We start from the raw sequence: 57,671 nt of genomic DNA, 5'->3' as shown, positions 1-57,671 counted from the left end.
TGAGAGTAAGCGGATAATGTGAAATATTACCGCCAAAACCGGGTACCGGTATGACCTTAAGGGCTTGAGATTCTTCTATGTAATTTTGACCTGATGGATAGTTTTCAAATACGACAAGAGTGTCGAATAAATTTCCACCACCTGCTACACGCTGAATTTCGTCCAAACCCACGTGACTATATGGCAATAGCTCTACTTGTTCATTTTGAAGGCGATTAGCTAGCTCCCTCATTGTTTCTTGTAGGTTTATCTGGAATCTTAGAGGAACAGTGTTTATAAAAAGCCCGATCGCGTTTTCGATATCTTCTATTTCAGCAGGCCGGGATGCTCTTGTTACACCGAAGCACACATCCCTCGTTCCAGACAAATAGCTCAACGTAATAGCCCAACTTGCTTGGATGAGAGTGCTCATCGTCAGGCCGGTTGAGCGAGCAAAACGGGTCAATTCCGCTGTTCGGGTTTCGGTGAGCTCAGCCAGCGATGAAGCTGGGCCGGACTTCGTTGTCGCCCCACTCGCTTCTGGAAAAAGAAGCGCACGCCCGTCCATAGTCGCAAACACCGACGCCCACTTAGCGCGCGCGCGTTCCGAATCAACGCTATTTAACCAGCCAAGATAGTCTGCATAGGGAACGACTGGACCGAGGGAGCTATTGGGATAATAGTAGATATGAAACAACTCACGCATCAACATGCTGCTTGACCAGCCATCAAGCAAAAGATGATGAAAGCTCATAAGAAATCTATGCCTCTGCATCTCCATTCTAATGAGCTTGAAACGAATATTTGAAGGTTTGCTAATAGAAAAAGGTTCTAGATACTCGGCTTTCTGAACATTCAATGCTTCGCGATCAGGCTCCGGTGAACTACTCAAGTCGCAGATTGTCCAAGGATTTTCTACCTCATCAACAATGACTTGTATGGGCTCATTCATTGAACCTGTCACGAAACCCGCCCTTAACGTAGAATGGCGTGCAAGAATTCTCTGCGCCGCAGATTGTAGTGCTTGAACATCCAGTGGACCGACAAGCTCAACCGCAATCTGGACTTGATAAACTTCAGGGCGATCCCCATTCATTGCGTGAAAGAGAAGTCCCTTTTGAAGTGGAGACAGCGGAAGTAACTGTTCTATTTTAGCCACTTTCGAATTCTCCACTAATTATGGATGGATTACAATAAGTATTATTTTTTAATTCACTAATACGATTACCAATACATTTATATCAAAATATATAAATTTCATTCAATGTATAATTAAGTTTTCAAATCATCTTTGGATAAACAGTGACCGAAAATCGATTTTTTTAAATTTCAACATTACGTCATATTAACGATCAATTCGTAATTAACGGTTCACTCCAATATGAACATAAAGCACCGTCTTGCCGCGGATGTTTTGGCACATTGCTCGTTCGGCGAAACACATTCGCTACAAGTATTCTGGTTTGATTGCTCTCGTTCGGACGTGATGCGTGCAGGTTCCGGGAATCCAAGAGCCAAACAGAGCCAGGAGGACCTACAAGCGCCTTTCTTTGATACGCTCGTTCATATTCCGCCAAAAAACTTTGTTTAATCTGTATCGACAAGTTAGCTGCCGTATCGCCTTCGTACTTTCCCTCTTGCCTGTCACCAAATTCCGCCTCATCCAACAGCTGCCGAAGCGAGACATTGTGGGCTCCGACCCAAGTGTAAGCAGCGCCATTCGTTTCAGTTTGTTCCGTAAGAGCAATGAAGACCGAAACAATTCCGCACGGATCAGGCACCCCATCAAGGAAATGCCAAAACGCAATGTCACGATGCGCATCCCATCTGTCTCCAAGGCCTTGGGGTGCCTTAGGATTGCACTTGGTTTGGTGAAAAACTATCGCTTCGCCTAGCACTGAGCGAACGGCATCCAACACCCTTGCGTCACGTGCAAATTGAGTCAGCATCGGGGATGCGTTTTCCCAACCCATCAAACTGCGAACGTTCGCAGATTCGTCCTCTTCAATCACTTTTGCTTCGTCGGGCAAAAGTGTCATTACCCTCTCAAACTCAAGCACTAACGCTGCAGCTTCCTCGATCGAGAATCTCTGCCCTAGATCCACAAAGCCATCTCGGTGGAATATATCGAGCTCTTGGCCAGTAAGCTGACTCCGCCCAATAATTGGAACCGCACCTTGGAACGAGTTCTCTTCGATGAGATCCATTCACGCTCTCCCTCGATTCGAGCAGCCTAACGCATAGCAGATTGGTCCATTCAAAAAAGGCTTATATTACATACGTATAAATGGTAGCGATGCGTTCGCCATAACGTGAGAAGTCGACTGGACCTGGCGGCAATTCGACGTTCGCGTCATGATTTCGCCACATTTCCGAAAGGACCAATTATGCACGAGATAGCTGGATCTAATGAAGAGATACACTCTTCCTCAACGGAGCGTGCAGTTATTACGCTTCCGTTCGATGTACATGCGATTGATCACGTAGCGATCGCAGTCAGCAATCTTGAAGGTTCATTAGAAATTTACTGCGGAATTTTAGGATTTACCGAAATAGAACGCAGGATTACGCGCGGCCAATCGACCGGAATGCATTCTGCTGTTCTCCGTAAAGGCAAAGCTGTAGTTGTTTTAGTTCAGGGTGTCGAGCCAGATTCTCAAGTTAGCAGATTTGTCGAACGGTTCGGTGAAGGCGTTCAGCATATTGCTTTCGAGGTTTCCGATTTAGACGAAGCAATCCGACACGCAGAGGCAAATGGGTTGCGGTCAGAAACAGGCTTGCTCGAGGATCACGGAATTCGCCAGACATTTCTTGAACGGCGTGCTGGGGTCGGACCACGAATCGAACTTATTGAACGCCGGGGTGGTAAATTTACAGATGACAGTGTTGAACGTCTGTTCCGTGCGATGGAAGAGGCAAACCTTGTCTAATCCAATGCGGCAGAATCGAGCGGGGAGTAGGCAGAAGTTCGCGGGCCAATGGGGTGATCCATTGAAACTGCAACAAGACGCAAAACGCCGCCTACCCTTAGATGTTTTCGATTTTGTCGAAGGCGGCTCAGGCAACGAACTTGCACTCAACAGAAATAGGCGTGCACTAGATAAGATTACCATTCAACCTAATCTCTCTGTTCCTGAACACGCGGTATCTCTTAGCACACAGCTTTTTGGGATTACCTATTCGGCCCCAATTGGGATCGCGCCCATTGGATTGGCCGGCTTGATCCACCCGTCGGCAGATATGATTTTAGCAAAGGCCGCAGCGAGAAGAAATTGGCCGTTTATTTTAAGCTGCGCTAGTTCCTCACCTCTTTCGCGGATCACCAAAGTTATCGGCCATGCACCTTGGTATCAACTTTATGCTCCTTCGATCGATATTCCTACGAAGTCCCTCCTGTCGCTTCCTTTGGAACAAGGATGTCCGGTTCTTGTCCTGACAGTCGACATGTCCGCAGTCGGCAGACGCCTACGCGATGTGCGGAACGGATTCTCCCCGGCTCGCACTAAGCGGAGGTTGATATTAGATTTTTTATCTCGGCCCGCTTGGGCTTGGGCCCAATTGAAGGCCGGCAGGATCACCTTTCCCAATATGGAGCATAGCTCACCGGAACCTGCCACTAACGATTGGCAAAGCCAATTACGAATACAAACTGGCGGAGAATTCAGTTGGGACCGGATTCAAGAGATCCGCGATATCTGGCCAAATCGTTTGCTCCTTAAAGGCGTATTACGGGCAGATATTGCAGACGAAGCTCGGCGCATTGGAGTTGATGGCGTAATTGTTTCTAATCATGGCGGACGGCAACTCGATTGCGTACCCGCGTCGATTGAGACTTTACCGGCAATATCCAACGCGATCGGCCAGGATTGTACCTTGCTAGATTCTGGAATTTATGGTGGCGAGGATATTTTACGCGCTATCATGCATGGTGCCAAGGCAGCGTTCATTGGACGCTTGGCCCTTCGAGCGGTGGCAGCGGGAGGAGAAGCGCGCTTGGAACAACTCCTCAATACCCTTACAGAAGATACAGTGCGTGCCTTCGCGATTGCAGGGCTTAGGAATATAAAATATTGACGCGATGCCTTGATGGAAGTGCGAGACTGAGGACGTGGCTAGGCGTATCTGCAATGAGGACGGAAACGGCATCTCCCTTCCTCCATTCCTCACTCCACTCGTCAGCCAGTTGGAATTCGAGACAACCACCAAAAGCGCCTGTTAGGCGGGCTGCGGAAAATTCCATGAAGCGGCCCGCATAAGGAAAGAGAGCCTTATATATGGCTTCTTTCGCCGAGAAGAGCCGAGTAGTGTTGGAGGCAGAGGCGCCCCCAAGAATAAGCATCTCAGATGGATCGCAGATTTCCGACATCACGTCGCGCGCCATCTCACAATCCATCCATTGCTCAATATCAATCCCGATAGCTGAGCAAGCATCGACACGGCATACAACAGCGACCGCTGCCGTTGCAGTATGGCTTATGCTTCCACGCCAGCCAATGGGCCAAACTGGCGCCCCGCGGTTATCTTTGCCGACATAAGTACACAAACTCCTGCCTAACAGTAGCGCATGATGGGCGCAATTCCGTCCCCCTTCGTGCATGTATACTCGAAAATCCAAATCATCCCTGGGCGTGAGAGCTTTCACCGCCATATACACGTTGTTCAATTCTTCATGACATTTAATCCCGTAACATCCAGACGACCTCAAAGAAGGAATGACCAATGAATGGAACTCATCCACAAAATTGAAGAGGTATTTATTATTAAACGGCATATCATTCATTTAAGAAATCCTGAATGTCTTCAATGTCTTCTATCGATACACTTAACATTGACGCATCGACCGGCATAAATCCATCGAAGTGCGGCCGCCTGACGAGATCGGCAACTTCTTCGAGCGCTATAACCCAATATTCAGCCAACGCTTGGATTTCCTCTTGACGAAATAGTAGGCCGGCCCATGTCCAATGGGCATGCAGTTGAGGACCATCGACTGAAGCAACTGCGGTTATATTAAGTGCTATGGAATGTTCGAGTTCTGCTACGCCAGCAGGCAGGAAAATTCCCGCTGATGTGTCGATCTCCCACGATTTGCCCCCACCATTCCCGAACTGCCCCAGATAATTAAACAATATTTGCGGCGTACTGGCTTCAGCACCAAACTCCTCGTTGGCCAGATAACGCAAGGAACCATATCCCAAGCCACGCGAAGGCAAGCGTCGCAACACTTCTTTAACGTTATTCATAGTCTCAACGATATAACCGTTCTTATTGAGCGGCACATTAGAAATGCGTAGCGGGAACTGACTTGTGAACCAACCAACGGTACGTGAAAGATCAATACCATCAGCAAACTCTTCTCTACCGTGCCCTTCTAAATCAATTAACACATCATTATGATCACCTAGATTGAAATCATAACGCCAACGCCGAACCGCAAGAACAAATGCTGTTATCAGAACATCATTTATTTCGGCACGAAAAGATCGAAGTGCATCTCGTAAGATTATTTGGCTCAATTCCGGTGGAATATGGCAACTTAAACTTCGAACTGTGGCACTATCATCAACCAATGGATCGATCGGACGTGCTGAAAGAAGGGGATCACTTCCGGATACCATCTCGAGCCAGAATGGCAATTCCGACCTACGCTGAAGGCTAAATGCATCCTCATAAAGCAATTGCGCCCACTGCCGGAACGAAGTTCCTGCGTCCTGTAATATGGGAACTTGATTAGCGCGTACGGCCTCCCATGCAGTTATTAAATCGGACAACAGAATACGCCAAGATACGCCATCAATCGCGAGATGGTGGATAACTAAGATCAAGCGATTTTCATGGGTTGAAGTTGGCGCCAGCCACACCGCGTGAAGCGGATGCCCGGAGGTTAAATCGATCCTAGCCTTGGCCATCGATACCGCCGTCTCCAGCAGGTTTGGATCACTTGAATCAGATAGCTCCGCTAAGGGGAACACCGTCAGGCAACGTTCAACCTCAACTTCGCCTCGCTCCTGCACATAGAGATCCAGACGGTCATCCTCGGATCTCATACGTAAACGCAGCATATCATGGCAATCAATCGCGACTTGAAGGACTGCTTTTAATATGTCGACGTCGATATCTTTCGGCATCTGTATAACCACAGCTTGGCAATGCTCACGTAGTTCGCGACTTCGTTTAAAAAGCCGAAGCATAATAGGTGTTGGATTAAGTGACCCGTAGGCAGGAATTTTTACTAGTCTATTTTCTTTTGTTTTTGTCGTTGCGACGATCGCGAGGCGTTGGATGGTAGGATTTCGGAACACATCTGCGGGTGAAATAACGATATCTTTGCGCCTCGCTCGGCTAACGAGCTGGATTGCATGGATACTATCGCCTCCCATTTCGAAGAAGCTATCGTCGATCCCGATCTCCTTTAGACCAAGAACCTCCTGAAAAAGCCCGAGTAGAGTCTCTTCCCTGGGCGTGCGGGGTGCCCTCAAAGTCTGTGGCGAAAAGGTTGGTGCCGGCAGGGCGTTGCGATCGAGCTTGCCGCTGGGGTTGAGCGGCAGCGCGTCCAGCATGACGAAGGCGGCCGGAACCATATGGTCCGGCAGTTGCGCATGCAGCGCCTGCCGCAGCATCGCGGCATCGGGCAAGGCACCTGGCTGGCCAACCACATAGGCCACCAGCCGCTTCTCGCCCGGCTGGTCCTCGCGCGCCACCACCGCCACCTGCCCCACTCCGGGCTGACCGGAGAGCACCGCCTCGATCTCCCCCAGCTCGATCCTGAAGCCGCGGATCTTCACCTGGAAATCGTTGCGGCCAAGAAACTCCAGTTCCCCGTCCGCACGCCAGCGCACCAAGTCCCCGGTGCGGTACATCCGCGATCCCGGCGCCCCGAACGGACAGGCGACGAACCGATCCGACGTCAGGCCCGCACGACCCAGATAACCCCGCGCCAATCCTCGCCCCGCCAGATACAACTCACCGGCGACACCCGCCGGCACGGGCCGCAGAAAACCGTCAAGCACATAAACCTGCGTGTTCCAGATCGGATGCCCGATCGGGACTGTGCGATGCGCGCCCCCATCGTCGATCCAGCAGGTCACGTCGATCGCCGCTTCGGTGGGACCATAGAGATTGCTCAACCGAAGACCCGGGGCGCCGTTCACCTTCCCGCGTATCTCCGCGGGAAAGGCTTCGCCACTGCATATGATCTCGCGTAACTGGCCAAAATCCAGCACCTGGCCGTCCTCGGCAAAGAGCCGCAGCAAGGAGGGAACAAAATGCGCGACTGTCACCCGCTCGCGACGGATAAGATCGAGCAGATATTCCTTGTCCCGATGCCCGTCGGGCCGGCTCACCACCAGGCGCGCTCCAACGAGCAGGGGAAGCAGAACTTCCCACACCGAAACGTCAAAGCTGAGCGGCGTCTTCTGGATCACGCTGTCCCGCGCATCCAGCCGATAGACCGATTGCATCCACTCCAGTCGATTGACGATTGCCCAGTGCGGAACCAGCACGCCTTTGGGCTGTCCGGTCGAACCCGATGTATAGATCGCATAAACAGGATGGGACGAGTGCAATGGCGCGCGCCGCTCCGTGTCGGCAAGATCCATGGAAGCCTCACCCTCGAGCATCCCGGTTGCCGCTTCCATATCGAGCCGGATCACAGGCACACCATCGAGCGCCGCCGGAGCAGCGCCGGTTACGATCGCACAGACCGGTCGCGCATCCGCAACGACATAGGCAAGCCGCTCGGCCGGATAATCGGGATCGAGCGGCAGATAGGCACCGCCAGCCTTGAGAATGCCCAGCAGTCCGACCACCATCTCGAGCGAACGCGGCACCGCCAGCGCTACCAGCTGCTCTGGACCAACACCCCGCCGGACCAGCAACCGCGCCAGCCTGTTGGCCTGGGCGTTGAGTTCGGCATAGGTGAGCGAACGCTCCTCGAACACAACCGCCACCGCGTCCGGCGTACGCGCCACCTGGGTCTCGAACAACTGCGCTAACGTCGCGTCGGCAACCTCCACCCCGGTGTCGTTCCACTCCACCAGAATACGCGCACGCTCCGCCGCGCCCAGAAGATCAAGCTCGCCCACCCGCATCTCCGGAGAAAACGCAACCTGCTCCAGTATCCGCCCAAAATGTTCAAGAAAACGAGCCGCCGCCACGGAGTCGAAGACATCCGGCCGATAGCCCAATCCCAGGATGAGCTCCTCGCCCGGAACGACGACCAGATCGAGCGGATAATGGGACACATCCCCGCCCCGACCGCCGGCATAGCGAATGGAAATATCCTCCATCTCGCCTTTGCCACCACTCCTGCCGCGGACTGGATAGTTTTCGAACACAACAAGGGTATCGAACAGTTCGCCAAGGCCAGCCAATCGCTGAATTCGCGTCAAGCTTAGATGCTGATGCTCCAGCAATTGCAGCTGTTCCTCCTGAAGCCGAAGCAGAAGGCCAAGAAGTGTCTCATGGGGCTGAAGGCGCAGCCTAAGCGGGACTGTGTTGATGAACAAACCCACCATCCGTTCCATGCCGCCAAGCTCTGGTGGCCGTCCCGCAACCGTGATCCCGAATATGATGTCGCCACGCCCTGTCAGTCCAGACAAGAGTAACCCCCAGGCAGCCTGCACCACAACATTCAATGTCAAACCATTCGACGAGGCAAGCGCCGACAATTTCGCAGTCAACTCTGCGGAAAGCACTCGCCGGAGTGTCTCTGGCACCACTGGGTCCATCGATCGTTCTGGAGCAATCAGTGTAGGCTGATCCACCCCCGCCAACGCGCCACCCCACATGGCTTCGGCCATAGCCCGATCCTGCCGAGCCAACCAGGCGAGATAATCCCGATAAGGCGTCGGCGGCGGCAATACACGTTCATCGCCTCCAGATTTATATAGCGCGGATAACTCCTCCAGAAAAACCGGCATCGACCAGCCATCAAGGAGAATATGATGATGCGTAAACACCAGCCAATGTCGGCCTTCGTCAGCGTGCACCAATGTGAACCGTAGCAATGCCTCAATACGAAGATCAAAGCCGCGTGAACGGTCCATCTCCATCAGCTCATCAAGCGCAGTTTCCCGACGAGCATCAGGTAAAGCCGAGAAATCAACCACAGAGAAAGGTACATCAGGATCCGATGGGACAGCTTGCACCATCGCCTCCAATCCTTCGTGAAGAAACCGTGCGCACAGATGAGGGTGGCGAACGAGCAACTGCCTAAGGGCGGCCCTGAACCTCTCTACATCAAGTACGCCCTCGACGCTCCAAACCGATTGAACCAAATATAAGGGAGTGCCATCCGCCTCATATAACGCATGAAACAGCAAACCTTCCTGAAGCGGCGATAATGGCAATATCTCCGCAAGCGGCGGACAACGGGCTTCAATCCATTCAATCGACCTCTGCTCCAGCTTCACCAAAGAAAAATCAGAGGGCGTAAAGCCACCCGCGTTTCCTTCTTCAGTATAAATTGTAATAACCCTCAGGGCATCGAACCAAAGTTGCGCAAGCTCGACAATCTCATGCTCCTCGAAGAGTCTGCTCGCCCAAGTCCATGTAGCCATAAGATTCGGTCCATCCGGCCCGTCGATAGTCTTTGAGTTGACCGAAATGGAATGGTGCAAAGGTCGTTCTGGATCCGAACTGCCACCTAGAAAACCAGCATCTTGAGCGGGAGCCCAATCCGTGCCTGTGGGAACGTCGAACCTTCCGAGATAATTAAAACCAATCTGTCTGGATTTGCCACCAAGAGATGCCGCTCCTTCTTCCGTGAGATAGCGGAGAATACCAAAACCTAGACCATTCGCAGGAATATGCCTTAGTTGCTCTTTCAAGAGCTTGAGCGCGCGCGCTATGTCGCTTCCGCCTGCGAACGCTTGCCGAACATCTATACCTTCAAGATCTAGCGCAACGGGAAAGATGCTCGTAAACCATCCGACAGTGCGAACGATATCAGCATCTCCGAGGGGTTCCCGGCCGTGCCCCTCTAAATCGATCAGCGTGGACCACGATGCAATATCCCCCTTCAAGTGCCGCCACTGTGTGACTGCCAATGCAAATCCTGTTAAAAGGATATCATTCGCACGGGCATGGAAATGCGCAGGCACTGCTTTGAAAAGCGAAGCAGTCACTGATGAGGACAAGGCCAAGGTCAAGCTCTGTGAGGTTGCATTCGTATCCAGCATCGGATCGAGTGGACGCGGCGAAAGAAGCGGATCTTTGTGGGAAACCATTTCGACCCAAAAAGATAGCTCTGCTTGTCGTTCGGTGCTTTTAGCATCTTCGTTAAGGAGTTGCGCCCAGCGCCGAAATGAAGTTTCAACGGGTTCCAATATGGGCTCTTGGTTTGAGTGCACTGCATCCCAAGCTGTCCGCAAATCGGATAGAAGTATGCGCCAGGAGACACCATCAACAGCGAGGTGATGAATGACCAGTAAGAGCCGGCCTGAGCGGATTGGTCCATTATCAAGCCAAACAGCATGTACCATTTTTCCTGCTTTAAAATCCAAGCAAGAAACCGCGCGGCGTATCGCTTGATTAAGAAGCGCAGAATGTTCCTGCCCTTCGGAATATGAAATAATGGAGAGGCAATCCTCCGCTCTAACTGCTCCCGCAGGAAGAACAGTGAGATATGGGACATCTTCGGAATAAGCCGCCTCAACTGACAAGCGAAGTGCGTCGTGATGATCCAGCAATGTCTGTAAGATCTGAGTTAAGCCTGCTACCGAAAGCGGGGGAACTTGCAAAAACATCGATTGGGTGTAGACGGTTCGTCCACGCGATTCTTCAAAAAACCAAGATGTAATTGGCGTGGGATCGACGGGCCCTACGCCTGATACTAAATACCTAATCTTATCGGGCATATGCGTTGCGACGATCGCGAGGCGTTGGATGGTAGGATTTCGGAACACATCTGCGGGTGAAATAACGATATCTTTGCGCCTCGCTCGGCTAACGAGCTGGATTGCATGGATACTATCGCCTCCCATTTCGAAGAAGCTATCGTCGATCCCGATCTCCTTTAGACCAAGAACCTCCTGAAAAAGCCCGAGTAGAGTCTCTTCCCTGGGCGTGCGGGGTGCCCTCAAAGTCTGTGGCGAAAAGGTTGGTGCCGGCAGGGCGTTGCGATCGAGCTTGCCGCTGGGGTTGAGCGGCAGCGCGTCCAGCATGACGAAGGCGGCCGGAACCATATGGTCCGGCAGTTGCGCATGCAGCGCCTGCCGCAGCATCGCGGCATCGGGCAAGGCACCTGGCTGGCCAACCACATAGGCCACCAGCCGCTTCTCGCCCGGCTGGTCCTCGCGCGCCACCACCGCCACCTGCCCCACTCCGGGCTGACCGGAGAGCACCGCCTCGATCTCCCCCAGCTCGATCCTGAAGCCGCGGATCTTCACCTGGAAATCGTTGCGGCCAAGAAACTCCAGTTCCCCGTCCGCACGCCAGCGCACCAAGTCCCCGGTGCGGTACATCCGCGATCCCGGCGCCCCGAACGGACAGGCGACGAACCGATCCGACGTCAGGCCCGCACGACCCAGATAACCCCGCGCCAATCCTCGCCCCGCCAGATACAACTCACCGGCGACACCCGCCGGCACGGGCCGCAGAAAACCGTCAAGCACATAAACCTGCGTGTTCCAGATCGGACGCCCGATCGTATTCCATACGTCCGGCTTCATGCGCCCTGCCGTCACCCAAACCGACGCTTCCGTCGGGCCATATTCATTGAATATATCAGTATTTCTATCAAAATTTTCGAATACATTAAAATTGACTACATCACCAGCCAATGAAACGGTCTTTAGCATACGAGCTTCTTCGGGGCACTCATCAACGAAGGCTTTCAATAATGCTGGCGCGCTGAGCCATTTGGAAACCCCATTCTTTAGGATTATTTCGGATATTTCATCTAAATCGTGAATATCTTTGGGAATATATAGGCACCCGCCGGACATCAAAGAACCAAAAATTACGGCTATTGAACTGTCGAATGCGGGAGACTGCAGTAATAATCCCATTTCGCCAAAACGGTAAAAGGCAAGCCTAGCTTGGAGTGATCCGACAGCGGCCGCTTGGCTAATTACAACGCCTTTGGGCTGTCCGGTCGAACCCGATGTATAGATCGCATAAACAGGATGGGACGAGTGCAATGGCGCGCGCCGCTCCGTGTCGGCAAGATCCATGGAAGCCTCACCCTCGAGCATCCCGGTTGCCGCTTCCATATCGAGCCGGATCACAGGCACACCATCGAGCGCCGCCGGAGCAGCGCCGGTTACGATCGCACAGACCGGTCGCGCATCCGCAACGACATAGGCAAGCCGCTCGGCCGGATAATCGGGATCGAGCGGCAGATAGGCACCGCCAGCCTTGAGAATGCCCAGCAGTCCGACCACCATCTCGAGCGAACGCGGCACCGCCAGCGCTACCAGCTGCTCTGGACCAACACCCCGCCGGACCAGCAACCGCGCCAGCCTGTTGGCCTGGGCGTTGAGTTCGGCATAGGTGAGCGAACGCTCCTCGAACACAACCGCCACCGCGTCCGGCGTACGCGCCACCTGGGTCTCGAACAACTGCGCTAACGTCGCGTCGGCAACCTCCACCCCGGTGTCGTTCCACTCCACCAGAATACGCGCACGCTCCGCCGCGCCCAGAAGATCAAGCTCGCCCACCCGCATCTCCGGAGAAAACGCAACCTGCTCCAGTATCCGCCCAAAATGTTCAAGAAAACGAGCCGCCGCCACGGAGTCGAAGACATCCGGCCGATAGCCCAATCCCAGGATGAGCTCCTCGCCCGGAACGACGACCAGATCGAGCGGATAATGGGACACATCCCCGCCCCGACCGCCGGCATAGCGAATGGAAATATCCTCCATCTCGCCTTTGCCACCACTCCTGCCGCGGACTGGATAGTTTTGAAACACAACAAGGGTATCGAACAGTTCGCCAAGGCCAGCCAATCGCTGAATTCGCGTCAAGCTTAGATGCTGATGCTCCAGCAATTGCAGCTGTTCCTCCTGAAGCCGAAGCAGAAGGCCAAGAAGTGTCTCATGGGGCTGAAGGCGCAGCCTAAGCGGGACTGTGTTGATGAACAAACCCACCATCCGTTCCATGCCGCCAAGCTCTGGTGGCCGTCCCGCAACCGTGATCCCGAATATGATGTCGCCACGCCCTGTCAGTCCAGACAAGAGTAACCCCCAGGCAGCCTGCACCACAACATTCAATGTCAAACCATTCGACGAGGCAAGCGCCGACAATTTCGCAGTCAACTCTGCGGAAAGCACTCGCCGGAGTGTCTCTGGCACCACTGGGTCCATCGATCGTTCTGGAGCAATCAGTGTAGGCTGATCCACCCCCGCCAACGCGCCACCCCACATGGCTTCGGCCATAGCCCGATCCTGCCGAGCCAACCAGGCGAGATAATCCCGATAAGGCGTCGGCGGCGGCAATACACGTTCATCGCCTCCAGATTTATATAGCGCGGATAACTCCTCCAGAAAAACCGGCATCGACCAGCCATCAAGGAGAATATGATGATGCGTAAACACCAGCCAATGTCGGCCTTCGTCAGCGTGCACCAATGTGAACCGTAGCAATGCCTCAATACGAAGATCAAAGCCGCGTGAACGGTCCATCTCCATCAGCTCATCAAGCGCAGTTTCCCGGCGAGCATCAGGTAAAGCCGAGAAATCAACCACAGAGAAAGGTACATCAGGATCCGATGGGACAGCTTGCACCATCGCCTCCAATCCTTCGTGAAGAAACCGTGCGCACAGATGAGGGTGGCGAACGAGCAACTGCCTAAGGGCGGCCCTGAACCTCTCTACATCAAGTACGCCCTCGACGCTCCAAACCGATTGAACCAAATATAAGGGAGTGCCATCCGCCTCATATAACGCATGAAACAGCAAACCTTCCTGAAGCGGCGATAATGGCAATATCTCCGCAAGCGGCGGGCAACGGGCTTCAATCCATTCAATCGACCTCTGTTCCAACTTCACCAAAGAAAAATCAGAGGGCAGATTGTACTCTACAGCTTTACGCATGGAAACAGCTGCCAGGCGCGCAATACTCGGATTGCGAAAAATGTCTGCTGGCGAAACGACAATATTTTCGCGCCTCGCACGGCTGACGAGCTGGATTGCTCTGATGCTGTCGCCACCCATTTCAAAGAAGCTATCATCGATCCCGATCTCCTCTAGACCAAGAACATCTTGGAACAATTCGAGCAGATCCATTTCTAGCGACGTACGTGGCCTGCGCGAAGTCAGAGGTAAAAAGGTCGGCGAAGGTAGAACGGACCTATCGATTTTGCCATTAGGCGTAAGCGGAAACTCATCAAGCACCACAAATGCATACGGTATCATATAGTCTGGCAGCTCACGAGCCAGCGCTTCGCGTAACCTGCCCGTCACCAGCGCGAAGCCTTCCTTGAGACGGATATACGCAACCAAACGCTTGCCTTCACCCCCTTCGGCGCGAGCAATTACGACCACTCCAGCCACGCCATCCCGCGAGGCTATTTTCGCTTCAATCTCTCCTAACTCGATCCGGTAGCCATGAATCTTTACCTGATCATCGTTACGACCCAAGAACTCAATAGTTCCATCAGCCCGATAGCGTGCGAGATCCCCTGAGCGATACAATCGCTCCCCCCTGCGAAATGGGTGCGCCACGAACCGCGCAGCCGTGAGACCGGGACGGTTTAGGTACCCACGCGCCACCCCATTGCCACCGATATAAATTTCACCTGCAATACCGACCGGTACTGGCTTCAGTGACGCATCAAGAACATAAATCTGCGTGTTCGCAATCGGATGACCGATCGAAATGTAACCAGCCCCCGGCGTCTCTGGAGTGATCTCATATACGACACAGCCAACCGTCGTCTCCGTCGGACCATATTCGTTCGTCAGCGTGACTCCGCCAGAATCTCGCCACGGTGCTACCACTCCGGCAGAAAGCGCCTCTCCCCCTATCACAAATAAACGGCCGAACTTGGTTGCGGCCGAGCTATTCGGTCCACCTAGCATCTCGATCCCGGTCAATTGGGCCGGCGTCAACTTGACCAGCCCGACATCCTCGCGCTCAGAGAGGAGTGAGGACAATAGAATTAGCTCGTCCTTGCCTTCGGCGATTAAATGGACCATTCCTCCACTAATAAGCGGGGTGAACAGGCTAGTGATCGCAGCATCAAATGCCAGTGGTGTATTGAGAGGAGCGTCGATCCGTTTGCATCCAGCGTAATGCCGGAGGCTCCAATTGAGATAGTTGATAACGCTTCGGTGCGAGACCATTACACCTTTAGGCTCACCGGTAGAACCAGAGGTATAAATGACATAGGCCAAGTGATCGGGATTTATCCCATTCACAACCTGATCCTCACCCGACATTGCTTCCCAAGTCTTTGCATCATCAGCAATATCGACCACATCCACCGAATACTCCGCTAACGCCGGGCCGAACCAGTCGTTGGCAGAATTGTATGTCAAAGCGAGCGTGGGCGCACTGTCGACCAACATATCGGTCAGTCGCGTTGCAGGCATATTGGGATCGAAGGGCATATAGGCCGCGCCAGCTTTTAATATCGCAAACATACCCACAACCATCTCCGGCGAACGCTGCGCACAGAGCACTACCCGTACATCAGGACCAACGCCTCGCTCTCGCAAATAAGCTGCCAGCCTGTTGGCCTGGGCGTTGAGTTCGGCATAGGTGAGCGAACGCTCCTCGAACACAACCGCCACCGCGTCCGGCGTACGCGCCACCTGGGTCTCGAACAACTGCGCTAACGTCGCGTCGGCAACCTCCACCCCGGTGTCGTTCCACTCCACCAGAATACGCGCACGCTCCGCCGCGCCCAGAAGATCAAGCTCGCCCACCCGCATCTCCGGAGAAAACGCAACCTGCTCCAGTACCCGCCCAAAATGTTCAAGAAAACGAGCCATCGTCGTCGGCTCGAAGAGATCGGTCGCATATTCAATAACGCCCGATAAACCCTCGCCCTCCTCGGCCAAAGCCAGTGTCAGGTCGAATTTGGCATGGCTACGCTCTACGCCTATGGGTTCAAGAATGAGATTATCAAACTCCCATCGCCAATCTGGAAGATTCTGGAGAACGCATAGAACCTGAACGAGAGGTTGGAGCGACAAATCACGCACCGGTGCGAAATCCGCTACGATGCTTTCGAACGGCAGGTCCTGATGAGCGTAGGCGCCCAAGGCAGTTTCCCTGACACGACGGACAACCTCGACGAAGCGGGGATCGCCCGACAGGTCGGTGCGCAGCGCAAGAGTATTGACGAAGAAGCCCGTCAGTTCCTCCAGCTCGCGGTGGGTGCGGCCGGCTATCGGCGTGCCGACCACCAGATCCTCCTGACCGCTCCACCGGGCAAGCACCACCTTGAAGGCCGCGAGCAGCACCATGTACAGGGTCGCCCCCTCCTGACGTGCCAGTTCCCTCAACGCAATGCCAACCTCCGGCCTGACCGAGAACGGTTCGACCGCGCCGCGATAGCTTGCCACCGCCGGACGAGGGTGATCGGTGGGGAGATCCAGGGCCGCCGGCGCACCGGACAACCGCTCGCGCCAGTAACCCAATTGACGCTCCAGCACTTCACCTTGAAGCCACTCACGCTGCCAAAGCGCATAATCGGCATATTGCAGACGCGGCTCGCCAAGCGGAGAGGGTCGGCCTTGCGAATAAGCATCGTAAAGCGCGCCCAACTCACGGGTCAGCACCCCCATCGACCAGCCGTCCGAGACGATATGGTGCATCGTCATCAAGAGAACATGCTCTTGTTCGTCCAGACACAATAATGACGCACGGAACAATGGACCCTGCGAAAGACTGAACGGCGCTTCCACCTCCGCCCGGACCAGACGGTCCACCTCTCCCGCCCGCACCGCCTTCTCGACCCCGGAAAGGTCAATCTTCGTCAGGGCAAAGACGCTTGCCGGATCAATCCGCTGAAATGGAGAGCCGCCCTCCGAACCAAAACGCGTCCGCAAGCTCTCATGTCGACGGACCAGCTCCGCAAGGCTCCGCTCCAACGCGACCACGTCCAGAAGCCCCTCGAGCCGAAGACCCAGCGGCATGTTATATGTCGCGCCGACATGCCCAAGTTCATCAAGAAACCATAGCCGCTCCTGCGCAAACGATAACGGAAGAGCTGACGGGCGCGGTTGGACAATAATCGGTGGTGTTGCCAACCCTGTCGCTTCCAACTGGTTCTTCTCCAGTTGGCGTGCAAAGTCCTCCAGCACCGGAGCATCGAACAGCAGCCTAAGCGGCGCCTCGATCGACAGACGTTCGCGCAGAAGCGCAATTACCCGTGTCGCCAGCAGCGAATGGCCGCCTTGTTCGAAAAAGCTGTCGAGCGCTCCCACCCGATCCTGTCGCAACACCTCACCCCAAATACCAGCCACCAGTTCCTCAACCGGCGTCCTTGGGGCGACGAAAGGCGTCTGCGTCAATCGTCCGTCCGGCGCCGGCAGGGCGTTGCGATCGAGCTTGCCGCTGGGGTTGAGCGGCAGCGCGTCCAGCATGACGAAGGCGGCCGGAACCATATGGTCCGGCAGTTGCGCATGCAGCGCCTGCCGCAGCATCGCGGCATCGGGCAAGGCACCTGGCTGGCCAACCACATAGGCCACCAGCCGCTTCTCGCCCGGCTGGTCCTCGCGCGCCACCACCGCCACCTGCCCCACTCCGGGCTGACCGGAGAGCACCGCCTCGATCTCCCCCAGCTCGATCCTGAAGCCGCGGATCTTCACCTGGAAATCGTTGCGGCCAAGAAACTCCAGTTCCCCGTCCGCACGCCAGCGCACCAAGTCCCCGGTGCGGTACATCCGCGATCCCGGCGCCCCGAACGGACAGGCGACGAACCGATCCGACGTCAGGCCCGCACGACCCAGATAACCCCGCGCCAATCCCTCGCCCGCCAGATACAACTCACCGGCGACACCCGCCGGCACGGGCCGCAGAAAACCGTCAAGCACATAAACCTGCGTGTTCCAGATCGGACGCCCGATCGGGACTTGGTGGTCACCATTAACATTGATATTTATCTTGGCTGTGACTACATGGGTTTCGGTTGGCCCATAATAATTCTGTAGAGAAATTTGAGTATTCTTATTGAAAAAATCTTTAATTCCCTGAGTAATCCGCAAACCTTCTCCGGTCTGATAAATGTTATTGACAGACCCAAGATCACAACTCTTCCAAGATGCGCAAGCACGTTCAAGAACCGTTTGGGTACACATAAAATCATAGATTACATTGCCTGAAAATATTTCAGGCCTGTCAGCTATGTCATACCTAGCCTCATTCGATATCATTACCAATCCGCCACCACATAACAGGGTCGCAAGAATTTCGAGCGCGGATTGATCAAATCCTATTGATGCAAACTGTAAGAATCGGCTTTTTCTTGAAATACTTGTATGCCAATGAATCAAATTGACTAGAGATCTTTGGGACATGGCTACCCCTTTGGGCCGCCCCGTAGATCCAGAGGTATAAATCACATATGCAAGGTTAGCCCCTGCGTGACTATTGCCTTCGATCTTTTGTTGCTCAGGAATTTTTGCCCAATCGCGCTCAAAAGAGAATATTTTCGCTTCACAATCCGGCAACCGCTTTCGCAATTTCTCCTGAGTAAGGATGATCGGAGACACAGCATCTTCAAGCATAAAGGCAAGCCGCTCGGCCGGATAATCGGGATCGAGCGGCAGATAGGCACCGCCAGCCTTGAGAATGCCCAGCAGTCCGACCACCATCTCGAGCGATCGGTCAAGATAAATGGCAACAAGAGAATCCGGGCCAATATTCAAAGTGGAAAGATAATTAGCCAGCCTGTTGGCCTGGGCGTTGAGTTCGGCATAGGTGAGCGAACGCTCCTCGAACACAACCGCCACCGCGTCCGGCGTACGCGCCACCTGGGTCTCGAACAACTGCGCTAACGTCGCGTCGGCAACCTCCACCCCGGTGTCGTTCCACTCCACCAGAATACGCGCACGCTCCGCCGCGCCCAGAAGATCAAGCTCGCCCACCCGCATCTCCGGAGAAAACGCAACCTGCTCCAGTACCCGCCCAAAATGTTCAAGAAAACGAGCCATCGTCGTCGGCTCGAAGAGATCGGTCGCATATTCAATAACGCCCGATAAACCCTCGTCCTCCTCGGCCAAAGCCAGTGTCAGGTCGAATTTCGAAGTGTTCCAGTCAAATTCTTCCAATGATGCTGCTATACCTCGGAAATCAAACATTTCCCTAGGTGCATTCTGCAATACGAACATGATCTGGAACAAAGGCTGCCGCCCAAGATCACGCACGGGAGCCAGTTCAGTTACCACTCGTCCGAACGGCAGGTCCTGATGAGCGTAGGCGCCCAAGGCAGTTTCCCTGACACGACGGACAACCTCGACGAAGCGGGGATCGCCCGACAGGTCGGTGCGCAGCGCAAGAGTATTGACGAAGAAGCCCGTCAGTTCCTCCAGCTCGCGGTGGGTGCGGCCGGCTATCGGCGTGCCGACCACCAGATCCTCCTGACCGCTCCACCGGGCAAGCACCACCTTGAAGGCCGCGAGCAGCACCATGTACAGGGTCGCCCCCTCCTGACGTGCCAGTTCCCTCAACGCAATGCCAACCTCCGGCCTGACCGAGAACGGTTCGACCGCGCCGCGATAGCTTGCCACCGCCGGACGAGGGTGATCGGTGGGGAGGTCCAGGGCCGCCGGCGCACCGGACAACCGCTCGCGCCAGTAACCCAATTGACGCTCCAGCACTTCACCTTGAAGCCACTCACGCTGCCAAAGCGCATAATCGGCATATTGCAGACGCGGCTCGCCAAGCGGAGAGGGTCGGCCTTGCGAATAAGCATCGTAAAGCGCGCCCAACTCACGGGTCAGCACCCCCATCGACCAGCCGTCCGAGACGATATGGTGCATCGTCATCAAGAGAACATGCTCTTGTTCGTCCAGACACAATAATGACGCACGGAACAATGGACCCTGCGAAAGACTGAACGGCGCTTCCACCTCCGCCCGGACCAGACGGTCCACCTCTCCCGCCCGCACCGCCTTCTCGACCCCGGAAAGGTCAATCTTCGTCAGGGCAAAGACGCTTGCCGGATCAATCCGCTGAAATGGAGAGCCGCCCTCCGAACCAAAACGCGTCCGCAAGCTCTCATGTCGACGGACCAGCTCCGCAAGGCTCCGCTCCAACGCGACCACGTCCAGAAGCCCCTCGAGCCGAAGACCCAGCGGCATGTTATATGTCGCGCCGACATGCCCAAGTTCATCAAGAAACCATAGCCGCTCCTGCGCAAACGATAACGGAAGAGCTGACGGGCGCGGTTGGACAATAATCGGTGGTGTTGCCAACCCTGTCGCTTCCAACTGGTTCTTCTCCAGTTGGCGTGCAAAGTCCTCCAGCACCGGAGCATCGAACAGCAGCCTAAGCGGCGCCTCGATCGACAGACGTTCGCGCAGAAGCGCAATTACCCGTGTCGCCAGCAGCGAATGGCCGCCTTGTTCGAAAAAGCTGTCGAGCGCTCCCACCCGATCCTGTCGCAACACCTCACCCCAAATACCAGCCACCAGTTCCTCAACCGGCGTCCTTGGGGCGACGAAAGGCGTCTGCGTCAATCGTCCGTCCGGCGCCGGCAGGGCGTTGCGATCGAGCTTGCCGCTGGGGTTGAGCGGCAGCGCGTCCAGCATGACGAAGGCGGCCGGAACCATATGGTCCGGCAGTTGCGCATGCAGCGCCTGCCGCAGCATCGCGGCATCGGGCAAGGCACCTGGCTGGCCAACCACATAGGCCACCAGCCGCTTCTCGCCCGGCTGGTCCTCGCGCGCCACCACCGCCACCTGCCCCACTCCGGGCTGACCGGAGAGCACCGCCTCGATCTCCCCCAGCTCGATCCTGAAGCCGCGGATCTTCACCTGGAAATCGTTGCGGCCAAGAAACTCCAGTTCCCCGTCCGCACGCCAGCGCACCAAGTCCCCGGTGCGGTACATCCGCGATCCCGGCGCCCCGAACGGACAGGCGACGAACCGATCCGACGTCAGGCCCGCACGACCCAGATAACCCCGCGCCAATCCCTCGCCCGCCAGATACAACTCACCGGCGACACCCGCCGGCACGGGCCGCAGAAAACCGTCAAGCACATAAACCTGCGTGTTCCAGATCGGACGCCCGATCGGGATTGTGCGATGCGCGCCCCCATCGTCGATCCAGCAGGTCACGTCGATCGCCGCTTCGGTGGGACCATAGAGATTGCTCAACCGAAGACCCGGGGCGCCGTTCACCTTCCCGCGTATCTCCGCGGGAAAGGCTTCGCCACCACAAAGAATCTCGCGTAACTGGCCAAAATCCAGCACCTGGCCGTCCTCGGCAAAGAGCCGCAGCAAGGAGGGAACAAAATGCGCGACTGTCACCCGCTCGCGACGGATAAGATCGAGCAGATATTCCTTGTCCCGATGCCCGTCGGGCCGGCTCACCACCAGGCGCGCTCCAACGAGCAGGGGAAGCAGAACTTCCCACACCGAAACGTCAAAGCTGAGCGGCGTCTTCTGGATCACGCTGTCCCGCGCATCCAGCCGATAGACCGATTGCATCCACTCCAGTCGATTGACGATTGCCCAGTGCGGAACCAGCACGCCTTTGGGCTGTCCGGTCGAACCCGATGTATAGATCGCATAAACAGGATGGGACGAGTGCAATGGCGCGCGCCGCTCCGTGTCGGCAAGATCCATGGAAGCCTCACCCTCGAGCATCCCGGTTGCCGCTTCCATATCGAGCCGGATCACAGGCACACCATCGAGCGCCGCCGGAGCAGCGCCGGTTACGATCGCACAGACCGGTCGCGCATCCGCAACGACATAGGCAAGCCGCTCGGCCGGATAATCGGGATCGAGCGGCAGATAGGCACCGCCAGCCTTGAGAATGCCCAGCAGTCCGACCACCATCTCGAGCGAACGCGGCACCGCCAGCGCTACCAGCTGCTCTGGACCAACACCCCGCCGGACCAGCAACCGCGCCAGCCTGTTGGCCTGGGCGTTGAGTTCGGCATAGGTGAGCGAACGCTCCTCGAACACAACCGCCACCGCGTCCGGCGTACGCGCCACCTGGGTCTCGAACAACTGCGCTAACGTCGCGTCGGCAACCTCCACCCCGGTGTCGTTCCACTCCACCAGAATACGCGCACGCTCCGCCGCGCCCAGAAGATCAAGCTCGCCCACCCGCATCTCCGGAGAAAACGCAACCTGCTCCAGTACCCGCCCAAAATGTTCAAGAAAACGAGCCATCGTCGTCGGCTCGAAGAGATCGGTCGCATATTCAATAACGCCCGATAAACCCTCGCCCTCCTCGGCCAAAGCCAGTGTCAGGTCGAATTTGGCATGGCTACGCTCTACGCCTATGGGTTCAAGAATGAGATTATCAAACTCCCATCGCCAATCTGGAAGATTCTGGAGAACGCATAGAACCTGAACGAGAGGTTGGAGCGACAAATCACGCACCGGTGCGAAATCCGCTACGATGCTTTCGAACGGCAGGTCCTGATGAGCGTAGGCGCCCAAGGCAGTTTCCCTGACACGACGGACAACCTCGACGAAGCGGGGATCGCCCGACAGGTCGGTGCGCAGCGCAAGAGTATTGACGAAGAAGCCCGTCAGTTCCTCCAGCTCGCGGTGGGTGCGGCCGGCTATCGGCGTGCCGACCACCAGATCCTCCTGACCGCTCCACCGGGCAAGCACCACCTTGAAGGCCGCGAGCAGCACCATGTACAGGGTCGCCCCCTCCTGACGTGCCAGTTCCCTCAACGCAATGCCAACCTCCGGCCTGACCGAGAACGGTTCGACCGCGCCGCGATAGCTTGCCACCGCCGGACGAGGGTGATCGGTGGGGAGATCCAGGGCCGCCGGCGCACCGGACAACCGCTCGCGCCAGTAACCCAATTGACGCTCCAGCACTTCACCTTGAAGCCACTCACGCTGCCAAAGCGCATAATCGGCATATTGCAGACGCGGCTCGCCAAGCGGAGAGGGTCGGCCTTGCGAATAAGCATCGTAAAGCGCGCCCAACTCACGGGTCAGCACCCCCATCGACCAGCCGTCCGAGACGATATGGTGCATCGTCATCAAGAGAACATGCTCTTGTTCGTCCAGACACAATAATGACGCACGGAACAATGGACCCTGCGAAAGACTGAACGGCGCTTCCACCTCCGCCCGGACCAGACGGTCCACCTCTCCCGCCCGCACCGCCTTCTCGACCCCGGAAAGGTCAATCTTCGTCAGGGCAAAGACGCTTGCCGGATCAATCCGCTGAAATGGAGAGCCGCCCTCCGAACCAAAACGCGTCCGCAAGCTCTCATGTCGACGGACCAGCTCCGCAAGGCTCCGCTCCAACGCGACCACGTCCAGAAGCCCCTCGAGCCGAAGACCCAGCGGCATGTTATATGTCGCGCCGACATGCCCAAGTTCATCAAGAAACCATAGCCGCTCCTGCGCAAACGATAACGGAAGAGCTGACGGGCGCGGTTGGACAATAATCGGTGGTGTTGCCAACCCTGTCGCTTCCAACTGGTTCTTCTCCAGTTGGCGTGCAAAGTCCTCCAGCACCGGAGCATCGAACAGCAGCCTAAGCGGCGCCTCGATCGACAGACGTTCGCGCAGAAGCGCAATTACCCGTGTCGCCAGCAGCGAATGGCCGCCTTGTTCGAAAAAGCTGTCGAGCGCTCCCACCCGATCCTGTCGCAACACCTCACCCCAAATACCAGCCACCAGTTCCTCAACCGGCGTCCTTGGGGCGACGAAAGGCGTCTGCGTCAATCGTCCGTCCGGCGCCGGCAGGGCGTTGCGATCGAGCTTGCCGCTGGGGTTGAGCGGCAGCGCGTCCAGCATGACGAAGGCGGCCGGAACCATATGGTCCGGCAGTTGCGCATGCAGCGCCTGCCGCAGCATCGCGGCATCGGGCAAGGCACCTGGCTGGCCAACCACATAGGCCACCAGCCGCTTCTCGCCCGGCTGGTCCTCGCGCGCCACCACCGCCACCTGCCCCACTCCGGGCTGACCGGAGAGCACCGCCTCGATCTCCCCCAGCTCGATCCTGAAGCCGCGGATCTTCACCTGGAAATCGTTGCGGCCAAGAAACTCCAGTTCCCCGTCCGCACGCCAGCGCACCAAGTCCCCGGTGCGGTACATCCGCGATCCCGGCGCCCCGAACGGACAGGCGACGAACCGATCCGACGTCAGGCCCGCACGACCCAGATAACCCCGCGCCAATCCTCGCCCCGCCAGATACAACTCACCGGCGACACCCGCCGGCACGGGCCGCAGAAAACCGTCAAGCACATAAACCTGCGTGTTCCAGATCGGATGCCCGATCGGGACTGTGCGATGCGCGCCCCCATCGTCGATCCAGCAGGTCACGTCGATCGCCGCTTCGGTGGGACCATAGAGATTGCTCAACCGAAGACCCGGGGCGCCGTTCACCTTCCCGCGTATCTCCGCGGGAAAGGCTTCGCCACTGCATATGATCTCGCGTAACTGGCCAAAATCCAGCACCTGGCCGTCCTCGGCAAAGAGCCGCAGCAAGGAGGGAACAAAATGCGCGACTGTCACCCGCTCGCGACGGATAAGATCGAGCAGATATTCCTTGTCCCGATGCCCGTCGGGCCGGCTCACCACCAGGCGCGCTCCAACGAGCAGGGGAAGCAGAACTTCCCACACCGAAACGTCAAAGCTGAGCGGCGTCTTCTGGATCACGCTGTCCCGCGCATCCAGCCGATAGACCGATTGCATCCACTCCAGTCGATTGACGATTGCCCAGTGCGGAACCAGCACGCCTTTGGGCTGTCCGGTCGAACCCGATGTATAGATCGCATAAACAGGATGGGACGAGTGCAATGGCGCGCGCCGCTCCGTGTCGGCAAGATCCATGGAAGCCTCACCCTCGAGCATCCCGGTTGCCGCTTCCATATCGAGCCGGATCACAGGCACACCATCGAGCGCCGCCGGAGCAGCGCCGGTTACGATCGCACAGACCGGTCGCGCATCCGCAACGACATAGGCAAGCCGCTCGGCCGGATAATCGGGATCGAGCGGCAGATAGGCACCGCCAGCCTTGAGAATGCCCAGCAGTCCGACCACCATCTCGAGCGAACGCGGCACCGCCAGCGCTACCAGCTGCTCTGGACCAACACCCCGCCGGACCAGCAACCGCGCCAGCCTGTTGGCCTGGGCGTTGAGTTCGGCATAGGTGAGCGAACGCTCCTCGAACACAACCGCCACCGCGTCCGGCGTACGCGCCACCTGGGTCTCGAACAACTGCGCTAACGTCGCGTCGGCAACCTCCACCCCGGTGTCGTTCCACTCCACCAGAATACGCGCACGCTCCGCCGCGCCCAGAAGATCAAGCTCGCCCACCCGCATCTCCGGAGAAAACGCAACCTGCTCCAGTACCCGCCCAAAATGTTCAAGAAAACGAGCCATCGTCGTCGGCTCGAAGAGATCGGTCGCATATTCAATAACGCCCGATAAACCCTCGTCCTCCTCGGCCAAAGCCAGTGTCAGGTCGAATTTCGAAGTGTTCCAGTCAAATTCTTCCAATGATGCTGCTATACCTCGGAAATCAAACATTTCCCTAGGTGCATTCTGCAATACGAACATGATCTGGAACAAAGGCTGCCGCCCAAGATCACGCACGGGAGCCAGTTCAGTTACCACTCGTCCGAACGGCAGGTCCTGATGAGCGTAGGCGCCCAAGGCAGTTTCCCTGACACGACGGACAACCTCGACGAAGCGGGGATCGCCCGACAGGTCGGTGCGCAGCGCAAGAGTATTGACGAAGAAGCCCGTCAGTTCCTCCAGCTCGCGGTGGGTGCGGCCGGCTATCGGCGTGCCGACCACCAGATCCTCCTGACCGCTCCACCGGGCAAGCACCACCTTGAAGGCCGCGAGCAGCACCATGTACAGGGTCGCCCCCTCCTGACGTGCCAGTTCCCTCAACGCAATGCCAACCTCCGGCCTGACCGAGAACGGTTCGACCGCGCCGCGATAGCTTGCCACCGCCGGACGAGGGTGATCGGTGGGGAGGTCCAGGGCCGCCGGCGCACCGGACAACCGCTCGCGCCAGTAACCCAATTGACGCTCCAGCACTTCACCTTGAAGCCACTCACGCTGCCAAAGCGCATAATCGGCATATTGCAGACGCGGCTCGCCAAGCGGAGAGGGTCGGCCTTGCGAATAAGCATCGTAAAGCGCGCCCAACTCACGGGTCAGCACCCCCATCGACCAGCCGTCCGAGACGATATGGTGCATCGTCATCAAGAGAACATGCTCTTGTTCGTCCAGACACAATAATGACGCACGGAACAATGGACCCTGCGAAAGACTGAACGGCGCTTCCACCTCCGCCCGGACCAGACGGTCCACCTCTCCCGCCCGCACCGCCTTCTCGACCCCGGAAAGGTCAATCTTCGTCAGGGCAAAGACGCTTGCCGGATCAATCCGCTGAAATGGAGAGCCGCCCTCCGAACCAAAACGCGTCCGCAAGCTCTCATGTCGACGGACCAGCTCCGCAAGGCTCCGCTCCAACGCGACCACGTCCAGAAGCCCCTCGAGCCGAAGACCCAGCGGCATGTTATATGTCGCGCCGACATGCCCAAGTTCATCAAGAAACCATAGCCGCTCCTGCGCAAACGATAACGGAAGCGGTCCAACTGTTTTCGATCTCTGTACGGTCGGACGAGATGCCCCTCCACCCACTCCCCGACGTCTAAGCACTCGTTGGATCAGCATTTCGCGATTAGCATTGGCCGAATCCATGGCTTCGCCGTCGTGCTTATCCATCAGCTTGTAGCTCCTCAGTCAGCTTACGATAGGGTTTGCTAGGTCCGCGATGCGCCCTTCAGGATTTTAACCATCCTTGTGTTCATCCCTTGGCGTGGCGCTCATCTAAATAAAGTGGAGTTCCTTAAGAGCTGGAGCCAACATGCCCACCGGCGCGACTCAATTCATTCATTTGCCAGGAAATACCTTGACCCAATCCACAAACGAATACAATGCCTTAAGAGCCACGGCCTTGACTAAGATTCATGTCGCCGGGCACCACGCCAAGGCCGAATTCAATTCGCGCTACGCCGCCTCAATACGCAGGCCACCACACAGTGCACCGTATCTCGAGCCACATTGACCGCCGCCTCCGGCGTTATACCATGCGATCAAAGACCGATATGCAACAGCCTTGCGCCTTATATTAAAGCCATGGTAGCGCCCTTCCGCCGATGATAAGAAATTTGTCAAATCACAGCGGGTTAGGGCAAGGAAGATGAGTATGCGAAATCACTGGATTAGATCAATATTCCATAGTTTCAAATAACCTTTCGGCCTTTTCGACGTCTGGCATGGAACTAATCGGACAAGTCTGGGAACAAAAATGCTGAACTTCTCGCGCTGGATAGTCGTCGCGATCCTGTTACCACTCTTTATTGGAATAGCCTGCGCCGTGCCGAGCTTCCTGCCTGACCGGGTGGTCGAGCAGTTGCCCAAATTCATGCAGACCCGCGTCAATCTGGGCCTCGACCTGTCGGGCGGCAGCCATTTGCTGCTCGAAGCATCGACGCAGGATGTGGCCAAGCAGCGGCTCGCCAATATGGAGGAGCAGGTCCGCACGGAACTGCGCCGGGGCGACACGAAGATCGCGATCGGCGACATTTCCAGCCGCGACGGGAAGCTCAGCTTCATGGTCCGCAACCCGTCGGAGGTTGACGCCGCCGTGGAGCGTATCCGGCCGCTGACGCAGGGTGCGGGCCTCACCGGCCAGCGCGATTTCAATGTCGAGGTGGTGAACAGCTCCACCATCGTCATCACGCCGACCCAGGCGGGCATCGACAATGCGGTCAAGGGCGCGATGGAAGTTGCGACCGAAGTCATCCGCAAACGCATCGACGAGATGGGCACGCGCGAACCGACCATCCAGCAGCAGGGCGACAACCGCATCGTCGTGCAGGTGCCGGGCCTCCAGAATCCCAAGGCGCTGAAGGATCTGCTCGGCCAGACCGCGAAGCTGGAATTCAAGCTGGTCGACGTCAACGCCAACCCGGCCGAAGTCGCGCAGGGCCGCGCCCCGGTGGGCAGCGAAGTGCTGCCCTATCCGACCAATCCGGCCGGGCCGCCGATGATCGCCGTCTACCGGCAGGTCATGGTGTCGGGCGAAGACCTGACCGACGCGCAGCAGGGCTATAACCAGCAGGGCAACGAGCCGATCGTCAACATCCGCTTCAATGGTGCGGGCGGGCGCAAATTCGGCCAGGTGACGTCGCAGAACGTCAACCGTCCCTTCGCCATCATCCTGGACGGCAAGGTGCTGTCGGCGCCGAACATCAATGAACCGATCCTGGGCGGCAGCGCGCAGATCAGCGGCAGCTTCACGGTGGAAAGCGCGAACCAGCTCGCGATCGCGCTGCGGTCGGGCAAGCTGCCCGTCGCGCTGACCGTGGTGGAGGAGCGCACGGTCGGTCCGCAATTGGGCGCCGACTCGATCAAGGCCGGCCTTACCGCCTCGATCATCGCGGTCGTCGCCGTCGCGGCCTTCATGTTCCTGAGCTACGGCCGCTTCGGCATGTACGCCAATTTGGCCGTCGCCATCAACGTGCTGGTGATCCTGGGCGTGATGGGTATTCTCGGCGCGACGCTGACGCTGCCGGGCATCGCCGGCTTCGTGCTGACCATCGGTACGGCGGTCGACGCCAACGTGCTGATCTACGAACGCATCCGCGAGGAACGCCGTCGGGGCCGCAATGTGGTCCAGTCGATCGAACATGGCTATAAGGAAGCCAGCCGCACCATTTTCGAAGCGAACGTGACCCACGCCATCGCCGGCGGCATCATGCTCGCTCTGGGGTCGGGTCCGGTCAAGGGCTTCGCGATCGTGCTGCTGATCGGCATCGCGACCAGCGTGTTCACCGCCGTCACCTTCACGCGCCTGCTGGTGTCGCGTTGGGTTCGCGCCAAGCGCCCGACCGAAATCCACATCTGACGGGCGGAGAGAAACATGAAACTGCTTAAGCTCGTCCCGGACAACACCAATATCGGCTTTGTGAAGCTGCGCCACTGGGCCTTTGCCCTGACGGCGCTGCTGACCGTGGTGGCGGTCGGCGCGACCTTCTACAAGGGCCTCAATCTCGGCGTCGATTTCGTCGGCGGACTGATGATCGAGGCGAAGTTCGAAACGCCGCCGCAAACCGACAAGGTGCGCGGCGTGATCGACCGGCTGGGCGTGGGCGACGGTTCGCTCCAGCAGTTCGGCGATCCCAGGACAGTGCAGATCCGCCTGCCGCTGCCGGAACAGGGCGGCGCGGGCGCGGCCAACGCCATCGTCGAAAAGGCGCGCAAGGCGATGACGGCGGAATTCCCCGGCGTCACCTTCTCCCGCTACGACACGGTGTCGGGCAAGGTTTCGGGCGAGCTGATCCAGAACGGCGTGCTGGCGGTGATGCTGGCGGTGATCGGCATCGCGATCTTCTCCTGGTTCCGTTACGAATGGCAGTTCGGCGTCTCCACCTTCGTCGCGATCATGCACGACGTGCTGATGACGCTGGGCTTCTTCGCCATCACCCAGTTGGAATTCGACCTCAACATCGTCGCCGCCGTGCTGACGATCGTGGGCTACTCCATCAATGACAAGATGGTGATCGACGACCGCATCCGCGAAAATATGCGGAAATACCGCAAGATGGACATGAAGTCGCTGATTGACCTGTCGGTCAACGAAACACTGCCGCGTACTGTCATGACCTCGGTCACCGTGCTGCTGGCGCTGGGCGCGCTGCTGCTGCTGGGCGGCCATGTGCTGCGCGGCTTCACTGCGGCCATGATGCTGGGCATCATCGTCGGCACCTATTCCTCGGTCTATGTCTCCTCCTCACTGCTGATCAGCCTGGGCCTGTCGCCCGCGACGGCCGAGAAGAAGGCGAGCAAAACCAACATCTCCGCCCAAGCGGAGCGTATGAGGCTTCCAGAAGATAGAACCTCTCATTAACGTAAAGAGATTTAACACGAATTTCGGACGTGTGCTCTTTGCGCATCAACATGATGCCTCTCAGCACCCATAGCCTATGTTCGCAACGGCAATACTAGACCAAGGAGCCATTCTGCGCCCTCCACTCGAAATTGATCATTAGCATAATAGATCAGCGTTCAGGTCAACCCAAGCAAAACACGATGAACTCATTACAAGCGTTGGCCTTTGTGGACGAGTTATACCGAAGCCGAAACAAATTCAGGCCGCTGGACGGAATGAACTAAATGAAACCGGTCTGAAATGGGGCCAAGATCAATTCATAAAATAGTGTATTTCAGTTCTTATGCCGCCCGCGACCCAAGGATTTAACAGAGCCAATGAGAGATACGCGCCAGCTCGGCGCGCTCACCCCGGCCCTGAATGGTCGCGACCTCTCCGACCCGCAGGTGGCGCGAGCCGTTCAGTCCAATGCGGCCACGACCGCGATCCATCAATTTGCTGAGAAACCCCGCTGCGTGACCTTGGCACGATCTGTTTCGGCAAGGGTGAAACAGGCGAGAAGACGTTCGCGGCCTTCTCACAGAACCTCATCCAGTGGCGGGCCTTCGGCGACACCCGCGCCTACGGCATGTTGATGGACGGCGCGACCCGGCATTTCGAGCGGGCGGGATATTCCGATCAGGACGCGCATTTAAAGGCATCGGGCGTGATCGGGGAAGCGCAGGCCGAGCCGACTTTTGGCAAGCTCATTGCCAATGCCTTTGACCAACAGCAGATGCTCGCCAACAATCTCACCGCCGCGCAGGTTCAGGTCGGCGGTGACTGCTCGAAAATATAGCGACTGGGGCTATGATGTGCCTGCCGCTCTCATTCAGATCAATTAGGCTAGATAGCAGCCAAAGCTGTACTTATCGCACCGGCACTTCCAAATCCGACCGTCGCGATACAAGCGACGACCAAAACCTACTTTTGACCTCGACCAAGCACAGCGCGCAGATGCTCCTCCGATCGCGCCAGTTCCTTTTGAACAGTCCTCCGATGCAGGCCGAATTCGCTGGCGATAGCTGCAAGCTCCTTTTCATCACGCCACCGCGCTATGAAAATGGCACGACGCTGATCGGGGAGTGTATAGAGTTCATCGAGAACAAAATTTAGTTCGTTTATTCCCGCCACGACCCTTTCCGCATCGGGGGCAGTGTCAGCAAGGTTTTCGATAAAGGCAGGCTCTAGCGGCATATTTCGCTTGTCGCGACGGACGATATTCAGTCCCAGATTGACCGCCATTCGGTACAAATAGGCCCGTGGACTATCAATGTTGCTCCTCAGCGACTCAGTACGGATCCGCTCGTACAGGTCGTGAAGCGCATCGGAGGCAAAATCGATCGAACCAAACTTCTTGGTGAGTTGGCGCAGAAGCTGAGCGTAATCTTTCAATAGGAAGTGTAGCAAATCGACGCGCGGGGCCACCCCCTCCTGCTCAAGCCGCGGAGGTGCCGTTGGTGAGGCCTCTGCATTGACGCGGCCACTGTCAGAAAGCTCGGTTGCCCGCTCACGCTTCATACGGCGCGAATATCTTCACTTGGAGCGGCAGAATGCACTCCAGAGGAAACATCATCGTCTGCCCATGATCTCCTATCGGGTGCAATAGCAACTGTCGCATTTTGAGGAATGTGCCAACAAACCTACGCCTCACAAACTCGCTGATCCCAAAAAATTCAGTTTCTTTTGAATACCTTTTATAGGCCGGGGCCCAGGGTCAGCGCAAGCCCGGCGACAATCAACGGGACGCCCCTCCTCTGACCGCAGAACGGAAAGTTGACACCTGCGGGAAAAGCTGCGTCCATCTCGTTCGAGGCAAGTGACGCCATCATCTCGGTATTTCCCCCGTTGGCGAATGTTTGATCCGCCATAGCCGCGGTGTCATTCCAACCTTGCGGGAGAAGGTGTTCGTGAAATGAGCTTGATCTGTGAAGCCACAGTCCAGAGCGATTCGGGAGATCGGAATGGAGGGGGTCTTGAGAAGATCTTTCGCTTGTGCGACTCGCTGCTCCAAGAGCCACGCATAAGGAGAAATTCCGACAGAGTTTGCGAACGCATGTCCAAAATAGCTGACCGAAATTCGACATTGCGACGCAATATCGGAAACTGTGACAGCGGATGCCAGCCGCTGGCGCATCAGGTTTTTAGCCAAGTTCTCCTGCCAGGGAGCGAGCAGCCCTCGGCGCCGAGGACCGTGGACCGTTGTGCAGGACGTCGCTTCTCTACAGACCGCCCCTTCACGCATCACTCCACTTTCACCAGAGACAAGTTCACCACTCGCGCTCATGTACGTTCCGCCATAAGGGCGCCCCCTAATTATGCAGAGGCAGTTCCACAAGGCGCCGCGGGAATTGGCGCACTACCTCACAGACGGCCACCCCAGCACCAGGGCCTCACGGCAAACCATATGCCCCCCGCTGAGGAAACAGCCCTTTCATTCCCAAAAAGGTTGACACCTGGCGCCGAGGCAATGCGCCCCTCCACCCCAAAAAATATTTTAGCGGGTCAGCGACTCACTGGTCGCAGCACGTCTGTTGAAGCCCAGCTGATTGTGACTCCCCGATTCGCACCCCCTAACCGTCAATTTCGTCCGAGCGTGGCACGCGAAGGAGGCTTGCTGCCCCAGCGGCCGAGGCAAGACTGATCAAGAATTTCTCCCAGGCGGCAAAGCCGCTCGCACGCAGTTCCAGTTCTTAATTTTTGTCGTCGACGCCTCCGCCGCCCTTCCGCTTATGATTGAGCATCAGTTCGGAGATATCGCGATCGATGCCGATGCCCGCGCAAGGGGGCAGAAGGTCCGCCGAAGGTCGTGGAAATGCCATGTGGGAATCTCGCGACCGCGAGCTTCTTCATCCGGTCGAGGAGCGGCGGAACTGCCAAACCTTGCTGACGATGACACAAAGGCCAACCGTCAGCAGGTCAGGATGCTTGCCCTCCGACAGGACGTATATCGTTGAAGGGTTGAAATTAGGGGCTTTTCCCATCGTAACCTCGACACCGCGAGGCGATATAAATCGATGACACAAATAATGACACAACAGGTGTCCAAACCAGCCTCAGAATGACATATTCTGTCTCGGTCAGTAAACAGACCACTTGTGGGATTCGTGCCAGCTTCATCACCTCAAACCGGCGGAAAATCGCCAAAAAAGCGTCGTTTGAGATGAGTGAAGGAATGGTAGAGAGGAGGGACTTGAACTCCCGACGCGCGGATTATGATTTCGATGCTCTTACCAATAATGCAGCAAGGCTGCGTCAACTCGGCTCGCTTCCACGATCGACGCGCAGCTCCAAGCGCATTGGAGCATGGCGAAAATGTGCGCGTCCCACCGCTTGCTATCGAGCGGGAGCTCGCCGCACCTGCGCAGAAAAAAACGAATTAGGCCTCAACTTAGGCCCGCCCCAAAAAGGGGAAAATTATCCAATGAAATCAAAGGGAAATGGTGGAGCCGAGGGGGATCGAACCCCTGACCTCGTCATTGCGAACGACGCGCTCTCCCAGCTGAGCTACGGCCCCGTAAAGGAGCGCTGCCTATAAGCGAGCGATTGCGGCCATGCAACGGTCTTTTTGCGCAAAATTGGGGCGGCTGCGAACGGCCTGCCCAGGTCACGCTCAATAGCTATGCCGGGGCAAAGGCGGGACATTACTCCTGCGTAACGCCCGGAACGATGCGGCTTCATGCTCATTGGTGCGGTGACGGCGGCCGAATGGGCGTCGTGCAAAAGCAGACAAGGAGACGGACAATGGGTTACCAAGGCGGACGTCGCTATGGTGACGGCGATCGTAACTGGACGGACTGGGACCGCGATTCCGACCGTTACCGCGCGCGGCGCGACTGGCGGGACGATCGCGGCTATCAATATGGCACGCGCGGCCAGTTCGGCGGAACGGGTTCCGGATATGGCGGGCCGCGCGACCGGCGCCTGCCCGACGATTATGATCCGGAAGAACGCGGCTTCTTCGACCGTGCGGGAGACGAAATCCGCAGCTGGTTCGGTGACGAGGATGCGGAACGCCGTCGCGAATATGACGATTATTACAACCGCCCCTATGGCGATCCGCGCGACCAGAGCAGCCGGATCGGCTATGCCTCGGCCTCCAACACGAGCCGCTATCTGCCCAATCGCGGTTATGCGCCCTATACCGGCGAACGCAGCGGCTTTGGCAGCGAGGATCATGGCTATCGGGTGCGCTCCTTCGGTGTGAACCATGATTATGGCGAGCATCACGACGCCAATTACCATGCCTGGCGCCAGCAGCGGATCGACGAGCTGGACCGCGATTATGCCGAATATCAGCGCGAGAACCGCGAACGGTTCAACAATGAGTTCGGCACCTGGCGCACCCGCCGCGGCGAACAGCGCGAGGCCGTGCAGCAGGTGCGCGAGCATATGGAAGTTGTCGGCAGCGATGGCGAGCATGTCGGCACGGTCGACAAGCTGCGCGGCGACCGCATCGTCCTGACCAAGAGTGACCAGGAATCCGGCGGCGTCCATCATTCGATCCCGTCATCCTGGATCAGGTCGGTCGATGCGCAGAAAGTGACGCTGGAAAAGACGGCGGAACAGGCACAGACCGCCTGGCGGACGGAGCGCGAGCAGCAGGCGATGTTCGGGTCGCAGGGCGATGACGCCAATGAACGATATAGCGGCGTTGGCGGCACGAGCTTCGAAAAAGGTCGCTACCGATAAAGGTCAGAAAAAATGAAGGAGGGTCCGGCCGCACCGCCGGACCCTTTCTCATTCTCCCGCGGCCAGCACCCGCTGCGCCTGGATGAGGTGGGGCCGGTCGATCATCCTGCCGTCCAGCTTCAGCACCCCTGCCCCCGGATTGGCGGCAAAGGCATCGATGACGGCCCTTGCCCGCGCGATCTCCGCCTCGCTGGGGGTGAAGCCTTGGTTGATCGCCGCGATCTGCACCGGATGGATCGCCATCATGCCTGTAAAGCCGTCACGCCGCGCGCGCCCGATATAGGCCTTGAGATCGTCCATCGCCTCAATACGGGGAAAGATCGTGTCGATGGCGGGAACACCGGCCGCATGGGCGGCGAACAGCGTCAGGCTGCGCACCATTTCAAAGGGCGCGGTGTAGCGGCCATCCTCCTCCCGAGAGGTCGAGGCGCCGATCGACGCAGGCAGATCCTCCGCCCCCCAGCTCAGCCCCGCCAGCCTGTCGCTCACCTGCCGGAATGTGCCCATTTCGAAAATGGCGGCGGCAGTCTCCGTCGCGATGGGCAGGACCGGCGGCAGGTCGGCGCCCCCCGCCCGCGCGATCAGCGCCCGGATGCTGTCCGCGCCCTCCGCCTTGGGCAGCATGATACCGTCCGGCGATGCCGGCAGCACGGCGTCCAGGTCGTCGCGGCTGTCATCACCATCCAGCGGGTTTATCCGCACGAACGCCAGGCAGTCGCGCGGCGACGCCAGCCACTCGGCCATGGCCGCCCGTCCATAAGCCTTGCGTTCCGGCGCGACCGAATCCTCAAGGTCCAGGATGATCGCATCCGCGCCGCTGGCCGCCGCCTTCGCAAAGCGTTCGGGACGGTCGGCGGGCACGAACAGCAGCGAACGGAGCTTCATGCCGGCCTCTTCTTCAGCAGCGCCATGCGCAGGCATTGGCAGACGATTTCATCCCGCTGGTTATGGAGGCGATGGGTGAAGGTCACGATGCCCGCTTCGGGGCGGGAGCGGCTTTCCTTGAGTTCGGTCACCTCGCTGTCCGCTCTCAAGGTATCGCCGATGAAGACGGGCTTGGGCATGACCAGCCTGTCATAGCCAAGATTGGCGACCAGCGTGCCCAGCGTGGTGTCACCCACGGACAGCCCCACCATCAGCGCGAAGGTGAAGGTGCCGTTGACCAGGATCTGGCCGAATTCGGACGCCCTGGCCGCTTCGGCATCGAGATGCAACGGTTGGGGATTATGGGTCATGGTCGAGAAAAGCAGATTGTCGGTCTCCGTGACGGTGCGCCGGATTTCATGGGTTATCCGATCGCCAACAGTCCATTCGTCATAATAGCGGCCTGCCATTAGCTTTCCTCCCGCTCCACCAGCACCAGCAACGTGCCTTCGCTCACCTGCCCGCCTTCGCTGGCGGCCAGCTCCGCCACCACGCCGTCGAAGGGCGCGACAAGGCTGTGCTCCATCTTCATCGCCTCCAGCGTCACCAGCTTCTGACCCTTGGCGACCCGCTCGCCTTTGGCCACGGCGACGGCGATGATGCGACCCGGCATGGGGGCAAGGATCGCGCCGTCGGATGCGGCGCCTCCAATCACGCCCTCGGTCCGGGAGGGCATGAATCGCCATGTCTTGCCTTGGAAGGTGACGAATATTGCATCGCCATCGTCTTGGATCAGCGGATAGCTGCGCTGGTCATAACCGATCCGGCTATCCCATCGTCCCCTATATTGGGCCATCTGATCGGAAAACCGAACTTCGGCCTGAGGGCTTGCGTTGAGACGCAGTCCTTTGCGACCAGAAGTCTGTGGTGAGAACCGTTCCACAAAGCGTTCGGCAATCAGGTCGAGCATCCATTGAGGCGGATCAACCTCATAAGCCGTGTCATCCATATGCCTTTCAATGAAGCCGGTATCGATCTTGCCGCGTCTAAAGTCAGGCATGACGACCAGCGATCCCAGAAAGGACGCATTAGTCTTCACTGGCCATATCCGGCTGTCCCAACACATTTTGTTAAGGCCGACAAGAGCCTCCTGGCGCGTTTCCGCATGGCAGATGAGCTTGGCGATCATCGGATCGTACCAAGGGGAAATTTCGTCACCCTGCGATACGCCCGTTTCGATCCGCAGGCGCACGTCATAGTCGGTCGACAGTTCCGCAGTTCCCCGCTCATCCCTCCATTGCGTTTGTCTCATGGCGTGTGGGATGGTGAAGCTCTCCAGCTGTCCCGTGCTTGGCAGGAAGCCTTTTGCAGGGTCTTCGGCATAGAGCCGCGCCTCTATGGCGTGACCGTCGATCGACAATTCCTCCTGCCTTTTCGGCAACGGTTCGCCGCTTGCCACGCGCAATTGCCATTCGACCAGATCGACGCCGGTGATCTCCTCCGTCACCGGGTGCTCGACCTGCAAACGCGTGTTCATCTCCATGAACCAGATGCGGTCGGCGCGCAGGCCCCCGCCCTCCCCGGCGCTGGCGTCGGCGATGAACTCGATCGTGCCCGCGCCGACATAGTCCACCGCCTGCGCGGCGCGCACCGCCGCGCCGCAAATCGCCTGGCGGGTTGCCTCGTCCATGCCGGGCGCGGGCGCTTCCTCGATCACCTTCTGGTGGCGGCGCTGGAGCGAACAGTCGCGCTCGAACAGATGGACAATATTGCCATGGCTGTCGCCGAACACCTGCACCTCGATATGGCGCGGCGAGAGGATATATTTCTCGATCAGCACCTGGTCGTTGCCGAAGCTGGAGGCCGCCTCCCGCTGGCAGGAGAGCAGCGCGTCGGCGAAATCCTCCGGCGCGTCCACCCGCCGCATCCCCTTGCCACCGCCGCCTGCCACCGCCTTGATGAGGACGGGGTAGCCGATTGTATCGGCCTCGGCCTTCAGGCGTTCGGGGCTCTGGTCCTCGCCCAGATAGCCGGGGGTGACGGGCACGCCTGCTTCGGCCATCAGCTTCTTTGCGGCGTCCTTCAGGCCCATGGCCGTGATGCTGTCGGGATTGGGGCCGACCCAGATGAGCCCGGCGTCGATCACGGCCTGCGCAAAGGCGGCGTTTTCCGACAGGAAGCCGTAGCCGGGATGGATGGCCTGTGCTCCCGTGGCCTGCGCGGCGGCGATGATGCGGTCGCCGATGAGATAGGACTCGCGGGCCGGGGATGGACCGATATGCACGGCCTCGTCGGCTTCGCGGACGTGGAGAGCCTTCGCGTCTGCATCCGAATAGACCGCGACGGTGCGGATGCCGAGGCGCCGGGCGGTGCGGATGATGCGGCAGGCGATCTCGCCGCGATTGGCTATGAGCAGGGACTGGATCACATGCGGAACACCCCGAAGCGGGGCGCCTTCTCGACGGGTGCGTTGAGCGTGGCGGCAAAGGCGAGGCCAAGCACGTCGCGGGTCTGGGCGGGGTCGATCACGCCATCGTCCCACAGCCGCGCCGTCGCGTGATAGGGATTGCCCTCATCCTCATATTTCTGGCGGATCGGCCCCCTGAAGGCTTCGGCTTCCTCCGGCGTCCATTTCGCGGCGTCGCGGTGGACAGTCGCCAGCACGCTCGCCGCCTGCTCCCCGCCCATCACGGAGATGCGGCTGTTAGGCCAGGTGAAGAGAAAGCGCGGGCTGTAGGCCCGGCCGCACATGCCGTAATTGCCCGCGCCGAAGCTGCCGCCGATCAGCACGGTGATCTTGGGCACGCTGGCGGTCGCGACCGCCGTCACCAGCTTCGCGCCATGTTTGGCGATCCCCTCCGCTTCATATTTGCCGCCGACCATGAAGCCGGAGATATTCTGGAGGAAAAGCAGCGGAATGCGCCGCTGGCAGGCGAGTTCGATGAAATGCGCGCCCTTTTGCGCGCTTTCGCTGAACAGCACGCCGTTATTGGCGAGGATCGCCACCGGCATGCCCCAGATATGGGCGAAACCGCAGACCAGCGTCGCGCCGTAGAGCGATTTGAACTCGTGAAATTCGCTGCCGTCGACGATGCGGGCGATCACCTCCCGCACGTCATAGGGCGCACGGACATCCTGGGGGACAATGCCGTAAAGTTCCTCCGGATCCTGTTTCGGCGGCCTGGCTTCGCGCAGGTTCAGGTCGATCCGCGGCGCCGGTTGCAGGGTCGACACGATGTCCCGCACGATGGTCAGCGCATGCTCGTCATTCTCCGCGACATGATCGACCACGCCTGAGCGGCGGCCGTGCACGTCCGCGCCGCCCAGATCCTCGGCGCTGATGACCTCTCCCGTCGCCGCCTGAACCAGGGGCGGACCGGCGAGGAAGATCGTGCCCTGATTGCGCACGATCACCGTCTCGTCCGACATGGCGGGCACATAGGCGCCCCCCGCCGTGCAGCTTCCCATGACGCAGGCGATCTGGGGGATGCCCCGTGCCGACATTTGCGCCTGATTGTAGAAGATGCGGCCAAAATGCTCCCGGTCGGGGAAGACGTCAGCCTGGTTGGGCAGGTTTGCGCCGCCGCTGTCGACGAGGTAGATGCATGGCAGCCGGTTCTCCATCGCGATTTCCTGCGCGCGGAGATGCTTCTTCACGGTCAGCGGATAATAGGTGCCGCCCTTCACCGTGGCGTCGTTGCAGACGATCATCACCTGTCGCCCCGACACTCGGCCGATGCCCACGATCAGCCCGGCGCCGGGCACTTCGCCATGATACATGCCGTTGGCGGCGAGCTGTCCGATCTCCAGAAACGGGCTGCCCGGATCGAGCAGCCGTTCCACCCGATCGCGGGGAAGCAACTTGCCGCGCGCCACATGCCTAGCCCGTGCGGCCTCGCTTCCACCAAGCGCCGCCTGTGCGACCTTGACGCACAGTTCATCGCGAAGCGCGCGGTTATGCGCCGCATTGTCGCGGAAGGAATCGCTCTCCGTCGAAAGCTTCGTATCAAGGGTCGGCGCGCTCATCCCCTTGCGCTCCCCCGCACGCTGATGCGAGAGGGCAGAGGACTTCCCAAGCCGAGTCCCTCCATGCCGACCATCCTGCTCCTCACCATTTCCAACCTCTTCATGACGACAGCCTGGTATTGGCACCTGAAAGGCGGGATGAACAAACCCCTTTTCATGGTCATCCTGATCAGCTGGGGCATCGCCTTCGTCGAATATTGCTTCGCCGTACCCGCCAACCGGATCGGCTTCGCCCATGGCTGGAGCGCGGGCCAGCTCAAGATCGCGCAGGAAGCCATAGCGCTGCTGGTCTTCGGCGGATTCATGGTGACGGTGCTGGGCGAACCGCTGCACTGGCGCCATTTCGCCGCCTTCCTCTGCATCATGGCGGGGGTTGCCTTCCTGTTCGTGGGCCGCAGCTGAGTCACGCGCCGATCAGTTCGCGGCCGATGAGCATGCGACGGATTTCGTTCGTGCCCGCGCCGATGTCGAGCAACTTGGCGTCGCGCATGTACCGCTCGACCGGCCAGTCCTTGGTATAGCCAGCGCCGCCCAGCGCCTGCACCGCCTCCAGCGACACCTTCATCGCATTTTCGCTGGCCAGCAGGATCGCGCCGGCTGCGTCGAAACGGGTGGTCTTGCCCATGTCGCAGGCCCGCGCCACGGCATAGACATAGGCCCGCGCCGAATTGAGCGCCACATACATGTCCGCCACCTTGGCCTGCATGAGCTGGAAGGTACCGATGGGCTGGCCGAACTGCTTGCGCTCCCGCACATAGGGCAGCACCACGTCGAGGCAGGCCTGCATGATGCCCAGCTGGATGCCGGACAGGACCGCCCGCTCATAATCCAGGCCCGACATCAGCACGCCGACGCCGCCATTGAGCGGGCCCATGATGTTTTCCTCCGGTACTTCGCAATCGTCGAAGACCAGTTCGGCCGTGGGCGATCCGCGCATGCCCATCTTGTCGATCTTCTGCCCGATGGAGAAGCCCTTGAAATCCTTTTCGATCAGGAATGCAGTGATGCCGCGCGATCCATCGCCGGTCTTGGCGTAGACGACGAGCGTATCGGCATGGGTCGCATTGGTGATCCAGAATTTGGTCCCGTTGAGGACGTAGCGGTCGCCACGCTTCTCGGCGCGCAGCTTCATCGAGACGACGTCCGATCCCGCGCCTGCTTCCGACATGGCGAGCGAACCGACATGTTCGCCGGAAATCAGCCTGGGCAGATAGCGGGCCTTCTGTTCCGGCGTGGCCCAGCGGCGGATCTGATTGACGCAGAGATTGGAATGCGCGCCATAGCTGAGGCCGATGGAGGCGGACGCCCGCGCCACCTCTTCCTGCGCGACGACATGTTCCAGATAACCGAGGCCAAGGCCGCCATCAGCCTCCTCCACGGTGATGCCGTGCAGGCCAAGCGCGCCCATTTCGGGCCACAGGTCGCGCGGGAACCAGTCCCTGGCATCGACTTCCGTCGCCAGAGGCGCGATGCGATCGGCAGCAAAACGCGCCGTCGTTTCGCGGATCATTTCCGCATTATCCCCCAGCGCGAAGTCGAAATCAGTCATGGCGGCTCTCCTTGCGGCGCATCCTATCGTTCACCGGCCTTCAGGAAAAATTGAAACGGTGCGGGATAGTGTATAGTTTCTGTCTATGATCGAACGCTATCTGCTGCGCTATTTCCTGGCTGTCGTGGACCAGGGCAATTTTTCTCGCGCCGCCGCGCATTGCCTCGTGTCGCAACCGACGCTGTCGGTGGGCATCGCCAAGCTGGAGCAGGCGGTGGGCGCTGCGCTTTTCCTGCGCAGCAACCAGCGGGTCGAACTGACCATGGCGGGCACCAGGCTGGTAACGCACGCCCGACGGATCGAGCGCGAATTCAACCTGGCGGAGCTCGCGGGAGAAAGCAGCAAGCGGGTGCCCGTGCTACGCATCGGCCTGTTGTCGAGCATTTCAGGGGAACGGATTGCCCATGCCCTGACCGACGGCGCCCTGCCCAGCGATGGCAGGATCGAATTCATTCCGGGCAGTGAGCGCGAATTGCTGGGCCGGCTGGACGCGGAACGGATTGACGTGGCTCTTACCCTGATCAGGCCCGGCGCGGACCGATTTCTGACGCAATCAATCATAGAGGAAGGCTATGCAGTCGCCATGGCCGATGGCCATCCGTTTGCAGGACGGACCGTTGTGGCGGCCGAGGAACTAGCGTCGGAAACGATGATCGTGCGCCGCCATTGCGAGGCGCTCTCCGCCACCAGCCGCTATTTCGTCGATCGCGGCGTCCGCCCGCATTTCGCCCTGCGATCGACCAATGACGAGCGGGTGATGCAGATGGTCGCGGCAGGCCTGGGCATCACCGTCATGCCCGAAAGCTATCGTTGGCCGGGCATGGCACAGGTCACGCTCAGGGACTTTCACGAGCGGCGGAATGTCGGATTTCTCTTTGGCGCGCGGGCCGCGGCACTACAGGGCGCGCCGATGCTCAAGGCGATCGAGGCGTCCTTGAAGGCATAGCAATGCCAGCGGCGGCCGCGCCCGCGCTGCGCGTCACCCGGCCGAACAGCACCTGGTAGACGTCATGGCCGCCGCCTTCGTCAAAGACCGCCATCACGCGCCGGAGATCGCGCGGCGAAAGGGGCCTGCGCCCTTCGTTCGGTACCACCGCCCCGATGCCCTTGAGATGGGCGATCAAGCCCTTCGCGCCATCGCACGGCAGGGCATATTCCTCGTCAAAGGCGAAGGCGTCGTCATAAGCCGCCAGCATCGACCGCAGCCCTTGCAGCGTAGGATAATTCGGGATGGCCGCGCTCAATCCGGCGGCCTGATGCGCGGCGCGCCAGCGGGTGAAACTGCCCTGCCCCATGGTCGAGAAAAGCAGGCTTCCGCCGGGCCGCAGCAGTCCGGCCAGACGCGCAATCGCGCCCTCCAGATCGTCGAACCATTGAAAGGCCAGGCTGGAAAGGATGAGATCGAACCATTCGCCTTCGAAGATCGGCGCTTCCCCATCCATCGCCAGGAATGTGCCCGCGACCAAACCGCCCGTGGCGGCGCGGGCCAGCATGTCGGGCGACAGGTCCGTCACCACGAATTCCGCGCCGGGCCAGCGAGCCTGGATGTCGCGCGTCAGAAAACCCGTGCCGCAACCGATTTCCAATATCCGGCCGGAGCCGTCGCGCCGCTGCCGCTGCGCGAGATCGGCCACGAGCGCCGCGGCCTGCCGCTGCGGTCCGGCGTGATCATCATAATGCTCCGCAGCCGCGCCAAATGCGTCGCTTATTCGTTGCTTGCGGTGGCCGTTCATGGCTAGTCGCAATGACAGAGCCGCACTCCCTTTTCCAGCCTTTCGAGGACCGCACCGACCCATGACCGCCCCCTCCTCCCGGATTCCCGCCATGGACGTTCTGCGTGGCTGCGCGGTCATGGGAATCCTCTGGATGAACATCGCGGCCTTCGCCATGCCCGAACAGGCCTATTTCAGCCCGGCCGCCGCGGGCCGGCTGTCCACAGGCGACATCGCCTTCTGGACGGCCAGCTTCCTGTTGGTCGACGGCAAGATGCGCGCCCTGTTTTCCATGCTGTTCGGCGCGTCAATGCTGCTGCTGATCGACAGGGAGGAAATGGCCGGGCGGAACGGGGCACGCGCGCAGATAATCCGGGCTGGCTGGCTGTTCGTCTTCGGCCTCGCCCATTATCTGCTGCTGTGGTGGGGCGACATATTGATGATCTATGCGCTGGTCGGGCTGGCGGCGCTGCCCTTTGCGCGGCGGGAACCGCTGTCGCTCGTCAAATGGGCCTTTTTCTTCTTCCTGGCACATTTCCTGATCTGCGCGGGCTTCATCGGCACGCTTTACGCCTGGGGCCATGCCGCCGCGACATCCGGCGCGCCCAGCCATGTCAGCGCCGGTTTCGCCAATTTCATCGACTCGTTGTCCAATCCTGCCCATGCGGCGATTCGGAACGAATATGACGTCTATCGCGGCAGCTATGCCGGCATTGTCCTGCATCACGTCGCCCTGTTCGGTGGGCAGTGGCCTACGACCCTGCCGTTCATCGCGTTTGATACGCTGGGGTTCATGCTGCTGGGCATGGCGATGCTGAAGGGCGGCTTCCTGACCGGTCGCTGGGCGGCGGAGCAATATTGGCGAACGGCGCGCCACTGTTTTCTGATCGGGCTGATCCCGATGGCGATGCTCGCGATATGGATCATTTCCAGCCGGTTCGCTCCGCTCACAGCGCTGGGATCGGTACTGGCCTGGTCGTTTCCCTTCCGAATCCCGCTGGCGGTCGGATGGGCGGCGCTGATCCTGTGGCTGTTCACCCGTCACCGCAGCGCAGCCCTGACCGCGAGGATCTCCGCCGTCGGCAGGCTGGCGCTCAGCAACTATCTGGGCAGCAGCCTTGTCATGTGTGCGATCTTCTATGGCTGGGGGCTGGGTCTGTTCGGCCATGTTCCGCACCATATGCTGCCGCTGTTCGTGGTGGGGGCATGGGCGATCATGCTGATCTGGTCGCCGCTCTGGCAACGGCGATTCGCCCTGGGCCCGGCGGAATGGCTATGGCGCAGCCTTGCCCGAGGGCAAACGCAAAAGATTCGCAACAGCGACTGAATTCCTATTGCGACCTATTATCATCTAAGCTATCTCCCTGTTCAGGAGATCTGCATGGTTGTCTGTGTCTGCAATGCCATCCGTGAAAAGGACCTGAAAGAGGTCGCCCGCGAAGGTTGTGCAACTCCCTGCAGCGCCTATGCCCGGCTTGGTCGCCGGCCGAAATGCGGCCAATGCGTGCCCTTCGCCCGTACGATCATCGCGGCCGAACGCGCCTCCATCTGAAGTCATTGCGAATCAAGCGCATCGGAATGACGCGAACTTGACGCAATAGCGCGGCAGAAAATGACGGATTCCCGCGGCTTTCCGGATTAACAAACGGAAGCGAAATGCTTATGATCCAGGCACTTTCCCCTACAGCCGGAGAAGAACGCCATGAAGGGCGACGCCAAGGTCATCGAATATCTCAATGAGGTTCTCAAGAACGAACTTACCGCAATCAACCAATATTTCCTCCATTATCGCATGCTCAATCATTGGGGCATCGAGAAGCTCGCCAAGTTCGAATATGAAGAATCCATCGACGAGATGAAGCATGCCGACAAGCTGGCCGAGCGGATCCTGTTCCTCGACGGCCTGCCCAATTTCCAGTTGCTCGGCCGCCTGAAGATCGGGGAAACGGTGGAGGAAATCCTGAAGGCCGACCTTGAGCTGGAATATGAAGCGCTGCCGGTGCTGAAGGATGCCATCGCCTATTGCGAATCGATCCGCGACTATGTGAGTCGCGACCTGTTCCAGCACATCCTCGAAAGCGAGGAGGAGCATGTCGATACGCTGGAAACCCAGTTCGAAATGATCGATCGCATGGGCATCCAGAACTACATCCAGTTGCAGAGCAAGGCTGCGGAGGAATAAGCACAGCGGGGCCGGCTCCTCCGGAACGCCGGCCCCGCCCATTCCGGGCATGGGTGGACAGCCCGGCCGCGCCTTCGCAAGGAAGGCTCTGGCAGCTAGAGCGGGTTTCGATCTGATTGAATCAGATCGCCGCTCTGGTTTCCTTGTTTTCCGCGATTTCTTGACCAGCGATCGGTTCCGATCGCTTGGAAATCGCTCTAGATCAGGGAATCAAGCAAACCGATCAACGGCAGGTCCGCGGGCGGCATCTCCAGCGCATACATCTGCGCGGGCCTGATCCATTGGAGCGCGGTCGCATGCCGCGCTTCGGCCACGCCCTGCCATTTGCGGCAGACGTAAAGCAGCAGCAGCAGATGGCGATCACCGAGCGGTTCGCTGGCGAAGGTCGCGGGCGCGAGGCAGCTCGCATGGGTGCGGATCCCCAATTCCTCCTCCAGCTCACGGATCAGCGCGGTTTCAGGCGCTTCCCCCGGCTCCACCTTGCCGCCGGGGAACTCCCAGAGATGCGCCATTGGCTTTCCGGGCGGACGTTGCTGCAACAGGACGCGGCCATCAGCGTCGATCAAGGCGGCGGCCACCACCAGCAATGGAGAATTTATCGTCATACTGTTCCCGTTTGAGGGGTTTGTTAACCCTGCCCCTTTTACAAGGGCGTCCGGGCTGTGTGTAAATGGGGTGCGACATGCGGGCATTATTCAAAAATTTCAGCTTCTGGAAGCTGATCTATTGCCAGCGCGGCGCCACGGCGGTGGAGTATGGGCTGATCCTTGCCCTTATCTGTCTGGCTGTCATGGGCGCAGTTTCCAACGTCGCCAACAAGACAATCGGCATGTGGAACAACGTCGCGACGGAGGTCCTGGCGCATTAACCATCTATATCTGACACCTCCTTCGCCCATTAAATCTTTATCAACCCCCTTCTTCTACATCAGTCCAAGCTGACCTTCATCTCAAGCGGGGGCGGCCGGGTAGTTAAACGTGGAATTTAATTCAAGGAGACTTCCAATGCAGTTCATCCGCAAGATGCTGAAGAACGAAAAGGGCGCCACCGCCATCGAATACGGCCTGATCGCCGCTCTCATCGCTGTCGCTGCCATTGGCGCGATGACCAGCCTGGGCGGCAAGCTGACCAACACCTTCAACAAAGTTTCGAACAACATGAACTAAGTTCAGCTTGGTCGATAAAAAAGGGCGGCGGAAGCAATTCCGTCGCCCTTTTTCATTGCGTTCGTCCTTACCAGCTAACGATCTTCACCCGCTGTCCCGGACGCAGGACGCTGTTCGCCGTCAGGGCATTGATCGTCAGGAACCGGTCCAGCGGATAATCCGTATAAGCCATACGCTTTGCCAGGGACTGGACAGTATCCCCTGACTTTACCGTTACAACCTCGACCCGACGCGGCTTGATCGCCGCGGCATCCTGGGCTGAAAGACGCTGCACTGACTGCACCATGCTGGAAAAGGGGCCAATCCCCTGTCCCGCCGCCGTCAGCAGCAGGAAGTGATAGGCCTTCCCGCCGCCGAAATCATAAGCGAAAACGGTCGCATCGACCTGGCTGGACTGGGTGCTGGCGCGGATCGTTCGCCAGGCCGCCGGAAGGCCATTGACCGTAACGCGCCGTACCTCCCCAGCGGGAACGCCGCCGACGCCCCCGCCCAGCTTTGCAAACACCGAATCGATATAGGCGGACAGATCGCCGGAATAAGGGGCGGCGCTGAACTGCGCCTGGCCACCCGATCCCACGACGCTGACGGCACTCGCGCCATTTTCCATGCCGAATCCCGATGGTGCGGTGAAGCTCACCCTCAGATCAGGATGGCGGAAACGGCTGCCCTCGATCACGCCCTGTTTGGGATCATCGCCATAGAGAACGCCATTGAGCGCGTTCAGGAATGCATCACGGTTCCGGACCGTGCTGGTGGACCCGCTGCTGGCTGCATTGCGCGAAGCGCGGCCGACGCGCGAGGCGGGATCCGGATGGGTGCTTGCCCATTCCGGCACCGATCGGGAACTGCCCGCAAACCGGGCGTCCAGGCTGCTTTGCGCGGCGAGCGACGCCAGCATGAATGACAGGGCCCTTGGATCATAACCGCCCGAGGCCAGATAGCGTATGCCCAGGTCGTCCGCCTCATATTCCTGGCTGCGCGAGAATTTGAGCGTCAGCAGCTGGCTGCCTTGCCCAATTCCCTTCTGCAACAGGCCGGTAAACGCCGAATCGCCCAGCAAAGCGCCGGTCAGCACCTGCAACAGGGTGCCGCCAATGGCGTTGCGCTGCGCCGCCTGCTGTCGCCTCTGACCATGCTGGGCCGCGACATGGCCGATCTCATGGCCCAGCACGCCGGCCAGTTCCGCCTCATCGTTCATCAGCGCCATGAGCTGGCGCGTCACATAGACATAGCCGCCGGGAATGGCGAAGGCGTTGTTCACCGGCGAATTGAGCAGGGTGACGGTGAAGTCCCCCTGTGCATTGGACAGGCCGGACTGGACCGCGATGCGTCGTCCCACGCCCTCCACATATTTCGCCTGCGGCCCGGCATAGGCGCCGCCAAATTCGTTGAGAAGCTGCGGATGCTGCTTGGCGCCCGCTTCCTTTTCCTGCGGACTGATCGACGAAACCGTCCGAATCGCGCGCTGCTGCCCTTCCGCCGACGGCGAAGCCGCCAGGACGATCAGGCCCAGCCCGGCGACAGCCAGAGATGATCTTCGTTCCACGGCCTTTCCTGCTCCCCTGTTACCTTCGCGTAACGAGCAATAGCAGGCGGATGTTCCCCGAAACAGAGGATCGCGCGGTCAGACGCCGATGGCCAGAAACTTGTCGGCGCGATCGGTACGCAGCGCGTCGGCGCCAAGACCGGACAGCGAATCCAGCTCCTCCCCGATCGCGGCGCCCAGATTGGCGATCGCCTGCACCGGCTCGCGATGGGCGCCGCCGACTGGTTCCGGCACGATGCGGTCGATGACGCCCAGCGCCTTCAGATGCTGCGCCGTCACCTGCATGGCAGTTGCGGCATCGCTCGCCCTTTCGGCGGTGCGCCAGAGGATGGAGGCGCAGCCTTCGGGCGAGATCACCGAATAGACCGCATGTTCGAACATCAGCACGCGATTGGCAGCCGCCAGCGCCACCGCACCGCCGGAGCCGCCCTCGCCCACCACGGCGGCCACCATCGGCACGCCCATCGCCAGGCATTGCTCCGTCGAACGGGCGATCGCCTCCGCCTGTCCGCGTTCTTCCGCCTGCACGCCGGGGAAAGCGCCCGACGTATCGACCAGCGTCACCACCGGCAGGCCAAAGCGGTCGGCAAGCTGCATCAGGCGGATCGCCTTGCGATAACCCTCGGGCTTCGCCATGCCGAAATTATGGCGGACGCGGCTTGCCGTATCATCGCCCTTCTCATGGCCGATCACCACCACGCGCCGCTCGTCCAGCGTCGCGAAACCACCGATGATCGCCTGATCGTCGGCAAAGGCCCGGTCGCCGGCCAGGGGCATGAAATTGTCGAACATGCCCGCGACATAATCCTTGAAATGCGGACGTTCGGGATGGCGAGCAACCTGCGTCTTCTGCCAGGGCGACAGCCTGGCATAGGTATCGACCAGCATTTTCGATGCGCGCTGCTCCAGCTTGTCGATCTCGCCGCTGATGTCGATGTCGCCTGCATTGGCGGTGGCGCGCAATTCGATGATGCGCGCTTCCAGTTCGGCAATCGGCTTTTCGAATTCGAGAAAACTAACCATGGCGCATGGCGTTAGGACGCAGATGCTTCGCCGTCAACGCGGCGATGCGTCATGGAAGCAAGCGGATGGCGGCTGTTGACCAGTTCGACCAGCCTGCGGCTGTCGACATGGGTGTAGATTTGCGTCGTGCCGATATCGGCATGGCCCAGCATGGACTGCAGCGCGCGCAGGTCTGCCCCACCCTCCAGCAGATGCGTGGCGAAGGCATGGCGCAGCACATGGGGGCTGACCCGCTCCGGCGCGATGCCGGCAGCGGCGGCCAGGGCCTTCACCATCTGATAAAGACGAATCCGGCTGACATGGCTCTTGCCCGAAGGAAAAAGCCAGGGGCTTTCGGCCGGCACATGGGGCAACCAGGCCGCCACGGCGGCACGGGCCCGGTCGGAGATCGGCACCAGCCGTTCGCGCGCGCCCTTGCCCTTCAGGATCAGGAACGGGCGATCCGACGCCAGGGCGCGGCGCGGCAGCGACACCAGCTCCGTAGCCCGAAGCCCCGATCCGTAGAGCAGTTCGATCAGTGCCGACAGTCGCAGATCCAGTGGCGCAGGATGATCGACGGCCAGCTTCGCCGCGATCAGTGCGAACAGGGACTCGACCTCCTGGGTCGAAAGGATCCGGGGCAGGGGCCGACGGGTCACGGGACGCGGCAGGGCGGCGGACGGATTGTCGGCGCGCAGCCCCTCCTCCTCCAGAAAGGCGTAGAAGGCGCGCAGGGCGGAAGATTTCCGGGCGACCGAAGAGGCCGCCAATGTCGCCCAGGCTGTGGCCAGTTCCGCCAGGCCATCCTTGGTCGCGACCACCAGACCGCCGACAAGGTCCGCCGCGCCCTGCAGATCGGCCCGATAGGCCAGCAACGTATTGCGCGACGCACCCCGTTCGGCCGCCATCATCTCCAGAAAGCGGTCGATAAGCGCGGCATCCTCTCCCATCAGAGTCGCGTCATCGCCTCCGCGGCGATCATCCGCGCTTCGGGATCGAGGCCGACGCGGTGCAGCGCCCCGACAATATGGTAGAGGTGGAAGGCCGGCAGGCGGTTCCAGTCGGCGGTCTGCATGCCGACCGCCGCCAACAGCGCGACGCTGCCCTTCTCGCCACGGGCAGCCGCGGCGTCGATCGCGCGCGACCAGCGGCTGGCGGCAGCCAGATTGAAACCATGATCCTGCGCCAGCGACGCGCTGTCCTGCGCATTGAGCCGCGCAAGTCCAGCCAGCGACGCTATCAGCATCTGGGCCTTGCGCGGATCGGCATCCTTGGCGAAGGAGGAAACCCGTCCCGCACCGATCTCCACCACCGCACTCGGCGCGCCGACCGCCAGCAGGGCCCAAAGGTCCGCCGCGCCGTCCCCGTCCGCCTGCGCCGCGAGCCGCGACCATTGCGCCGCGCTGCGATCATAGCCGGCGGTGAACATCGCCGCGACCAGATTGGCCGCATCGCGCGCACTCAGCTCTGAAACCGGCAACGCCGCGGCCGTACGCGCCGTCGCGATCAACCCGACGAAATCCGGCCGCGCCTCATTCTGCCAGAGCGTCCGCATGGCCTGCAGCCGCTCGTCAGCCCCTGCGCCGGCATAGGCTGCACGCAACGCATCCACCCGATCGGCCGCTTTGGCGGGCACGTCACCATCGGACTGCAACTGGCCGTAGAAATCGACCAGCGCCTGCGAGGAAAAGACGCCGAGCCGCGCCGCCACCTCCGCTCCCGGCAGGCGGCGAACGGCGGACAAAGCAGGCGCGCGCGCTTCCCAGGCGCGGACATGCGCACCCGCCGTGGCATAGAGATCATCGGGTATCTCGACATTGAGCGCCGTCGCCAGACCGAAACGCCAAGCCGTCAGCCGATCCACCCCGTCCCATTCGATCTTCACCGACCGGCGGGCGTTGAATCCCGCGCCGACGACCTTTTCCGCCAGCCGATAGTCGATGCCCCGCACCATGCCGCGCCGCTGCTCCTGATTGAGCGCGCCGCTGGCCGTTCCTTGATCCCCCGACAAGGCCGGGCAGATCGCCCTCGTCATGTCCCAGCCAGGCTCCTTGCTGAACCGCAGCGCGCCCGCCGACAGCGGGCAAAGGCCCGCCGGATCGGCCGTCGCCAGATAGGTCTGCATGGCGATGGCGTAGAGGCGCGGGGTGAAACGGTCGGAATCAACGCTCTGCACCAGCAGGCGGGCACTGTCCGCCTCCCCCATGCGCAGCAGCAGCCAGGCGCGCTCGGCCACCCAGTCCGCGCCATCGATGTCGCGCGGCGTATCGGTCGCCGACAGCAGCGCCCGGCGCAGCAGGATCGACGCCCAGCGCGATGTGATCGGCGCGCGCGTTTCCTTCATCAACGTCGCCAGGAACCGGCCCGATTGCGCGCCAAAGGCATTGGGCGCCAGTCCCAACCGGCCGGGCGTCAGCGGCCCTATGCGGTCGAGCGAACGATGCGCGTTTTCAGGCAGGTCATATTTCTGCTTTTCGGCGGAGAGCTCCTCCTCGCTCATCGGTTCCGCTGCATTGTCGCCCGCCTCTTGCGTGACGGCGAAGCCGGGCGGCAATATGGGCACCACGGAGGGCGAACCGGCAGGCGCCGCCGGGGTACCCGGTGCGGGGCGCGGCGGCGGCGCAACGGGTGGCGGCGCCGCGGGCGCATCGCCAAAGCCGGGCGGCAGGAGCGATTCGGGCGTCTCCTGCGCCACCACAGGCAGCGCCAGCGCCAGCGCCAGCGTGCCCAGCGCCCATTTCGCGTTCACCCGCCGCTGCCGCATGCCGTTTACCGGCCCAGCTTTTCGGCAGGAATGACCTTTTCCACGCGGGCCTGCGGCTTTTCGCCGCCGCGCGACCAGAGCAGGGCGATGATCCCCGCCAGCACGAGGACCGCAATGATGGGAATGATCGGCAGGGACGTCTTGCGGCGCCGGGAGCTGCCCTCAAAATTGCTGTAGGAACGATTGCGCTTCATGAGTCCTGTTCTGGCTGGCTATTCTGGCTGGGCCAAAGCTGAAGGAAAGTTGCGATTTGCCTTGTCGACGCGGGGATGTATAGCCCCGCTCGCCATGCAGCGAAACAGCAAATCCGCCGATGCGCAAGCGAAGCGCGGCCCCATCGTCCTGGTGGGCATGATGGGCGTTGGCAAATCGACCGTCGGCCGGCGGCTGGCGGCGCGGCTCGGCCTGGGTTTCGTCGATGCCGACGAGGAGATCGAAAAGGCGGCGGGCATGACGATCACCGAAATGTTCGAACGTTATGGCGAGGACTATTTCCGCGACGGCGAACGGCGGGTGATCGCCCGCCTGATGGACGGCGAGCCCAAGGTGATCGCGACCGGCGGCGGCGCCTTCATGCAGGAAGAGACGCGGGCGCTGATCCTGGATCATGCGCTGGCGATCTGGTTGAACGCCGACATCGACACGCTGGTGGACCGGGTGTCGCGACGGGAGGGGCGTCCGCTGCTGAAGGGCAAGGATCCGCGCGTGGTGCTGACTGAGCTCGCGGCCATACGCAATCCGGTCTACGCGCTCTGCCCCATTCATGTGAAAAGCGCCGCCGCGCCGCATGACGTGGCAGTCGACAGCATCTTGGAGCAGCTTTCCCAATGGCCATAGTCCGCGTCGCGCTCGATTCGCGCAGTTACGACATTCTGATCGAACAAGGTGCACTGGACCGGGCGGGGACGCATCTGGCGGGCTATGCGCGCAAGGGACGGCTGGTCGTCGTCACCGACGCAAATGTCGCCGCCACGCAGCTTCCCCGCCTGGAAGCGAGCCTGCGCGCCGCCAATGTCGCGGTGGAACCCATCATCCTGCCGCCGGGGGAGCAGACCAAGAGCTGGCGCCACCTGGAAGAACTGCTCGACGCGCTGCTGGCACTGGAGATCGAGCGCGGCGACCATGTAGTGGCGCTGGGGGGCGGCGTGATCGGAGACCTGGTGGGCTTTGCCGCCTCGATCCTGAAGCGCGGCTGCCATTTCATCCAGGTGCCGACGACATTGCTGGCGCAGGTGGACAGTTCCGTCGGCGGCAAGACCGCGATCAACGCGAAGGCGGGCAAGAATCTGGTGGGCAGCTTCTACCAGCCCTCGCTGGTGCTGATCGATCCGTCGACGCTCGACACGCTGCCCGCGCGCGAAACGCGGGCCGGCTATGCCGAGGTGGTGAAATATGGCCTGATCGACGATCCCGTCTTTTTCGCCTGGTGCGAGACGGAAGGACATAAGCTGCTGTCCGGCGACGTCCAGGCGCGCGAATATGCCATAGAGCGCAGCGTGACCGCCAAGGCGGCCATTGTGGCCGACGACGAGCGGGAGACGTCCGGAAGGCGGGCCTTGCTGAACCTAGGTCATACTTTCGGCCATGCGCTAGAGGCGGATACCGGCTTTTCCGATCTTCTGCTCCATGGCGAGGCTGTTGCGGCAGGAACCGCCCTTGCGTTCCGTTATTCGGCGCGGCTCGGCCTCTGCACGGTCGAAGATGCAGAGCGGGTGACCGCGCATCTGAAGGCCGTCGGCCTGCCGCACGATCTGGCCAGCGCGCATGTGAAGGCGAACGGCGCGGCGCTTGTCGCATATATGCTGCACGACAAGAAAATGGCGGCAGGCACCCTCTCCTTCCTGCTGGCGCGGGGAATCGGGCAGACCTTCCTGTCGAAGGATGTCGTGCTGGACGATGTGGCTGCGTTTCTGGATCAGGATCGCGCGGCCGAGGTTTGACACCAAGGCAGGAATGAAGGTCAGGGTTGTATCAGGGGATACAGCCCAATTTAAGTGCTCAGCAAGCTGTTGTCAGGCCAAACAATCTCATATCCCGGCGCATCTTCTTCCGGTGGCATGAATTTCTCGCCATACCGCGGGCATATCTCCAGCCGAACTTGCCATGATCTAATCTGACTTGCGCAGGTCCGCTATCGAGAAGCACCCATGGTGATGATCGTAACAATTTATCGATCTCCAAAGGGCATATCCGTGTAGCGCCTCAAGGGTGATTTTTGGCATGCTCCATGCGCCGCTCGGCGCGCCATTGTCGCAACGCCTTGGCAAGACAACCGGCAGCGCTGCTGCTGACGACCGAACAACCGCTGACGGGCAGGCTGTCACGTTGCGTTTCTTCCATGGTCGCAGCTTGGCTCGTCCAACCTGGAGCACCCGATGAAGCCGATTTTTCCCGTAATTCCTTGGGGATGCGATAGCGCTCCGCTTCCGGTCTACGGGCACAGACCACAATCTCATTATCCCGGCCCGGCGGACAGGAATCATTGCCATAGACGGTCAGGTTAACGGTTCGCGGGGACGATGATTCGGGCGGATCAGATGCCGTGGCAGCCGGTTGTGCCAGCGCGGGAACGGACATGGCTGGCATCGACGCAAAGATGGTGATCATCGAGGCTTTTTTCATGATTCCCGCTTATCAAATGCGCTTGGCGAACGCGATGCCAACGCTCAACGCTACAGCATACACCTGATATAGGAGGTCCGGCATCTTGCGGATGAGTTGAGGGCATGACCGCTTTCGAGCATCTCCTCAATATCATGACCAGCGACAACTGGTCGAACCTGCCCCCTTATCCAACAAAAAAGGGCGCCCAGAAGGCGCCCTTTCAAATCATGCCCCTTGAAGGCGTCGATTACTTCTTCAGCGTCAGGCCGCCAAAGCGCTTATTGAAGCGGGCAACCTGGCCGCCCTGTTCAAGCTGGCGGGTACCGCCGGTCCAGGCCGGATGCGACTTGGGATCGATGTCGAGCGCCAGCGTGTCGCCTTCCTTGCCCCAGGTCGAGCGGGTGCGGAACGTGGTGCCGTCGGTCATCTGGACGGTGATGAAGTGGTAATCGGGGTGGGTATCGGCCTTCATGGGTCTGCTCCGTTCAGGGGCCGGTTTCCGACCGGCCATGGATGCGAAAAATTGCGAAGGCGCGCCGTTACATGGGAATGCGCGCAAAAGCAAGGGGAAGAGCGGGCCTTGCCCCTTGGCCGGTCGACCCCGTCATTCCCGCCGGGGCGGAAGTGACGGGAAATTCCGGATCACTACCCCGCCTCAATCCACAGGCGGGTCGGCAATCATCGCGACGAAGCTGGCCTCCGCGCAGAGCTTGCCCTCGACCATCGCCTTGCCCGTGAACTTGCAGACGCGGCCACGGATCTGGACCAGATCGACATGCAGGTCGAGCAGGCAGCCCGGTTCGACCGGATTGCGGAACTTAGCCCCGTCGATGCTCATGAAATAGACGAGCTTGCCCGAACCCCGCAGGTTCATCGTCTCGACCGTCAGCACGCCTGCGGCCTGCGCCATGGCTTCGACGATCAATACGCCGGGCATGATCGGCCGGCCGGGGAAGTGCCCCTGGAAGAAGTCCTCGTTGATCGACACTGCCTTGACCGCGTGGATCGCGCTGTTGGGCACGAGCGAAATCACGCGGTCGACGAGCAGCATCGGATAACGGTGCGGCAGCGCCGCCATCACCCCACGAATATCGATGGGGCCGACGGCGGCGGCCGCATTGTCAGTCTGATCCGTCATCCGTGCGATCAGCGCGAGGCCGGCTGCTGCGACGGATTGGCGGGTGCAGCGGCAGGGGCGGCAGCGCCCTGGCCCTGACGGCCCGGCTGCCAGCCGGCCGGCGGGGTGATGCCGACGCTGGGCACCAGCGCGTTGAGTTCGGTCACCACCGACTGGGTGATGTCGACGGTCGGCTGATAGGACACGGTCGCGTCGGGCGACAGGATCAGGTCAACCTTGGCCTTGGTCATGGCGGACTTGAGCGCGTCCGAAAGCTTCGCCGAAATCTGCTCCTCGACATAGGCGTTGGCGAGCGCGATCGGCTGGCCCAGGCGCTGCAGTTCGGCCTGACCGTCCTGCCCGGCCTTCTGATAGGCCTCATATTGGGTCTGGATCGCCGGGGTCGGCTTGCCGCCGGCGGCCTTCATCGCGGTTTCCAGGGCAGTGCCCTTCGCCTTCAGGTCCGCGTCGATCGCGTTCTTGCGCGCGGTGAAACTGTCGATCTGCGCCTTGTAAGTGGTCTGGATCTGCGTGCGCGCGGTCGAATAGGCCGAGCTGGTGGCAACGGCGCGCTGCAGGTCGACGACGGCGATGCCGGTCTTCGACTGGGCAGCGGCAGGAACGCTGGTCAGCGCCATGGCAGTCATTGGCGCAAGAACCAGCGCAGCAGCCTTGAAAATCGTCTTCATCAGAATTGAGTCCCTACGTTGAAGCTAATGAGCTGAGTGTCGTCCCCTGGTTCCTTGAGCAGGGCTTTGGCGATGTCGATACGGAACGGACCGAAGGGCGAGTTCCAGTTGACGCCGAAGCCCACGGCAACACGCGGCTTGAGCGTGTCGCCGAGATATTGTTCCACGAAGCCGCTGCTGACCGTATTATAGCCGACAGCCGTGTTGCAGACAGGCGCCACGGCCGATCCGGTAGCCTGAACCACCGGCAAGGCGGGATTGCTGGTGGACGAGCAGAAGCCCGGGAAGGTGCCTGGGGTGGAGCCAGGTACGCTGACCAGACCAGGTCTCTTGAGCCCCCCGACAGCGCCCGCGTCCACGAACACCGAAGGCCGCAGCCCCATTTCACGCGCGCCCGAACCCAGCGGAATTTCCATTTCCGCATGCGCCAGATAATAAATGCGGCCGCCCAACGCGTCGTCGGCGCGATTGTTGTTGCCGGTATTCTCGACACCGGTGAAGGTGCCGTCGCTATTGGCTGTGGTCGTGAAGTAGCGACGGACGATCCGGGGCCCGACGCCACGAATGTCGAAGCCGCGAATCTGCGGATTGCCGAGGAAGAAGCGGTCCGTGAGGCGAACCGCATCAACCAGGGCGCCCGTGCTGTCGCGGCGATCCCCCTCAAGGCTGTGGATATAGCCGCCTTCGCCAGTCAGCGAGAAAATGAAACCACCGCCGACCGGCCAGTATTTTCCGCCGCTGAGGCGGGTGCGGACATATTTGACGCTGCCGCCCAGGCCGGCGAAATCCTGGCTGAGAACCAGATTATTGCCGCGCGTCGGCCGGATGCGGTTGTCGCGCGTGTCGTAGATCAGCGAATAACCGATCATGGACGTGGTGCGCTTGCCGATGGCGTCGCAAAGATAACGGCCCGACAGGATCGGGTCGCAGGTATCACCGGCGCTGTTGCCGCGAAGACCGTCGCCATTGCTGTCGGTATAATAGGTCGACTTGTCCAGCGTCACATTGTCGAGGTTGAGCGTGTAGCGCAGCGCAAGCGACATATATTCCGTGATCGGCACGCCGGCGCGAAGCTGGAAGCCGGTCGTAGTCTGCTGGTAGGTGCGGTTGCGGTCGTTATTGTTGATATAGTTGAAGCTGTTGAGGTCGCGGCGATAGATGTCGCCGCCCAGCGCGATGTTCTTGTCCATGAAATAGGGCTCGGTAAAGCCCAGTTCGATCGACTTGCTGTAGGCCGAGTAATTGACGCTGGTGCGCAGTTCCTGGCCCTTGCCGCGGAAGTTGCGCTGCGTGATCGACGCCGAGACGATGAAGCGTTCCAGCGAGGAGAAACCAGCCGACAGCGACAGTTCGCCGGTCGATTTTTCCTGCACGTTCGTTTCCAGCACGATCCGGTCGGGCGCAGAACCCGGCTTCTGTTCGACGTCCAGCTTTTCCTGGAAGAATCCCAGGGAGTTGATGCGGTCCTTCGACCGCTTGACCAGGAAGCTGTTGAACGCATCCCCTTCGGCCAGGCGGAATTCGCGCCGGACGACCTTGTCCTGGGTCAGCGTGTTGCCGTTGATGTCGACGCGCTCGACATAGACGCGCGGCGCATTGGCGATGCGGAAATCAATCCCCATCGTCAGCGTGTCCTTGTTGCGCTGGAAGTCCGGCTGGACATCGGCGAAGGCATAGCCGAACAGGCCCGCCGTCTCGCTCAGCGTGTCGACCGTGTCCTCGACC

General features: G+C 59.6%; 37 protein-coding genes, 1 tRNA gene and 1 pseudogene (2 of these 39 only partly in view). 15 read left to right on the top strand and 24 right to left on the bottom strand.

All coding sequences use genetic code 11. The annotated features are described in order from the left end of the window. Together ACN9MX_RS18180 and ACN9MX_RS18175 are read right to left on the bottom strand one after the other, a co-directional pair. Positions 1-1,153 carry the 5' portion of an amino acid adenylation domain-containing protein gene (locus ACN9MX_RS18180; RefSeq protein ID WP_426387530.1) on the bottom strand. It extends 4,373 nt beyond the left edge of the window, so only the first 1,153 of its 5,526 coding nucleotides appear in the window; its start codon is at positions 1,151-1,153; the stop codon falls past the left edge of the window. A gap of 178 nt (positions 1,154-1,331) precedes the next feature. Then, positions 1,332-2,186 (bottom strand): phytanoyl-CoA dioxygenase family protein, encoded by an 855-nt coding sequence (locus tag ACN9MX_RS18175; RefSeq protein WP_426387529.1) that lies wholly within the window; start codon positions 2,184-2,186, stop codon positions 1,332-1,334. Between the two features lie 180 nt (positions 2,187-2,366). Between ACN9MX_RS18175 and ACN9MX_RS18170 the strand changes: the two genes are divergently transcribed. Beyond that, positions 2,367-2,909, top strand: coding sequence for a VOC family protein (locus ACN9MX_RS18170; RefSeq protein ID WP_426387528.1), 543 nt, complete (start codon positions 2,367-2,369; stop codon positions 2,907-2,909). Positions 2,910-2,970: 61 nt separating this feature from the next. Then, the gene (locus tag ACN9MX_RS18165) at positions 2,971-4,053 is read left to right on the top strand and encodes an alpha-hydroxy acid oxidase (RefSeq protein ID WP_426387729.1); all 1,083 of its coding nucleotides are present in this window, start codon (positions 2,971-2,973) and stop codon (positions 4,051-4,053) included. Here ACN9MX_RS18165 and ACN9MX_RS18160 read toward each other — a convergent pair. After that, positions 4,034-4,759, bottom strand: a complete 726-nt coding sequence (locus tag ACN9MX_RS18160) for a 4'-phosphopantetheinyl transferase family protein (RefSeq protein WP_426387728.1) — start codon at positions 4,757-4,759, stop codon at positions 4,034-4,036. The genes ACN9MX_RS18165 and ACN9MX_RS18160 overlap by 20 nt on opposite strands. Further along, a complete protein-coding gene (locus tag ACN9MX_RS18155) occupies positions 4,752-26,822 on the bottom strand; it encodes a non-ribosomal peptide synthase/polyketide synthase (RefSeq protein ID WP_426387727.1) in 22,071 nt (7,356 codons plus the stop codon). Before ACN9MX_RS18155 ends, ACN9MX_RS18160 begins: the two co-directional genes overlap by 8 nt. Positions 26,823-27,408: 586 nt before the next feature. On the opposite strand from ACN9MX_RS18155, the gene secD reads away from it, so the two are divergent. The 3 genes and pseudogenes from secD to ACN9MX_RS18140 all read left to right on the top strand — a co-directional run. Next, positions 27,409-29,010, top strand: a complete 1,602-nt coding sequence (gene secD, locus ACN9MX_RS18150) for a protein translocase subunit SecD (protein ID WP_426387726.1) — start codon at positions 27,409-27,411, stop codon at positions 29,008-29,010. Between the two features lie 15 nt (positions 29,011-29,025). After that, positions 29,026-30,012: a protein translocase subunit SecF gene (secF, locus tag ACN9MX_RS18145; protein WP_426387725.1), complete on the top strand. Its 987-nt coding sequence runs from the start codon at positions 29,026-29,028 to the stop codon at positions 30,010-30,012. A gap of 371 nt (positions 30,013-30,383) precedes the next feature. Then, positions 30,384-30,811 (top strand): annotated as a pseudogene (locus ACN9MX_RS18140) (conjugal transfer protein TraG N-terminal domain-containing protein); the annotation flags it as partial. Between the two features lie 146 nt (positions 30,812-30,957). On the opposite strand, the gene ACN9MX_RS18135 reads toward ACN9MX_RS18140, so the two are convergent. From ACN9MX_RS18135 to ACN9MX_RS18125, 3 genes are all read right to left on the bottom strand, one after another. Further along, positions 30,958-31,230: an RNA polymerase sigma factor gene (locus ACN9MX_RS18135; protein ID WP_426387730.1), complete on the bottom strand. Its 273-nt coding sequence runs from the start codon at positions 31,228-31,230 to the stop codon at positions 30,958-30,960. A 631-nt stretch (positions 31,231-31,861) separates the two neighbouring features. Next, entirely contained in the window at positions 31,862-32,185 is a 324-nt protein-coding gene (locus tag ACN9MX_RS18130) for a helix-turn-helix domain-containing protein (RefSeq protein WP_426387724.1), read from the bottom strand. A 1,289-nt stretch (positions 32,186-33,474) separates the two neighbouring features. Beyond that, positions 33,475-33,550 (bottom strand) — tRNA-Ala (locus tag ACN9MX_RS18125). A gap of 227 nt (positions 33,551-33,777) precedes the next feature. Between ACN9MX_RS18125 and ACN9MX_RS18120 the strand changes: the two genes are divergently transcribed. After that, positions 33,778-34,725: a DUF2171 domain-containing protein gene (locus ACN9MX_RS18120; protein ID WP_363830176.1), complete on the top strand. Its 948-nt coding sequence runs from the start codon at positions 33,778-33,780 to the stop codon at positions 34,723-34,725. Between the two features lie 48 nt (positions 34,726-34,773). Here the strand turns inward: ACN9MX_RS18120 and ACN9MX_RS18115 are convergent, their stop codons facing one another. The 4 genes from ACN9MX_RS18115 to ACN9MX_RS18100 are packed head-to-tail and all read right to left on the bottom strand — an operon-like array spanning position 34,774 to position 39,615. Then, complete coding sequence (locus ACN9MX_RS18115) at positions 34,774-35,610, bottom strand: HpcH/HpaI aldolase/citrate lyase family protein (RefSeq protein WP_363830173.1); 837 nt, start codon at positions 35,608-35,610, stop codon at positions 34,774-34,776. Further along, on the bottom strand, positions 35,607-36,059 hold the full coding sequence (locus tag ACN9MX_RS18110) for a MaoC family dehydratase (protein WP_363737156.1): 453 nt from the start codon (positions 36,057-36,059) through the stop codon (positions 35,607-35,609). The genes ACN9MX_RS18115 and ACN9MX_RS18110 overlap by 4 nt, the downstream gene beginning before the upstream one ends. Further along, complete coding sequence (locus ACN9MX_RS18105; RefSeq protein ID WP_363830171.1) at positions 36,059-38,017, bottom strand: acetyl/propionyl/methylcrotonyl-CoA carboxylase subunit alpha; 1,959 nt, start codon at positions 38,015-38,017, stop codon at positions 36,059-36,061. Before ACN9MX_RS18105 ends, ACN9MX_RS18110 begins: the two co-directional genes overlap by 1 nt. Continuing rightward, positions 38,014-39,615, bottom strand: coding sequence for a carboxyl transferase domain-containing protein (locus tag ACN9MX_RS18100; protein ID WP_363830168.1), 1,602 nt, complete (start codon positions 39,613-39,615; stop codon positions 38,014-38,016). The genes ACN9MX_RS18105 and ACN9MX_RS18100 overlap by 4 nt, the downstream gene beginning before the upstream one ends. Positions 39,616-39,678: 63 nt before the next feature. On the opposite strand from ACN9MX_RS18100, the gene ACN9MX_RS18095 reads away from it, so the two are divergent. Then, positions 39,679-40,017 carry a DMT family protein gene (locus ACN9MX_RS18095; RefSeq protein WP_363830165.1) on the top strand — a complete coding sequence of 113 codons (339 nt, stop codon included), beginning with the start codon at positions 39,679-39,681 and terminating at the stop codon, positions 40,015-40,017. Position 40,018: 1 nt separating this feature from the next. Here ACN9MX_RS18095 and ACN9MX_RS18090 read toward each other — a convergent pair whose 3' ends face one another. Continuing rightward, positions 40,019-41,164 carry an isovaleryl-CoA dehydrogenase gene (locus ACN9MX_RS18090; protein WP_363830162.1) on the bottom strand — a complete coding sequence of 382 codons (1,146 nt, stop codon included), beginning with the start codon at positions 41,162-41,164 and terminating at the stop codon, positions 40,019-40,021. A gap of 85 nt (positions 41,165-41,249) precedes the next feature. Here ACN9MX_RS18090 and ACN9MX_RS18085 point away from each other — a divergent pair, with 85 nt between their 5' ends. Then, positions 41,250-42,110, top strand: coding sequence for a LysR family transcriptional regulator (locus tag ACN9MX_RS18085; RefSeq protein ID WP_363756000.1), 861 nt, complete (start codon positions 41,250-41,252; stop codon positions 42,108-42,110). Here the strand turns inward: ACN9MX_RS18085 and ACN9MX_RS18080 are convergent. Then, positions 42,079-42,897 carry a methyltransferase domain-containing protein gene (locus ACN9MX_RS18080; protein ID WP_363830160.1) on the bottom strand — a complete coding sequence of 273 codons (819 nt, stop codon included), beginning with the start codon at positions 42,895-42,897 and terminating at the stop codon, positions 42,079-42,081. The two genes, ACN9MX_RS18085 and ACN9MX_RS18080, sit on opposite strands and share 32 nt — an antisense overlap. A gap of 61 nt (positions 42,898-42,958) precedes the next feature. Here ACN9MX_RS18080 and ACN9MX_RS18075 point away from each other — a divergent pair, with 61 nt between their 5' ends. From ACN9MX_RS18075 to bfr, 3 genes are all read left to right on the top strand, one after another. Then, positions 42,959-44,203 carry a DUF418 domain-containing protein gene (locus ACN9MX_RS18075; RefSeq protein ID WP_363830158.1) on the top strand — a complete coding sequence of 415 codons (1,245 nt, stop codon included), beginning with the start codon at positions 42,959-42,961 and terminating at the stop codon, positions 44,201-44,203. A gap of 54 nt (positions 44,204-44,257) precedes the next feature. Beyond that, a complete protein-coding gene (locus ACN9MX_RS18070) occupies positions 44,258-44,428 on the top strand; it encodes a (2Fe-2S)-binding protein (RefSeq protein ID WP_025547882.1) in 171 nt (56 codons plus the stop codon). A gap of 150 nt (positions 44,429-44,578) precedes the next feature. After that, positions 44,579-45,058 carry a bacterioferritin gene (gene bfr / locus ACN9MX_RS18065; protein ID WP_013847267.1) on the top strand — a complete coding sequence of 160 codons (480 nt, stop codon included), beginning with the start codon at positions 44,579-44,581 and terminating at the stop codon, positions 45,056-45,058. Positions 45,059-45,255: 197 nt separating this feature from the next. Here bfr and ACN9MX_RS18060 read toward each other — a convergent pair whose 3' ends face one another. Then, positions 45,256-45,663 (bottom strand): (deoxy)nucleoside triphosphate pyrophosphohydrolase, encoded by a 408-nt coding sequence (locus ACN9MX_RS18060; protein WP_363737164.1) that lies wholly within the window; start codon positions 45,661-45,663, stop codon positions 45,256-45,258. A 77-nt stretch (positions 45,664-45,740) separates the two neighbouring features. On the opposite strand from ACN9MX_RS18060, the gene ACN9MX_RS18055 reads away from it, so the two are divergent. Both ACN9MX_RS18055 and ACN9MX_RS18050 read left to right on the top strand, forming a co-directional pair. Continuing rightward, positions 45,741-45,926: a Flp family type IVb pilin gene (locus ACN9MX_RS18055; RefSeq protein ID WP_363737165.1), complete on the top strand. Its 186-nt coding sequence runs from the start codon at positions 45,741-45,743 to the stop codon at positions 45,924-45,926. 136 nt (positions 45,927-46,062) lie between these two features. Continuing rightward, positions 46,063-46,224, top strand: coding sequence for a Flp family type IVb pilin (locus ACN9MX_RS18050; protein WP_363830155.1), 162 nt, complete (start codon positions 46,063-46,065; stop codon positions 46,222-46,224). Between the two features lie 67 nt (positions 46,225-46,291). Here the strand turns inward: ACN9MX_RS18050 and ACN9MX_RS18045 are convergent, their stop codons facing one another. The 5 genes from ACN9MX_RS18045 to ACN9MX_RS18025 form a co-directional block, all read right to left on the bottom strand. Continuing rightward, positions 46,292-47,770 (bottom strand): M48 family metalloprotease, encoded by a 1,479-nt coding sequence (locus ACN9MX_RS18045; protein ID WP_363830152.1) that lies wholly within the window; start codon positions 47,768-47,770, stop codon positions 46,292-46,294. A 78-nt stretch (positions 47,771-47,848) separates the two neighbouring features. Next, the gene (locus ACN9MX_RS18040; protein WP_363737168.1) at positions 47,849-48,793 is read right to left on the bottom strand and encodes an acetyl-CoA carboxylase carboxyltransferase subunit alpha; all 945 of its coding nucleotides are present in this window, start codon (positions 48,791-48,793) and stop codon (positions 47,849-47,851) included. Positions 48,794-48,804: 11 nt separating this feature from the next. Continuing rightward, on the bottom strand, positions 48,805-49,722 hold the full coding sequence (locus tag ACN9MX_RS18035) for a tyrosine recombinase (RefSeq protein WP_363830146.1): 918 nt from the start codon (positions 49,720-49,722) through the stop codon (positions 48,805-48,807). Continuing rightward, positions 49,722-51,536 carry a hypothetical protein gene (locus ACN9MX_RS18030; RefSeq protein ID WP_363830144.1) on the bottom strand — a complete coding sequence of 605 codons (1,815 nt, stop codon included), beginning with the start codon at positions 51,534-51,536 and terminating at the stop codon, positions 49,722-49,724. Before ACN9MX_RS18030 ends, ACN9MX_RS18035 begins: the two co-directional genes overlap by 1 nt. Positions 51,537-51,541: 5 nt before the next feature. Next, positions 51,542-51,730 carry a hypothetical protein gene (locus tag ACN9MX_RS18025; RefSeq protein WP_363737171.1) on the bottom strand — a complete coding sequence of 63 codons (189 nt, stop codon included), beginning with the start codon at positions 51,728-51,730 and terminating at the stop codon, positions 51,542-51,544. Positions 51,731-51,824: 94 nt separating this feature from the next. Between ACN9MX_RS18025 and ACN9MX_RS18020 the strand changes: the two genes are divergently transcribed. Together ACN9MX_RS18020 and aroB are read left to right on the top strand one after the other, a co-directional pair. Continuing rightward, positions 51,825-52,373, top strand: coding sequence for a shikimate kinase (locus ACN9MX_RS18020; RefSeq protein ID WP_363830456.1), 549 nt, complete (start codon positions 51,825-51,827; stop codon positions 52,371-52,373). Beyond that, entirely contained in the window at positions 52,364-53,476 is a 1,113-nt protein-coding gene (gene aroB, locus ACN9MX_RS18015; RefSeq protein ID WP_363737173.1) for a 3-dehydroquinate synthase, read from the top strand. The genes ACN9MX_RS18020 and aroB overlap by 10 nt, the downstream gene beginning before the upstream one ends. 262 nt (positions 53,477-53,738) lie before the next feature. On the opposite strand, the gene ACN9MX_RS18010 is transcribed toward aroB, so the two are convergent. The 5 genes from ACN9MX_RS18010 to bamA all read right to left on the bottom strand — a co-directional run. Then, positions 53,739-54,158, bottom strand: coding sequence for a hypothetical protein (locus tag ACN9MX_RS18010; protein ID WP_363830142.1), 420 nt, complete (start codon positions 54,156-54,158; stop codon positions 53,739-53,741). 229 nt (positions 54,159-54,387) lie between these two features. Further along, the gene (rpmE, locus tag ACN9MX_RS18005) at positions 54,388-54,612 is read right to left on the bottom strand and encodes a 50S ribosomal protein L31 (RefSeq protein ID WP_007687040.1); all 225 of its coding nucleotides are present in this window, start codon (positions 54,610-54,612) and stop codon (positions 54,388-54,390) included. 183 nt (positions 54,613-54,795) lie between these two features. After that, complete coding sequence (gene fabZ, locus ACN9MX_RS18000; protein ID WP_363755984.1) at positions 54,796-55,278, bottom strand: 3-hydroxyacyl-ACP dehydratase FabZ; 483 nt, start codon at positions 55,276-55,278, stop codon at positions 54,796-54,798. An 8-nt stretch (positions 55,279-55,286) separates the two neighbouring features. Further along, on the bottom strand, positions 55,287-55,946 hold the full coding sequence (locus ACN9MX_RS17995) for an OmpH family outer membrane protein (protein ID WP_363737175.1): 660 nt from the start codon (positions 55,944-55,946) through the stop codon (positions 55,287-55,289). After that, positions 55,946-57,671, bottom strand: partial view of an outer membrane protein assembly factor BamA gene (gene bamA, locus ACN9MX_RS17990; RefSeq protein WP_363830139.1) — the 3' portion only. It continues 977 nt past the right edge of the window; 1,726 of the gene's 2,703 nt are visible here — the last part of the coding sequence; its start codon lies off the right edge, out of view — the gene reads right to left on this strand; it ends in the stop codon at positions 55,946-55,948. Before bamA ends, ACN9MX_RS17995 begins: the two co-directional genes overlap by 1 nt.

The organism is Sphingobium sp. R-21, from assembly GCF_049913335.1.
GTDB lineage: Bacteria > Pseudomonadota > Alphaproteobacteria > Sphingomonadales > Sphingomonadaceae > Sphingobium.
The sequence above is the reverse complement of the archived record's forward strand: the minus strand, read 5'-3'. Positions and strand labels throughout refer to the sequence as shown.

Excerpts from the sequence above, each read along its gene's own strand:
- ACN9MX_RS18120 (WP_363830176.1), top strand. The coding sequence starts at position 33,778 with ATGGGTTACCAAGGCGGACGTCGCTATGGTGACGGCGATCGTAACTGG.
- aroB (WP_363737173.1), top strand. The coding sequence starts at position 52,364 with ATGGCCATAGTCCGCGTCGCGCTCGATTCGCGCAGTTACGACATTCTG.
- ACN9MX_RS18055 (WP_363737165.1), top strand. The coding sequence starts at position 45,741 with ATGCGGGCATTATTCAAAAATTTCAGCTTCTGGAAGCTGATCTATTGC.
- ACN9MX_RS18060 (WP_363737164.1), bottom strand. The coding sequence starts at position 45,663 with ATGACGATAAATTCTCCATTGCTGGTGGTGGCCGCCGCCTTGATCGAC.
- ACN9MX_RS18080 (WP_363830160.1), bottom strand. The coding sequence starts at position 42,897 with ATGAACGGCCACCGCAAGCAACGAATAAGCGACGCATTTGGCGCGGCT.
- ACN9MX_RS18160 (WP_426387728.1), bottom strand. The coding sequence starts at position 4,759 with ATGAATGATATGCCGTTTAATAATAAATACCTCTTCAATTTTGTGGAT.
- ACN9MX_RS18095 (WP_363830165.1), top strand. The coding sequence starts at position 39,679 with ATGCCGACCATCCTGCTCCTCACCATTTCCAACCTCTTCATGACGACA.
- ACN9MX_RS18085 (WP_363756000.1), top strand. The coding sequence starts at position 41,250 with ATGATCGAACGCTATCTGCTGCGCTATTTCCTGGCTGTCGTGGACCAG.
- ACN9MX_RS18010 (WP_363830142.1), bottom strand. The coding sequence starts at position 54,158 with ATGAAAAAAGCCTCGATGATCACCATCTTTGCGTCGATGCCAGCCATG.
- fabZ (WP_363755984.1), bottom strand. The coding sequence starts at position 55,278 with ATGACGGATCAGACTGACAATGCGGCCGCCGCCGTCGGCCCCATCGAT.
- ACN9MX_RS18090 (WP_363830162.1), bottom strand. The coding sequence starts at position 41,164 with ATGACTGATTTCGACTTCGCGCTGGGGGATAATGCGGAAATGATCCGC.
- ACN9MX_RS18155 (WP_426387727.1), bottom strand. The coding sequence starts at position 26,822 with ATGGATAAGCACGACGGCGAAGCCATGGATTCGGCCAATGCTAATCGC.
- ACN9MX_RS18035 (WP_363830146.1), bottom strand. The coding sequence starts at position 49,722 with ATGGGAGAGGATGCCGCGCTTATCGACCGCTTTCTGGAGATGATGGCG.
- ACN9MX_RS18170 (WP_426387528.1), top strand. The coding sequence starts at position 2,367 with ATGCACGAGATAGCTGGATCTAATGAAGAGATACACTCTTCCTCAACG.
- secD (WP_426387726.1), top strand. The coding sequence starts at position 27,409 with ATGCTGAACTTCTCGCGCTGGATAGTCGTCGCGATCCTGTTACCACTC.
- ACN9MX_RS18135 (WP_426387730.1), bottom strand. The coding sequence starts at position 31,230 with ATGCCGCTAGAGCCTGCCTTTATCGAAAACCTTGCTGACACTGCCCCC.
- ACN9MX_RS17995 (WP_363737175.1), bottom strand. The coding sequence starts at position 55,946 with ATGAAGACGATTTTCAAGGCTGCTGCGCTGGTTCTTGCGCCAATGACT.
- ACN9MX_RS18050 (WP_363830155.1), top strand. The coding sequence starts at position 46,063 with ATGCAGTTCATCCGCAAGATGCTGAAGAACGAAAAGGGCGCCACCGCC.
- ACN9MX_RS18100 (WP_363830168.1), bottom strand. The coding sequence starts at position 39,615 with ATGAGCGCGCCGACCCTTGATACGAAGCTTTCGACGGAGAGCGATTCC.
- ACN9MX_RS18115 (WP_363830173.1), bottom strand. The coding sequence starts at position 35,610 with ATGAAGCTCCGTTCGCTGCTGTTCGTGCCCGCCGACCGTCCCGAACGC.
- ACN9MX_RS18030 (WP_363830144.1), bottom strand. The coding sequence starts at position 51,536 with ATGCGGCAGCGGCGGGTGAACGCGAAATGGGCGCTGGGCACGCTGGCG.
- bfr (WP_013847267.1), top strand. The coding sequence starts at position 44,579 with ATGAAGGGCGACGCCAAGGTCATCGAATATCTCAATGAGGTTCTCAAG.
- ACN9MX_RS18075 (WP_363830158.1), top strand. The coding sequence starts at position 42,959 with ATGACCGCCCCCTCCTCCCGGATTCCCGCCATGGACGTTCTGCGTGGC.
- ACN9MX_RS18175 (WP_426387529.1), bottom strand. The coding sequence starts at position 2,186 with ATGGATCTCATCGAAGAGAACTCGTTCCAAGGTGCGGTTCCAATTATT.
- rpmE (WP_007687040.1), bottom strand. The coding sequence starts at position 54,612 with ATGAAGGCCGATACCCACCCCGATTACCACTTCATCACCGTCCAGATG.
- ACN9MX_RS18110 (WP_363737156.1), bottom strand. The coding sequence starts at position 36,059 with ATGGCAGGCCGCTATTATGACGAATGGACTGTTGGCGATCGGATAACC.
- ACN9MX_RS18040 (WP_363737168.1), bottom strand. The coding sequence starts at position 48,793 with ATGGTTAGTTTTCTCGAATTCGAAAAGCCGATTGCCGAACTGGAAGCG.
- ACN9MX_RS18020 (WP_363830456.1), top strand. The coding sequence starts at position 51,825 with ATGCAGCGAAACAGCAAATCCGCCGATGCGCAAGCGAAGCGCGGCCCC.
- ACN9MX_RS18070 (WP_025547882.1), top strand. The coding sequence starts at position 44,258 with ATGGTTGTCTGTGTCTGCAATGCCATCCGTGAAAAGGACCTGAAAGAG.
- ACN9MX_RS18025 (WP_363737171.1), bottom strand. The coding sequence starts at position 51,730 with ATGAAGCGCAATCGTTCCTACAGCAATTTTGAGGGCAGCTCCCGGCGC.
- secF (WP_426387725.1), top strand. The coding sequence starts at position 29,026 with ATGAAACTGCTTAAGCTCGTCCCGGACAACACCAATATCGGCTTTGTG.